At 39.5% G+C, this 53607-nt stretch carries 44 protein-coding genes and 4 tRNA genes; 31 read left to right on the top strand and 17 right to left on the bottom strand.

Annotated elements, in window-relative coordinates; all coding sequences use genetic code 11:
* Window positions 1-454: 454 nt before the first annotated feature.
* The 8 genes from ccoN to B4Z47_RS10600 all read left to right on the top strand — a co-directional run bounded on the left by ccoN (window position 455) and on the right by B4Z47_RS10600 (window position 10622).
* Window positions 455-2593, top strand: a complete 2139-nt coding sequence (ccoN, locus tag B4Z47_RS10635) for a cytochrome-c oxidase, cbb3-type subunit I (RefSeq protein ID WP_070570421.1) — start codon at window positions 455-457, stop codon at window positions 2591-2593.
* Between the two features lie 4 nt (window positions 2594-2597).
* On the top strand, window positions 2598-2795 hold the full coding sequence (locus tag B4Z47_RS10630) for a hypothetical protein (RefSeq protein ID WP_201639492.1): 198 nt from the start codon (window positions 2598-2600) through the stop codon (window positions 2793-2795).
* Window positions 2796-2798: 3 nt separating this feature from the next.
* The gene (locus tag B4Z47_RS10625) at window positions 2799-3713 is read left to right on the top strand and encodes a cbb3-type cytochrome c oxidase N-terminal domain-containing protein (RefSeq protein ID WP_070570423.1); all 915 of its coding nucleotides are present in this window, start codon (window positions 2799-2801) and stop codon (window positions 3711-3713) included.
* Between the two features lie 15 nt (window positions 3714-3728).
* A complete protein-coding gene (gene ccoG, locus B4Z47_RS10620) occupies window positions 3729-5117 on the top strand; it encodes a cytochrome c oxidase accessory protein CcoG (RefSeq protein ID WP_070570425.1) in 1389 nt (462 codons plus the stop codon).
* An 11-nt stretch (window positions 5118-5128) separates the two neighbouring features.
* A complete protein-coding gene (locus B4Z47_RS10615) occupies window positions 5129-5551 on the top strand; it encodes a FixH family protein (RefSeq protein ID WP_070570427.1) in 423 nt (140 codons plus the stop codon).
* A gap of 9 nt (window positions 5552-5560) precedes the next feature.
* Complete coding sequence (locus tag B4Z47_RS10610; protein WP_115047675.1) at window positions 5561-6250, top strand: sulfite exporter TauE/SafE family protein; 690 nt, start codon at window positions 5561-5563, stop codon at window positions 6248-6250.
* A gap of 57 nt (window positions 6251-6307) precedes the next feature.
* Window positions 6308-7771: a cardiolipin synthase gene (gene cls, locus B4Z47_RS10605; RefSeq protein ID WP_070570431.1), complete on the top strand. Its 1464-nt coding sequence runs from the start codon at window positions 6308-6310 to the stop codon at window positions 7769-7771.
* Between the two features lie 127 nt (window positions 7772-7898).
* Complete coding sequence (locus B4Z47_RS10600; RefSeq protein WP_201639490.1) at window positions 7899-10622, top strand: carboxypeptidase regulatory-like domain-containing protein; 2724 nt, start codon at window positions 7899-7901, stop codon at window positions 10620-10622.
* Between the two features lie 252 nt (window positions 10623-10874).
* On the opposite strand, the gene B4Z47_RS10595 is transcribed toward B4Z47_RS10600, so the two are convergent.
* Window positions 10875-11456 carry a thymidine kinase gene (locus B4Z47_RS10595; protein WP_070570435.1) on the bottom strand — a complete coding sequence of 194 codons (582 nt, stop codon included), beginning with the start codon at window positions 11454-11456 and terminating at the stop codon, window positions 10875-10877.
* 233 nt (window positions 11457-11689) lie between these two features.
* On the opposite strand from B4Z47_RS10595, the gene B4Z47_RS10590 reads away from it, so the two are divergent.
* Window positions 11690-12757 (top strand): hypothetical protein, encoded by a 1068-nt coding sequence (locus B4Z47_RS10590; protein WP_070570436.1) that lies wholly within the window; start codon window positions 11690-11692, stop codon window positions 12755-12757.
* A 70-nt stretch (window positions 12758-12827) separates the two neighbouring features.
* Here the strand turns inward: B4Z47_RS10590 and B4Z47_RS10585 are convergent, their stop codons facing one another.
* Window positions 12828-13454: a hypothetical protein gene (locus B4Z47_RS10585; RefSeq protein ID WP_139145107.1), complete on the bottom strand. Its 627-nt coding sequence runs from the start codon at window positions 13452-13454 to the stop codon at window positions 12828-12830.
* Window positions 13455-13640: 186 nt separating this feature from the next.
* On the opposite strand from B4Z47_RS10585, the gene B4Z47_RS10580 reads away from it, so the two are divergent.
* Complete coding sequence (locus B4Z47_RS10580) at window positions 13641-13955, top strand: YbaB/EbfC family nucleoid-associated protein (RefSeq protein ID WP_046671896.1); 315 nt, start codon at window positions 13641-13643, stop codon at window positions 13953-13955.
* A 10-nt stretch (window positions 13956-13965) separates the two neighbouring features.
* Complete coding sequence (locus B4Z47_RS10575; protein ID WP_286727313.1) at window positions 13966-14649, top strand: metal-dependent hydrolase; 684 nt, start codon at window positions 13966-13968, stop codon at window positions 14647-14649.
* A 93-nt stretch (window positions 14650-14742) separates the two neighbouring features.
* Here the strand turns inward: B4Z47_RS10575 and B4Z47_RS10570 are convergent, their stop codons facing one another.
* The 3 genes from B4Z47_RS10570 to B4Z47_RS10560 all read right to left on the bottom strand — a co-directional run bounded on the left by B4Z47_RS10570 (window position 14743) and on the right by B4Z47_RS10560 (window position 18812).
* Window positions 14743-15561: a UDP-2,3-diacylglucosamine diphosphatase gene (locus B4Z47_RS10570; protein ID WP_046671898.1), complete on the bottom strand. Its 819-nt coding sequence runs from the start codon at window positions 15559-15561 to the stop codon at window positions 14743-14745.
* 418 nt (window positions 15562-15979) lie between these two features.
* Window positions 15980-16843: an N-acetylglucosamine kinase gene (locus B4Z47_RS10565; protein ID WP_046671899.1), complete on the bottom strand. Its 864-nt coding sequence runs from the start codon at window positions 16841-16843 to the stop codon at window positions 15980-15982.
* A 241-nt stretch (window positions 16844-17084) separates the two neighbouring features.
* Entirely contained in the window at window positions 17085-18812 is a 1728-nt protein-coding gene (locus B4Z47_RS10560; RefSeq protein ID WP_070570442.1) for an MFS transporter, read from the bottom strand.
* A 303-nt stretch (window positions 18813-19115) separates the two neighbouring features.
* Between B4Z47_RS10560 and rho the strand changes: the two genes are divergently transcribed.
* On the top strand, window positions 19116-20615 hold the full coding sequence (rho, locus tag B4Z47_RS10555) for a transcription termination factor Rho (protein ID WP_070570498.1): 1500 nt from the start codon (window positions 19116-19118) through the stop codon (window positions 20613-20615).
* 74 nt (window positions 20616-20689) lie between these two features.
* On the top strand, window positions 20690-21376 hold the full coding sequence (gene pssA / locus B4Z47_RS10550; protein ID WP_070570444.1) for a CDP-diacylglycerol--serine O-phosphatidyltransferase: 687 nt from the start codon (window positions 20690-20692) through the stop codon (window positions 21374-21376).
* Here the strand turns inward: pssA and B4Z47_RS10545 are convergent.
* Window positions 21373-21717 carry an Hpt domain-containing protein gene (locus B4Z47_RS10545; protein ID WP_115047813.1) on the bottom strand — a complete coding sequence of 115 codons (345 nt, stop codon included), beginning with the start codon at window positions 21715-21717 and terminating at the stop codon, window positions 21373-21375. The genes pssA and B4Z47_RS10545 overlap by 4 nt on opposite strands.
* Window positions 21698-22201, bottom strand: coding sequence for a 2-amino-4-hydroxy-6-hydroxymethyldihydropteridine diphosphokinase (gene folK, locus B4Z47_RS10540; protein ID WP_070570448.1), 504 nt, complete (start codon window positions 22199-22201; stop codon window positions 21698-21700). Before folK ends, B4Z47_RS10545 begins: the two co-directional genes overlap by 20 nt.
* Window positions 22202-22440: 239 nt before the next feature.
* Here folK and sppA point away from each other — a divergent pair, with 239 nt between their 5' ends.
* The 3 genes from sppA (at window position 22441) to B4Z47_RS10525 (ending at window position 26648) form a co-directional block, all read left to right on the top strand.
* Complete coding sequence (gene sppA / locus B4Z47_RS10535) at window positions 22441-24207, top strand: signal peptide peptidase SppA (RefSeq protein WP_115047815.1); 1767 nt, start codon at window positions 22441-22443, stop codon at window positions 24205-24207.
* Window positions 24208-24423: 216 nt separating this feature from the next.
* The gene (locus B4Z47_RS10530; protein ID WP_070570453.1) at window positions 24424-25614 is read left to right on the top strand and encodes a phosphoglycerate kinase; all 1191 of its coding nucleotides are present in this window, start codon (window positions 24424-24426) and stop codon (window positions 25612-25614) included.
* A 164-nt stretch (window positions 25615-25778) separates the two neighbouring features.
* Window positions 25779-26648: an endonuclease/exonuclease/phosphatase family protein gene (locus tag B4Z47_RS10525; protein WP_083296135.1), complete on the top strand. Its 870-nt coding sequence runs from the start codon at window positions 25779-25781 to the stop codon at window positions 26646-26648.
* An 11-nt stretch (window positions 26649-26659) separates the two neighbouring features.
* Here the strand turns inward: B4Z47_RS10525 and B4Z47_RS10520 are convergent, their stop codons facing one another.
* Entirely contained in the window at window positions 26660-29347 is a 2688-nt protein-coding gene (locus tag B4Z47_RS10520) for a hypothetical protein (RefSeq protein WP_236560147.1), read from the bottom strand.
* 808 nt (window positions 29348-30155) lie between these two features.
* Here B4Z47_RS10520 and mgtE point away from each other — a divergent pair.
* From mgtE to B4Z47_RS10495, 5 genes are all read left to right on the top strand, one after another.
* A complete protein-coding gene (mgtE, locus tag B4Z47_RS10515; protein WP_112374186.1) occupies window positions 30156-31532 on the top strand; it encodes a magnesium transporter in 1377 nt (458 codons plus the stop codon).
* A 247-nt stretch (window positions 31533-31779) separates the two neighbouring features.
* A tRNA-Asn gene (locus tag B4Z47_RS10510) sits at window positions 31780-31853 on the top strand.
* A 50-nt stretch (window positions 31854-31903) separates the two neighbouring features.
* A tRNA-Asn gene (locus tag B4Z47_RS10505) sits at window positions 31904-31977 on the top strand.
* An 88-nt stretch (window positions 31978-32065) separates the two neighbouring features.
* A tRNA-Asn gene (locus tag B4Z47_RS10500) sits at window positions 32066-32139 on the top strand.
* Window positions 32140-32196: 57 nt separating this feature from the next.
* Window positions 32197-33111: a PfkB family carbohydrate kinase gene (locus B4Z47_RS10495; protein ID WP_070570461.1), complete on the top strand. Its 915-nt coding sequence runs from the start codon at window positions 32197-32199 to the stop codon at window positions 33109-33111.
* On the opposite strand, the gene B4Z47_RS10490 is transcribed toward B4Z47_RS10495, so the two are convergent.
* From B4Z47_RS10490 to murB, 3 genes are all read right to left on the bottom strand, one after another.
* Entirely contained in the window at window positions 33112-33321 is a 210-nt protein-coding gene (locus tag B4Z47_RS10490; protein ID WP_286727314.1) for a cytochrome b5 domain-containing protein, read from the bottom strand.
* A 68-nt stretch (window positions 33322-33389) separates the two neighbouring features.
* Entirely contained in the window at window positions 33390-33899 is a 510-nt protein-coding gene (locus B4Z47_RS10485) for an RNA polymerase sigma factor (protein WP_046671910.1), read from the bottom strand.
* 261 nt (window positions 33900-34160) lie between these two features.
* Window positions 34161-35177 carry a UDP-N-acetylmuramate dehydrogenase gene (gene murB / locus B4Z47_RS10480; RefSeq protein WP_115049480.1) on the bottom strand — a complete coding sequence of 339 codons (1017 nt, stop codon included), beginning with the start codon at window positions 35175-35177 and terminating at the stop codon, window positions 34161-34163.
* Window positions 35178-35281: 104 nt separating this feature from the next.
* On the opposite strand from murB, the gene B4Z47_RS10475 reads away from it, so the two are divergent.
* Window positions 35282-35899, top strand: a complete 618-nt coding sequence (locus B4Z47_RS10475) for a TetR/AcrR family transcriptional regulator (protein WP_112374184.1) — start codon at window positions 35282-35284, stop codon at window positions 35897-35899.
* On the opposite strand, the gene B4Z47_RS10470 is transcribed toward B4Z47_RS10475, so the two are convergent.
* Both B4Z47_RS10470 and B4Z47_RS10465 read right to left on the bottom strand, forming a co-directional pair.
* Window positions 35892-36872 (bottom strand): YpdA family putative bacillithiol disulfide reductase, encoded by a 981-nt coding sequence (locus tag B4Z47_RS10470; RefSeq protein ID WP_115047819.1) that lies wholly within the window; start codon window positions 36870-36872, stop codon window positions 35892-35894. The two genes, B4Z47_RS10475 and B4Z47_RS10470, sit on opposite strands and share 8 nt — an antisense overlap.
* Before the next feature lie 31 nt (window positions 36873-36903).
* Window positions 36904-39096, bottom strand: a complete 2193-nt coding sequence (locus B4Z47_RS10465; protein ID WP_236560148.1) for an FUSC family protein — start codon at window positions 39094-39096, stop codon at window positions 36904-36906.
* A 385-nt stretch (window positions 39097-39481) separates the two neighbouring features.
* On the opposite strand from B4Z47_RS10465, the gene B4Z47_RS10460 reads away from it, so the two are divergent.
* The 6 genes from B4Z47_RS10460 (at window position 39482) to B4Z47_RS10435 (ending at window position 46539) form a co-directional block, all read left to right on the top strand.
* The gene (locus B4Z47_RS10460; protein ID WP_115047821.1) at window positions 39482-42058 is read left to right on the top strand and encodes a phosphoenolpyruvate carboxylase; all 2577 of its coding nucleotides are present in this window, start codon (window positions 39482-39484) and stop codon (window positions 42056-42058) included.
* Between the two features lie 75 nt (window positions 42059-42133).
* Window positions 42134-42676 (top strand): hypothetical protein, encoded by a 543-nt coding sequence (locus B4Z47_RS10455; RefSeq protein WP_070570475.1) that lies wholly within the window; start codon window positions 42134-42136, stop codon window positions 42674-42676.
* Window positions 42677-43040: 364 nt separating this feature from the next.
* Window positions 43041-43919, top strand: coding sequence for an exopolyphosphatase (locus B4Z47_RS10450; protein WP_115047823.1), 879 nt, complete (start codon window positions 43041-43043; stop codon window positions 43917-43919).
* Between the two features lie 74 nt (window positions 43920-43993).
* Window positions 43994-44077 (top strand) — tRNA-Leu (locus B4Z47_RS10445).
* Between the two features lie 688 nt (window positions 44078-44765).
* Window positions 44766-45080, top strand: a complete 315-nt coding sequence (locus tag B4Z47_RS10440; protein ID WP_115047825.1) for a hypothetical protein — start codon at window positions 44766-44768, stop codon at window positions 45078-45080.
* 433 nt (window positions 45081-45513) lie between these two features.
* Complete coding sequence (locus tag B4Z47_RS10435; protein WP_115047827.1) at window positions 45514-46539, top strand: hypothetical protein; 1026 nt, start codon at window positions 45514-45516, stop codon at window positions 46537-46539.
* Between the two features lie 130 nt (window positions 46540-46669).
* Here B4Z47_RS10435 and B4Z47_RS10430 read toward each other — a convergent pair whose 3' ends face one another.
* Together B4Z47_RS10430 and B4Z47_RS10425 are read right to left on the bottom strand one after the other, a co-directional pair.
* Complete coding sequence (locus B4Z47_RS10430) at window positions 46670-47122, bottom strand: SRPBCC family protein (protein ID WP_115047829.1); 453 nt, start codon at window positions 47120-47122, stop codon at window positions 46670-46672.
* Between the two features lie 4 nt (window positions 47123-47126).
* Window positions 47127-47795, bottom strand: coding sequence for a DinB family protein (locus tag B4Z47_RS10425; protein ID WP_070570487.1), 669 nt, complete (start codon window positions 47793-47795; stop codon window positions 47127-47129).
* Window positions 47796-48062: 267 nt separating this feature from the next.
* Between B4Z47_RS10425 and B4Z47_RS10420 the strand changes: the two genes are divergently transcribed.
* Complete coding sequence (locus B4Z47_RS10420) at window positions 48063-50048, top strand: glycoside hydrolase family 97 protein (RefSeq protein WP_083296137.1); 1986 nt, start codon at window positions 48063-48065, stop codon at window positions 50046-50048.
* Window positions 50049-50147: 99 nt separating this feature from the next.
* On the opposite strand, the gene B4Z47_RS10415 is transcribed toward B4Z47_RS10420, so the two are convergent.
* Together B4Z47_RS10415 and B4Z47_RS10410 are read right to left on the bottom strand one after the other, a co-directional pair.
* Window positions 50148-50933 (bottom strand): DUF6805 domain-containing protein, encoded by a 786-nt coding sequence (locus B4Z47_RS10415; RefSeq protein ID WP_208641770.1) that lies wholly within the window; start codon window positions 50931-50933, stop codon window positions 50148-50150.
* Between the two features lie 4 nt (window positions 50934-50937).
* Complete coding sequence (locus B4Z47_RS10410) at window positions 50938-52512, bottom strand: glycoside hydrolase family 127 protein (protein ID WP_201303498.1); 1575 nt, start codon at window positions 52510-52512, stop codon at window positions 50938-50940.
* Window positions 52513-52748: 236 nt separating this feature from the next.
* On the opposite strand from B4Z47_RS10410, the gene B4Z47_RS10405 reads away from it, so the two are divergent.
* Window positions 52749-53339, top strand: a complete 591-nt coding sequence (locus tag B4Z47_RS10405; protein ID WP_070570493.1) for a TIGR00730 family Rossman fold protein — start codon at window positions 52749-52751, stop codon at window positions 53337-53339.
* A gap of 106 nt (window positions 53340-53445) precedes the next feature.
* On the top strand, window positions 53446-53574 hold the full coding sequence (locus tag B4Z47_RS10400) for a hypothetical protein (RefSeq protein ID WP_286727312.1): 129 nt from the start codon (window positions 53446-53448) through the stop codon (window positions 53572-53574).
* Window positions 53575-53607 lie beyond the last annotated feature (33 nt).

Raw genomic sequence — 53607 nt, 5'->3', positions numbered from 1 at the left:
ATGCTATTGCATATCCTCCGTACTTCCCTGTACAATGCTATTGCATATCTTCCGTACTTCCCCGACTGGCGCTGTCCTAGAGCCTCTACTGTCCCTATTCAAGCCACCTCCTACTGCTCCTTTCCGAAAAGGCTTTGGCTCGCTGGTTACAGTTGGATAGTGTGACACATTGAAAGATCAAGGTCTGCCACTGTGATGAGATTTGGTGTGTTATCGCGTATTGTACGGCGGGAAATGTGATTATGGTCACTTTTGATTTCAGATCTACTGGTGAAAAGTACCTTTCAGGATCTCAATTTTCGCTAAGTCATTTAGAACCAGTAGCCGAAATTAGTAACTAAGCATTGTAATGCGGTAATACAAAAGTGACGTACATCACTTTTGTACGCATTCCCCATCATTAAATTGTCATAAATTGCTGCTTACTTTTGAACCAGAATCAACAATTTAAGTAATGCAGTTAGAGCAATTTAATTACGACAACAAGATTGTCAGGAATTTCGGAATCGCTACCATTATTTGGGGAATAGTTGGTATGACCATAGGATTGCTTGTGGCGACGCAGCTTGTTTGGCCCCAAATGAACTTCGGATTGCAATTTACTACATTTGGCCGTGTACGTCCTGTGCATACCAATGCGGTGATTTTTGCTTTCGTAGGTAATGGTATTTTTATGGGAGTGTATTACTCCTTACAGCGGGTGCTTAAAGCAAGAATGTTTAGTGATGCTTTGAGCAAACTCCATTTTTGGGGTTGGCAATTAATTATTGTTGCCTCGGCTATTACTTTACCACTCGGTCTTACTTCAAGCCATGAGTATGCCGAAATGGAGTGGCCTATTGATATCGCAATTACCTTCATTTGGGTGGTATTTGGAATCAATATGTTCGGTACTATTATCAAACGACGCGAACGTCATATGTATGTCGCAGTTTGGTTCTATATTGCCACATTTGTTACAGTAGCCGTATTGCATATTGTTAACTCCATCCAATTGCCTGTAGCTGGCTGGAAAAGCTATTATGTCTACAAGGGCGTGCAGGATGCACTGGTACAATGGTGGTATGGTCACAATGCAGTTGCTTTTTTCTTGACAACCCCTTATTTGGGAATGATGTATTATTTCCTTCCTAAGATGGCCAACCGTCCAGTTTACTCTTACAAGTTAAGTATTCTTCACTTTTGGTCTTTAATCTTTATTTATATCTGGGCAGGTCCTCACCATTTGCTCTATACGGCGCTACCTGGTTGGGTACAGTCTTTAGGGGTTGTATTCTCCATTATGTTGATTGCTCCGAGCTGGGGCGGTATGATCAATGGCTTGTTGACCTTACGTGGTGCCTGGGATAAGGTACGGACAGAGCCTATGTTAAAATTCATGGTCGTGGCCCTTACTTGTTATGGTATGGCGACTTTCGAAGGCCCTATGCTATCTTTAAAGCAGGTGAATGCAATTGCTCACTTTACCGACTGGATCGTGGCACACGTACACGTAGGTGCATTGGGATGGAACGGCTTTATGACATTCGGTATTCTGTACTGGTTGATACCACGTATATATAAAACGGAGTTATATTCTAAAAAATTGGCATCAACGCACTTTTGGATAGGTACCTTGGGTATTTTGTTCTATGCGATCCCGATGTATTGGGCAGCTGTAGTACAAGGCTTGATGTGGAAAGAATTTACACCGGAAGGGGTTTTGAAATATCCCAACTTCCTTGCGACAACATTGGAAATTTTGCCAATGCACATGATGCGTGCATTAGGTGGTGCACTTTATCTATCGGGCGTGTTCCTGATGACGTTCAACTTGATCAAAACCATGCAAAAAGGGAAGCTTTTGGCCAATGAGCCTGCAGAAGCTCCTGCATTATTGCCGGTTCAAGTAAACGAACAGTCTCAACACCGTCGCCTTGAACGTAAGCCAATTTTATTTATGGTACTGGCTCTTATTGCCATCCTCATTGGGGGTATGGTGGAAATGGTGCCGACTTTTACAATTTCTAAAAACGTTCCAACGATTGCGAGTGTAAAACCTTATACAGCATTGGAACTTCAGGGAAGGGATCTCTACGTAAGAGAAGGTTGTGTAAACTGTCACACGCAAACTATTCGTCCATTTAGATCCGAAACCGCACGTTACGGAGAGTATAGCAAGGCGGGAGAGTTTGTTTACGATACACCGTTTTTATGGGGTTCGAAGCGGACGGGACCAGATCTGCATCGCATCGGTGGAAAATACCCAAATAAATGGCACTTTGATCACCTGTTGGATCCGACGATTACCTCGCCAGGAAGTATTATGCCAACATATCCTTGGTTGATCGATCAGAAGCTAGATAATTCTATTCTGAAAGATAAAATGAAAGCGTTACGGAAATTGGGAATTCCCTATACCGATGCGGAAATTGAACATGCTGAGCAGGATCTTACCAAACAGGCACAAAAAATTGCTGATGATCTAAAACAAAATCAAGTGAATGTGTTAGCTGACCGTGAGATTGTAGCTGTAATTGCCTACTTACAGCGATTAGGAACAGATATAAAAGCAGCTCCAAAAGTAGCTGATAATGTTAACGCAAATCAATAAAGCCATGTTTAAGCAAATAACAAATCTAAACGGCAGTGAGCTTTATCTAATTGCATCACTTTGGATCTTCTTGGTGTTCTTCATTTCAGTAGCAATCATGTTGTTTCGAATGAAAAAAGACTATGTTACCTATATGAAGGAATTGCCTTTGGAAGAAGATGAAACAGAAAAGGAACTGAATCATTCACCTGATAGTCTATAATATATGAGTTTATTATTGGATACTGCACCAGCTACCGCAGAAGTTGTTCAATCTACGATAGGATTCGGTACAGATAATTTATACACAGATATCTTAATTGTTGTATTGATCGTTGTGATGCTGGCTCTTCTTGCTTCGGCATTGATGGTCAATCGCGCGATGAAATCCATCATTAAGATTACCATGCCTGAATTGGCCAAGGAGGAAAAACTCAAAAAGGCGGCGAATAAGGGCTGGATGAAAAGGTCGTGGAACAAGATCATGGGGATCAGACCGATTTCAGAAGAAAAGGATATTGTTATAGACCATGAGTATGATGGTATCCGCGAATTGGATAATCCGATTCCGATCTGGTTTAATTTCCTTTTTTATGGAACGATTTTTTTCGGCCTTGTTTACTTATTTGTTTATCAGGTGTCGGGCATCGGAATGAACCAGGACCAGGAGTATGAACATGAGATGGTCGTTGCCGAGAAAGAGCGTCAGGCTTATCTTACTGCTTCTGCGAGCAATGTAGACGAAAGTAGCGTGGAGTTTCAGCCGGAAATGGCAGCTGATGGAAAAGCGATCTTTACCGCAAACTGTGTCGCTTGTCACGGTGGTAGTGGCGAGGGAGGCATCGGACCTAACTTGACCGATAAGTTTTGGCTTCATGGTGGCGAGATTAAAGATATCTTCAAAACCATTAAGTATGGTGTTCCTGATAAAGGAATGGTGCCATGGGAACAAACGTTAAGTCCTGCACAAATCGCACAGGTTGCCAGTTATATTATCACCTTAAGGGATACACACCCTGCTAATCCAAAAGCTCCGCAAGGTGAAGAGGTAACCTATGGTGGTGGCCAGGCTGCAAGTGGAGAGAAGGCGGCGGATGAGAGCAAAGCCGATCAGGCTGAAACAGAAAAAAAAGCAGAGTAGTAAATTGAAATAGCAATGAGTACAGTAGTCGTGAATAACGCCAATAACGGTGGATCTAAGTCAAAAAAAAGACAATGGATTTATGCCAAAAAACCGCAGGGAGAGCTTTACAAAAAGAGACAGTGGGTTGGGTATTCACTACTGCTGTTCTTGTTTGTAGTTCCTTTTATCAAAATAAATGGTGAACCGTTTCTCATGTTCAACATTATTGAGCGAAAGTTTTCCATCTTAGGAAATCTGTTCTATCCACAGGATCTCTACATATTCGTATTCGGCATGTTAATCGTGATGGTATGTGTGGTTTTGTTTACTGTTGTCTTTGGACGGGTATGGTGCGGATGGACTTGCCCCCAGACCATTTTTTTGGAATTAATATTTAGACGAATTGAATATTGGATCGAAGGTGATTGGCAACAACAAAAGAAATTGGATGCTGGACCCAATACGGATCAAAAACAATTGAAAAAGTTTTTGAAACATGGTATATTCCTGATCATATCATTTTTCATTTCAAATATCTTTTTGTCTTATATCATCGGTGTTGATGCACTGATGAAGATCGTCACTGATCCATTGGACCAACATATAGGTGGATTGATATCAATAATCATCTTTACATTGGTTTTCTATGGTGTGTTTGCGTACGTCAGGGAGATTGTATGTATTGCAATTTGCCCTTATGGCAGATTGCAGGGCGTACTCCTCGATGACCAAAGTATCACTGTCGCCTATGATCATCGACGTGGAGAGCCAAGAGGAAAACAGCAAAAGGATGCAACGACGACACATGGAGATTGTGTAGACTGCAAACTCTGTGTACATGTATGCCCCACAGGAATTGATATTCGAAATGGTCTGCAATTAGAATGTGTAAGTTGTACGGCCTGTATTGATGCCTGTGATACTGTCATGGACAAAATTGGAAAGCCTAAAAAGTTAATTGGCTTTTATCCAATGGGTGAGATTGAAGGAACACTGAAGAAAAAAAGCAATACGAGGGCAATAGCCTATTCTATCGTGTTGATTGCATTAATGTCGGTCTTTAGTTTTCTGTTGTTCAATCGTTCTCAGGTGGATGGAAGATTGCTTCGGGCAAAGGGAAGCACCTACCAGCTTCGTGATGATAAGACAATAAGCAACCTGTATTCTTTGGAATTGATTAATAAGTCTGGTAAAGAAATGCCTTTTAAATTGGTCTGTGATGATCCGCGTTTAACGATTCAACTGGTCAATCCTATTCAAAAATTGAGTAAAGATGGGCATGCGACACTGAGCTTTTTTCTAATTATCGCGAATAAGGATGTTGAGACCTATAAAAGTAATGTAAAATTAGCTATCTATTCGGGAGATAAGAAAGTGGAAAGTTTAAAAACCACTTTTATTGCGCCTCCGGGTATGAATTAAAATGAAAAACAATGAATTGGGGTACAAAGATTTTTTTAACCTTGGCGGTATTTATGTTGTGTATAGTCGGAGCTGGAATATATATGGTGAGTCATGATTCGGATAGTCTGGAAGAAGATGACTACTATGAACAGGGGCTGAATTATGATCAAGCTTACGAAAAAAAGCAAAATGTATTGATGATGAAGGAATCACCGACAATAGAAATCAGGCAAGATACCTTGTATATTCATTTTGTTTCCAAAGAAAATAAAGGGAAACTGCTGTTTCGAAAACCTTCGGATAATCGATTGGATAAAGAATTACCATTTCAGACAACCAGTAATTTATATACACTGCCCATTTCCACTTTCGATAAAGGAATGTGGAATTTGTATATTGACTGGAAGAGTGTAGGTAAAGATTTTTTGTTTGAAGAGCATATTTTATTTTAGTTTAACGAAATGAGCTATACCTATTTTGCATTTTTCATGGGATTGTTTGGAAGCATACATTGTGCGGTCATGTGTGGTCCATTAATTTTTGCTATTGAAGGAAGGCAGGGTTTTGGTTGGAACGTTTTTTTTAATAAAATACTGTATCAATCCGGAAGGGTACTGACTTATGGTTGTTTAGGACTTTTACTCGGTACGATCGGAACATTTGCGCAGATTCAAGGTTGGCAGCGAAGTTTGAGCTGGGCCACAGGTATTATTCTGATCGGAATTGCTTTATTCCAGCTTATTGGTAAGCATAATCGGAAAATCGCTAGCTGGCAGACGAAGGCTGTGCAGCCAGTTGTACGCTTATTGTCGAAATGGCTCTATAAACCGGGGGGGAGTTTTATTGCTGGCGTACTGAATGGCTTATTGCCCTGTGGTATGGTCTACATGGCACTCATGTCGTCCATAAATGCAGACAGTCCACAGCAAAGTTTCTTTTTTATGTTGTGTTTTGGCTTAGGAACTATCCCGCTCTTGTTTGCGTTTTCTTTTCTGGGAAATTTCTCCAGATCTTTCAAAATCGGATTTTCGAAATGGGTTCCCTTTCTCTATTTCTTATTGGGAATTTGGTTTATACTCCGGGGTGCCAATTTAGACATTCCTTATTTAAGTCCATTCATTCATGTCGATGGTGCAATAAACTGTGTTTAACGACAAACAATATGTCGATGCTAAGTATTATATTTGGTAAAACCCTTAGCACACAATATGGAGGTACTTCATCATATTTTACAGATTGCATTAGAATATTATTGGATTCCCTTACTCATCCTTTATATTGGTGTAATCGGGACGATTTTGATCGAAAACCGTAATCCTTCCAAGACCATTGCCTGGATTATGGTCATTGTTTTCTTACCTGTCGTCGGTTTGCTCAGTTACTATTTCTTTGGTCAGAAGTTTAAGAAGGTCAAAAGGATGAAACGCGTGTATCGCGAGCAGTCCAAAAAGCTACTGGATGCCTGGCGTAAGGAATCCGAAATTATGGAGGAACATATTGATACGTTAAATGAGCGGATCGGTAGTTTGGCCATGGTATACCGCTACCTTAAAAATCAAAAGATCTCTACTTTTTCCCTCAACAACGATGTCACCCTGTTTATCAATGGGGAAGAAAAGTTTCCGGTACTTATTGATAGTCTTAAAGCTGCGCAGCATTCCATTCACATGGAATATTATATTTGGGAAATGGATGAAATAGGGCAGGAGATCTTACATATTCTAGAAGAAAAAGCAAAAGCTGGGGTCACCGTACGTCTGATATTGGATAGTTTTGGTGCTCCAGATGTAATTAAATATTTACGGCGGCATAAACCCGATTTTGTGTTTCAAGCTTTTCTTCCAGTAACCTTTAGTTCCTTGGCGAATAGCAACTACCGAAATCACCGCAAGATAGCGGTGATCGATGGGAAAATAGGTTTTGTCGGCGGAATCAATATTTCAGATCGGTATATCAATAACGGAAAAAATGAGATTTACTGGCGGGATACGGCGATGATGGTTGTCGGCGCAGCAGTAAATACGTTGCAAATCCAGTTTTGGAACAGCTGGAACCAGACAGATGGGGAATCGTTTGAATTGGGCCGCGGTTATTTAAACCGATTTCCTCTTACCGATGAAGATGCGAGTGGAGTAGGATTTACAGCCAGTGATCCTGGATCGCCAGCGCCTTTCAATATGGAAGCAATTATTGCCGGTATCAACGAAGCAAAAGAATATGTACAGTTGTGTACACCTTATTTTATTCCCAGCGATCAATTGACGACTGCTTTAATGCTCGCGGTATCTTCCGGTGTCCGTGTGGACTTGATGTTGCCGGCCCAGTCTGATTCGTTTTTTGTACAGCATGCCTCCTTCTCATTTATAAAACCACTACTGGAAAGAGGAGTTAATGTATACCTCTATACAAAGGGATTTCTGCATGCCAAAACCATCTGCATTGATGGGAAGCTGGCCTATATCGGTACGACAAACTTGGATATCAGAAGTTTTTACATCAACTTTGAAATCTCGGGAATTGTATCGGATAAAGAGCTTTGCGACCGTCTTAATGCACAATTTTTGGCTGATATCGAAGTTTCAGACCTGATTACAATTCGAAAGTGGATGCAGCGAAGCCGCTGGAAAAGAGGAGTAGATTCTATCTGTAGGCTTTTGGCTCCATTGCTCTAATTACTTTTAGCGCGTCGGAAATCGTCCCATGAATAGGTATAATAAATGTTAAAAATACCCCAATGCGGTTGGTCTTTGCTCAAAATTGAATATATTTAGCTATTCATTTTTTATTCTAAGACTTTCAATGAAGCACATAAAACTATTGACTTTATCGATAGGACTGTTAGGAATAGGGACCACTTATGCCCAGACTACACCTACATTGCCTATTAATACAATCGTAGAACGAGTTCAGAAATATTTTCAGGTTTACCCAGTTGAAAAGGTACATTTACATTTCGACAAGCCTTATTATGCTGTAGGGGATACTCTCTGGTTTTCAACCTATTTATCCCGCAATTTGGCCGAATATGAGCCGAGTAAAATAGCTTACGTGGAAGTGCTGAACAGTCGCGATTCCCTGATTCAGACACTAAAAATTCCATTGGATAAAGGGGTAGGAAATGGGCAGATTGTACTTGATCCTCAATTTATGTCTCAGGACAATTATCGCTTTAGGGCCTACACAAAATGGATGGCCAACTTTGATAATGCTTACTTTTTTAACAAAGTGGTGCCAATCGGGGATGTAATCAATAAGAAATTGATTACGAACATTGAATTTCAAAATAACATTGGTGGTAATAAAACCCAAGCTGTCATACAGTTCCGCGATCGTACGGGAAAACCGATGATCAATTCAAAAATCAATTGGGAGTTTGTGTCGGGATGGGAAACCTTCGACAAGGGCAAAGCTGAGACCGATGGGCTGGGGAAAGTAATCATAAACCTGTCTGCAAAAGAAAAGGCAAATCTGGAGAAAGGACAACTGAAGATTAGCATTCAGGAAAATAAAAATGAAAAACCTTTGTCCAGTTCCTTCTTGCTCAAAAATGCCTTGTGGGATGCAGATGTGCAATTCTTTCCTGAAGGGGGTGATATTATCGCTGGATTGGCCAAAAAAGTTGCATTTAAAGCCATTGGATCCGATGGTAAGGGGCTAAAGGTAAAAGGTAGTATTTTGGATTCAAAGGGCAAGTCGGTAGCGGAGTTTGCAGACTTTGGAACTGGAATGGGCTATTTTTCTCTTCTGCCGCTCGCAGGAGAAAATTATCAAGCTGTTGTGAAGTTTGAGAATGGACAGGAGCGCAAATACAAATTGCCGGCTGTTGTCAGTGACAAGGCAAATGTTGTTTTTGTAAAACAGGATGCCACGAATGCGGAGTTTGCCGTGGTAACTAGCGAGGAGAATTTTTCAAAGAACCCGGGGCAATCTTATTATGTTTTGGTTCAGTCGAATGGCCATCTCTGTTTTGGCGCACAGGTGAATTTAAAATCTTCGTCTGCATTGGTCAATATTCCGAAAGAGCGTTTGCCAAATGGTATTGTTCAGGTAACCTTATTGAGTCCGGACGGAAAACCTATCAGCGAACGCTTGGCATTTGTTCAAAGTGAAAAGCTTTTAAATATTCAAGTTACCAGCGATAAGCAAAGCTATAAGGCTAAAGACTTGGTCAATCTTAAACTTGCTGTGGACAACAATGGGCAGAAGTTCCCCGGAAGCTATTCAGTCGCTGTAATAGACGAATCCAAAGTTCCTTATAATGATCAGGCAGATCTCTCTATTGTGAGCAACTTTCTGTTGACTTCGGACCTCAAAGGAAATGTAGAAAACCCAAATTCATATTTCGATGAAAAGAATCCCAATCGGGATAAAGCGCTGGATGCACTATTAATGACACAGGGATACCGTCGATTTGACTACCCGACACTTATATCGGAGAAGTTGCCACAGATCAGTTTTCTTCCCGAGCAAGGAATTGAATTATCCGGTATACTTCGGATGAATACTGGACGCCCTTATCCAAATGGAGGGTTACTTTTATCGGTTCCTTCGCGTAATATTAAGAAAGACGTTTATACGGATCAGAATGGACGATTCACCTTTAAGGATCTTGTGTTCCCGGACTCGTCTAAAGTAACGGTTAATGCCCGCTCTAACGACAATTACCGGAGCCTGGTTATTAATATGGATCAGAGCTTTTACCCGGAGATCGATAAGAATAATGGCTATAAAAGTTATTTTGTGCCGAATATAGACCAGGCTTTTGCTCCTTATTTGGCGAATAGCCGAAAAGAGTATCGAAAATCGATCCTTCTGGATGAGGTCGAAGTGACAGGCGTAGTGAAGAAAGCAATCACCAATAAAGATTTTCCATCTATTTCGGGCTTATCCATGCCGGAACACCGTATTGAACCCGAGCGTTTGACCGGTTGTAACGTGTTGACCATGTGTCTTCAAACGGTATTGACTGGCATTACTTATGATCCGCAGACATTGAAATATTATGTTTCCCGCGATTATAATGCGGGGGGACGTACGCCTGTTCAGTTCTTTCTGAACGGTATGGCTATTGATGAGCCTGGATTGAACAGCATCAATGTCGCGGATATCGAAGGAATCGAAATCTTCTTACGTGATGAATTGGGAACAGTCTCCAGAATGTATCAAAATAATGGTGTTGTGTCCATTTATACGAAAAAAGTGGAAGCGAAGAAGCCGCGAATGTCATTGAGTGAAATTGAGAGCATGTTGCCAAAATCAAATGTGATCGATATGTATCCTCTAGGTTATATTAAAGAACGCAAATTCTATGTTCCAAAATACGATACGCCGGAAAGAAAGGCTGTAAACGATTTGAGAACGACCATTTACTGGAATCCGAAAGTCTCAATCACAGAGACGGGGGAAGCTGCCATTCAATTTTATAATGCCGATGGAAATGGAAATTACAAGGTCATCGTCGAGGGAATGGATCAAACAGGTAACATTGGCCGTAAGGTTATAAATTACGGTGTTCAGCCTTAAGCCTTGCCTATAGGAGTTCATGAAAAAAGAACGCTGTGCTCAGTAACCTGGGGACAGCGTTCTTTTTTAACAAAAAAACACCCCCTTGATGGGCAAGGAGGTGCTAACTAACCAATTATAAACCTAAATTATGAAAAGTATTTTGTCGCTATTAAAAGCGTTAATCTTCTTATTTATAAAGTATATTTCAAATCCTATGCCAAATAGCGTTTATGGTCCTTTTGGCAGATTTTAGTTAACTTTTTGGATCATTTACTTATTCAAGCCGAAATAACAAGGTCTACACCGTGGTTCATAAGCTTCTTTTTCACCCAAAAGCACGGTTTCCGTATCCTTGGTCAGGCGGTAGGAATAATTCGCTGGAGCGCCACATTGCATGCAAACCGCATGCACCTTCGTGACGTGTTCGGCTACTGCCATTAAATTGGGAATTGGACCAAATGGTTGCCCTTGAAAATCCATATCGAGACCGGCAACGATCACCCAGATACCACTATTTGCCAATTTGACACATACCTCTGTCAAACCGTCATCAAAAAATTGTGCTTCATCGATTCCGACAACTTGGGTCGATGAACTTAAGAGTAGGATCGCTGAAGAATGATCAACGGGTGTTGATGGGATGCTATTGCTATCGTGAGAAACGACCAACTTTTCATCATATCGCTTATCAACCGCTGGTTTAAAGATTTCGACATTCAAACGTGCATATTGTGCTCGTTTTAGCCTGCGAATCAGTTCTTCAGTCTTGCCCGAGAACATCGATCCACAGACAATTTCAATGCTACCATATTGTGCGGGGCGCAAAGCCAAATTATGTTCGGAAAAAAGCATTTGATTAATTTAATTTTGTCGGAAGGTCCGCAAATAAGGTGATTTTTGTAAAATGACCTCCCATTATATTCTGTTTTTGACACCGCTAATATCAGAATTAAATATTAAATTTGGGTAGCAAAAATTGGGCGTAAATCCAAATATTTCTAAATCAAAGGATTGGGTTTTCCACTTTTTGATCGGTTGCAGGTATAAGTGTTATAAATAATTAATTGGTGATTTCAAATAGAATTATGGGTACTAAAGAGGAAATTTTTAATACGATAGGCGATTTATTACAGGATTTAAATGGACAGTATCTGACCTTGTCGGAACAGGGCAGCTTGTCCGAAATTAACGAATTAGTAACACTAGAAGCGAAGGCACAGGCTGTGGCTGCCTACATAACTTTACTTAAGACCAAGGCCGTTCTTCAGGGAGCTCAATCGCAGCATACGTTAAGTACTGCTGCCTTAGACAGTAAGAAGATTGCTTTCAACGACTATTTTACACCGCCTTCCACCCTTAGATCTTCAGCGCAGCAAGTTGTTGCTGAACCCACTGAAAGCGAGATTCAAGAAGCTCAACCAGTTGAAGATTTCAACCGTGGAAATGAAGAAGCCATTGTAGCAAATGAAGAAACCAGTGTGGAGGAAAACGAAGTCCCATTTGTTTCTGAACGTGAACCTGTAAAATTGGAAGAGCCAGAAACCTCATTTGTTTCTGAAAGTGAACCGATACAATCGGGAGAGCCTAGCCCTGCAATTGCTGAACCTGTCGCTCCGCCAGTTGTTGCAACGCCACCGGTTTTTGAGGCTGCTCCAGTGGAGGAATTAGCTTATCAGGCAGAAAAGGAAGTTACAGCGCAAGTTGAAGAACCTACTGTCTTCGTTACAGAAGTCATCGAAGAACCAAAAGAAGTCGTAATTGAGCAGCCGCAAGAAGTGTTTATTCAGGAAGAAATCAATACGGTCATTGAAGAAGCTCCCGCGAGACCATTGACCTTAAATGAAATTATCTCTCAACAGAAGCAAGCTGGCGTGCAGAACCGTGTTTATCAGGTAAATCAATCTGGACATAGCGATAAACTCACAGATATTAAAGCAGGAATAAGCTTAAATGATAAGCTCTTATTTATTAAGGATTTGTTTAATGGGTATAGTTTAGCGTATAGTGAGGCTGTCGAATTATTGAATAGATTTACAAGCTATGCGGAAGCGGATGCATTTTTGCAGACAAATTATGCGATTAAAAATAAATGGACAGATAAACCGCATACCGTTGAAAAATTATACAACGTCCTACGCAGAAGATACAACTAAAATTCTAAAGTATAAAAAAACAGCTCCCGTTCTACTGGAGCTGTTTTTTTATACCTATATTTTTGGTTTTTTAGCTTAGTTGAAATTGTAGCCAATCGTTTCCTTCATGACCATACACAAAATACTTTGGCTGAAGAATTTCGGCTAAAGATTCAAGTTCTCTCAAATAATTATATCCGGGAATCTGTGCAAATTGTTTATTGGTCATGATGAAGACCTGATCGAGCTCGATAGCTTTGGATGATGCGATAGCTGCCGAATTCAACAATTGTGGAATTTGGATAAATGTCTGTTCTCCCTGACCGATGACAATGATTTTATCGGCTTCATTTTCTGTTGTAACTGGAATACCACCGGCTATTTTTATGGCTTCCTGCAGATAGGCAGAACGGTTTATTTCAAGCGGCTGTATTTGGTCCAGTACCAATACCTTGGGCCTGTCAGTAGCCGAAATAAACTTAAGCTTATGGATAAGAATACTTGTTTCGTCTTCAATTTTTTCAACCAGTTCAACTGTTTTATCAATGGCATCGAGATCAGTCCCGATACGTTTGATATAGGAGATCATATCGTCAATGTCGACAAGTTGAGGGCGATCTGAAATTAATGTGTCGTAGGTTTCAGCTGGAATAGCTGCCGGATTTAGGTCCAACTGGTCCAAAATATGGGCGACTAGTTTTTCTTGATTGCTTTGCATGTTGCAAAAATACAAAACCTTCCTGACTTCGCAGACACCAAGAGCAATGAAAGCGAACTGAAGGTTCTTTCTGGCCAATAAGATCAGACAACCTTCAGAAAAAAAGGGAAGCATTGGCGAAAGTAAATTAGCAATAGTAGGTATGCGCAGATTTTTGTAAATTGGCCTGAAATAAATGATATAAATATGTTTGACAAATTATTTCAAGCCCAGCAAAAGGCGGAGGAAATCAAGAAAAGATTGGATTCAATTTCTGTGTCTGGTGAAGTGGAAGGTGGTTTAATCCGTGTGGTAGCGACAGCAAACAAAGAGATAAAAGAGGTTACCATCGATCCTGTATTTTTATCAAACGCAGATAAGGAAGAATTGGAGGAGTTGCTTGTGGTTGCTCTGAATAAGGCAATTGCGCAAGCTGAGAATATCAGCCAGGCTGAAATGCAGGCAGCAAGTAAAGATATGTTGGGTGGACTAGGAGGACTAGGCGGATTATTTAATCAATAGCGATATTATCATGAAAGCAACTTATTACGGACAGTCTTGTGTAGAGTTTGATTTTGACGGAACGAAGGTTCTTTTAGATCCATTTGTTACTTATAATCCACTTGCAAAAGAAATCGATGTAAATACAATTAAACCGGATTATATCTTTTTAAGTCATGGACATCAGGACCATGTGGCCGATATGGCGACAATTCAAAAAAACAGCGATGCCACTGTTTTAGCGATTGTTGAAACTGCAGGCTGGGTGAGAAGACAGGGCGTACCTGACGATAAGGTGATCGAATTCAACTTGGGCGGAACAGTTCAACTGCCTTTTGGCACGGTCAAGATGGTGTATGCTGCACATACCAATAGTACACCTGATGGTCAATACGGCGGGTTTCCTGTGGGATTTGTCTTCCATGTAAAAGGCAAAAAATTTTATTTTGCCGGCGATACCGCACTGACTATGGAAATGAAATTGCTGGCAGACATGAACCTGGATTGGGCATTTTTACCTATAGGTGGGCACTATACAATGGATGTGGATGATGCAATTAAAGCGGCTGAGTTTGTGAATTGTGCTCGGGTAGTTGGTATCCATTACGATTCATTTCCGCCAATAACGATCGATAAACAACAAGCTTTGGATAAATTCCAAAATGAGGATATTTCATTGTCATTGCCGAAAATCGGTGCAACATTTGAACTATAAACACTAAAACAAAGCCGAGCTTGCTCGGCTTTGTTTTAGTGTTTTCCTGATTATATGCAGATCTCTGTTGTGTTCATTAAGACATGACAATCTTTATGAGATGACAATCTTTTTAAGATCTTCCAGGCTGAAAAGAGGGATATCGATGATTTTATTCTTCAGGATTTGTTCTTTATTTTCTTCAAAATAGAACAGCTTCCATTCCCCATTTTTATATTCTAAACTACTGAGGTTTTCAATCCAATCTCCTGAGTTCATATACGTGCAGGTTCCTTTTCGGGTAATGACTTCTTTGATTTGAGGCTGGTGGATGTGTCCACAGATGACGAAATCGTAATTTTTTTCAATCGCTAGTTCAGTCGCTGTATGTTCAAAATCTGATATATACTTGACGGCCTTTTTAACGGAGTTTTTGATCTTTTTAGAAAGAGAATATTTCTCCTTACCCATTTTATCTAGGCAATAATTAATGATATTATTGAGCTGGATAAGTTTGTCGTAGCCCCATCCACCGAGTTTGGCCAACCATTTAGAATGATGAATGGATGCGTCGAAAACGTCTCCATGAAAGATCCACACTTTTTGATTATTGAGTGAAAGAAGGAGTTTATTGCTCAGCTTGATATTACCTAATTTTAGATCGGTAAACTTGCGCAACATTTCATCGTGGTTGCCCGTGATGTAATGTACTTCTGTCCCCGAAGAGCTCATGTCAATGATTTTTTTGATGACTTTTAGATGTTCTTGCGGAAAATAGCTTTTTTTAAATTGCCAAATGTCTACGATGTCTCCATTGAGTATCAGTATTTTGGGAGATACGGACTCTAGATAAAGTAAAAGCTCTTTAGCTCTACTACCGTAAGTACCTAGGTGTAAATCTGAGATTACAAGTATATCAAGGCTTCTTTTCATTTGCAATAAATTTGTTTATTCATTTATGTCTACCAAGATGTCCTTTGTAGATTTTTTTTCTATGCGTCTGTTGAGGACTATATTTGACCTTTGCCGGATTTGTCTGAAATGAATCGATCATAAACGACCTTTTTTACCGTTTTTGAAGTTATTCTAAGCCGCAATATTTCATTTAATCAATCTGTTAACTTCTATTACAAAAAAAAGATACTTTTATTTTGTACCGATGAAATTCCTGTTATTAAATCATTAAAATGTCTTGTAAAACGGTATGAGTTAGTTAATTGGAAATTAATATTAGTAGGGAATTTTCGGTACGGAGAATATTGGCAGGTCGGAGGACTGGGGGAAGAGCAATAAAAAAGGTATCCAATTTTATTGAATACCTTTCCTTATGTTAAAGATTATTTTTCTTTTTCTATTTGGCAGTCGCTGCTGCTCTATCGATGTGGAATTGTACTAAATCGTCGATAGGGGAGCGCAAGATCTTGCCTACTTTCATTCCATATTGCTCAGCTTTTTCTGCTAATACATTTCTGAAATTGTAACCAACCGAACCGATACAGTTGAAAGTATAGCTTTGATAGTTAGGGTATTTGCTGACAAGATTTCTGAAAAATGCTTCAAAAGCTTCATCAACAATATTGCGTGTGTATTCGATATTTACATTGTTGTCATAGACAAATTTGCTAAAGCTTGCACAGAAACGATTTGGCATTGGTTTGGTATAAACCGCGTCCATAATTTCGTCCTTTGTCATTTTATACGTGTTATAAAATACTTCTTTAACATCTTTAGGCATCAAATTACGAACATAATCTGCCAGTAATTTTTTACCAATATAACTACCAGAACCTTCATCACCTAAAATGTAAGCACCTGAGTCGATGTTTAATGTGATTTCTTTACCATCGTATAGACAAGAATTTGTTCCTGTTCCTAAGATCGCAGCAAATCCGGCTTGAGTTCCTAATAATGCTCTTGCTGCTGCAAGAAGATCGTGTCCTACTTCAACTTCAGCTGTAGTAAATACTTGTTTTAAAGCATCAACAACAATTTGTGCTTTTTCCTTGTTATGAACACCTGCACCATAATAGTTTACCTCTGAGATTTTTTCAAAAGGTAAATCTTGCGGTAGTCCTTTTTTTAGGGAGTTTACAATGTATTCACTATCAACAAAATAAGGGTTGTACCCTTCTGTGTTGAAGTAGATTTTTTTATTCGAATCGTCTAACAAACACCAGTTTGTTTTTGTTGATCCCCCGTCAGCAATGATTATCATTATTGAGTAGTTTTAATTGTGTTTATCGTTATAAAATGAGTAATCAATTCATTAATCAATTCCCCGAAAATACATTTTTTAATTTTAAATATCATAATTTATCCGCTTATTTTTCAAAAAATAAATGTTTGTACTTTGGTGACTATATAAAAAAACTGGCTTAACGGTGTTGTTAAGCCAGTTTTTGAGCTGTGTAATAAAATTGTTTAAATAGTGTACTATTTACAATTAGTGAGGGGTGTTAATGGCCTCCTTCAGCCTCTATTTCATCAATATTGATTCCTTGTTTTGTTAATATTCCCTTAACAAATATCGCAAAGAAAACAACATAACAGAATCCGATTAATGGTAAAATATACGAGTTATGGATACCGATAATATCCGCTAATTTTCCTTGTATCGGAGGAAGAACACCACCACCAAGAATCATCATCACAAGAAATGCCGAACCTTGAGCGGTATATTTTCCTAAACCTACAATGGACAAACTGAAAATTGAGGACCACATAATTGAACATGCAAGACCGCCTGACAAGAAAGCATAGATTGCAATAGTGCCCGATGAGAATAGGCCAATTAACATCGCAATAATTCCAAATAATCCAAAAATAATCAATGTGCGAGCAGGTTTTTCTTTACTTAGGTAGAATGCTACAATTTGAAGAATGATACATACGACGTAATAATACAGATGTGACATCTCAAATCCTGCAAGCGTATTGACGCCGATGATAATGGAGAATGCAATCAGAGGAACGATAATCAATAATCCATTTTTAGTTGATTTACTCAAGTTAAATGCTGTAATAGCACCAGCCCAACGACCGATCATCATACTTCCCCAATACATGGATACATAAGGTGTAATTTGAGATGATTGCAAATGACCAAATTCCTTCAATGTTAATAATTCGCCGAGGTTACTACCGATTGCGACTTCGATACCGACATAGATAAAAAGCGCGAGCATACCCAAAGCCAATTGTGGATATTTCATCGCACCCCAACCTTCTGGATTTTTTTGCGCGCTCTTATTGGAGAACAATAAACCACCGATCACAACGACCAATGCTCCTGCCAACCATAACATGCGTTGCATTTCGAGTGGTTTGGCAACTTCTTTAATGTGAAGTTTGAGTTGATCGATCTGAACCTGATCTGTTAAACTTGAAACCTGTTTGTGTAACTGCTCTACCTGCAAGGCTAAATCGCTCTTATAGCTTAAAAACACTGGCGTGAACATACCAAAAAGGAGGATGGTCATAATGATCAAGGTACGTAAAGCTTTATTCGCTTTTTCCATTGGCTCATCACTAATTCCAGCAGGAACTTTTTTACTGAAATTAAATAATGCTGCAGCTAACAGGAACAATAGACCAACACCAATATAAAGATAAACAACCTTGTTTAGCGGAAGGTTGGCGATCTCTGAGTCAGAAATAGGCTCAAAAGTTCCGAATAAGGAAAACCCGATAACAAGAGGGCCTATTGTTGTACCAAATGAGTTGATACCACCGCCTAGGTTCACACGGGAAGCACCCGTTTTTGGATCGCCCAATAAAACCGCAAATGGATTTGCTGCAGTCTGTTGTAAAGAAAAACCAAGGGCTACAACGAATAGTCCCAATAACATACCAACATACAAGTTTACTTCGACAGCAACAATCATGGCTGCGGCACCCAAGGCCGAGAAAAGTAAACCGTAAACTATACTCTTTTTATATCCCCATTTTCCAACCAGGTCCTTTCCCCCGATTGAACTGAATATAAATAGTAACAATGCACCAATATAATAGGCTGTATAAAAAGCAAAGTCTATTAACTGGGATTGAAACTGGTCTAAATGAAAGTAATTTTTGCAGAACGGTATAAAAACACTGTTCCCTGCCGCAATGAACCCCCAAAAGAAAAACACAATAATCAATGTGTAGAGTGCGGGGTAATTGGTTTTAGTTTGTTGCTGTTCCATATAAGGGATCTAAAAACTTAAATTTTGAAAGGTACGAACTTATGAAAAAAAATATAAAATTCAATCTAAAAATGTTGTTAAATCGTTTTACTAGCTACAATAGTAAATATTTTTTTTGAAATATTTTGAAATAACAAAATTTGTTTTTTTCTTTGTCTAGGTTCTCAATATTTAATCCACTTCGGGTTTAAAAGAAATCATTAAGTTCTTCATCTCACTTAATCATGGAAACTTGTTTAAGTGTATAATCAGAATTCAGAAAAAAGCTCAAAAAAAAATCCAAAAATCATACACAACACATTAATGGATATTAACGAATTAAACGCTAAACTCGTATCGGAATTGCGCGAGATTGCTAAGTTGATCGGTATCGCAGATGCTGATAAATTGCGTAAACAAGAATTAATCGAAAGAATTAGCAATACTGGTGGGGAAGAGGAAGCAGCACCAGCGCCAGCTGAAAAAGCAGCTAAAGTAGAGGAAGATAATCAGGAACATGCTGAGCGTACACGTAAACGTGTGCGGACCGTAAAAACTGCGGAACCTGTCACGGTAAGAAAACGTGAAGTTTCTGAGCATGACGAAACCCCTGTTGCAACCGAAGATACACCAGCAGCAGATAAAGGCCCCCAACCTGAAAAAGCAACACAAACTCCTAAAGCAGAAAACACTTCTTCAAGTACAGATTTCGATAATGTGATCGTTAATGAGGGTGTATTGGAGATCATGCCTGATGGTTATGGCTTCTTACGTTCATCAGATTATAACTATCTGACTTCTCCTGATGATATTTATGTATCACAATCTCAGATCAAATTATTTGGTTTGAAAACGGGAGATACGGTACGTGGTTGTATCCGTCCGCCTAAAGAGGGTGAAAAATACTTCCCTCTGGTACGGGTTGAGGCTATCAATGGACAAAATCCGGCTGAGGTACGCGATCGTGTGCCATTTGATTATTTGACACCATTATTCCCTGATGAGCGTTTAAATTTAGATATGGGTGTTGGAAATTACTCTACACGTATCATGGATTTATTTACGCCTATAGGTAAAGGTCAACGTGGATTAATCGTTGCTCAACCGAAAACGGGTAAAACAAACTTGTTGAAAGAGGTTGCAAATGCTATTGCAAAAAATCACCCAGAAGTTTATTTGATTATCTTATTAATCGATGAGCGCCCTGAGGAGGTTACTGATATGGCGAGAAGTGTACGCGCGGAAGTTGTTTCTTCGACATTTGATGAGCCGGCTGACCGTCACGTTAAAATTGCAAACATCGTGCTTGAGAAAGCTAAACGTATGGTAGAATGTGGACATGATGTCGTTATCTTGTTAGACTCGATTACAAGATTGGCACGTGCCTATAACACAGTGGCGCCTGCGTCAGGTAAAATTTTGTCAGGTGGTGTGGATGCGAATGCTTTACACAAACCAAAACGTTTCTTTGGTGCTGCCCGGAATATTGAAAATGGTGGTTCATTGACGATCTTAGCAACAGCATTGACAGATACAGGTTCTAAAATGGACGAAGTTATCTTTGAGGAATTCAAAGGTACAGGTAATATGGAATTACAGTTGGATCGTAAGTTGGCAAACAAACGAATTTTCCCTGCGATCGATATCACCGCATCGAGTACACGTCGTGATGATCTATTGACTGACAAAGAAACATTACAACGTATTTGGGTACTTCGTAACCACTTATCGGATATGAATTCTACAGAGGCCATGGAATTTTTACAAGGTCAATTGCGTGGAACTAAATCAAATGAAGAATTTTTGATCAGTATGAATGGGTAATCCCATCAAATTTTGATATTTTAGCCATCATTTTTAATCAAATGATGGCTTTTTTTATAAAATAGATCCTGTACATGAAAAAACATATCCCAAATCTGCTGACTTGTCTAAATTTATTTAGTGGCTGTATCGCTGTATTGATGGCATTGCAAGGCAATATTCAAGTTGTCACTATTTGCGTATTTGCTTCCGGGATATTCGATTTTTTTGACGGAATGGTAGCGAGACTACTTCATGTTAAATCGCCAATAGGAAAGGAGCTGGATTCGTTGGCTGATATGGTCAGTTTTGGTTTTTTACCTGGGACAATCATGTTTACCTTGTTGACAAAGGTATTTCCTGATGGTTCTCTGTTACCTTATTTAGGGTTTATCATTACTGTTTTCTCGGCTTTACGTTTAGCAAAGTTCAACCTGGATGAGCGCCAAACTTCGGATTTCATTGGTTTGAATACGCCAATGAATACATTTTATGTGCTTTCTCTACCTTATATCGCAGACAAATACCCACAATTGGTTTTAAATCCGATTGTATTAATCGGTAGTGTTCTTTTAACCAGTTATCTTTTGGTAAGTGAAATTAGGTTGTTTTCGATGAAATTTAGTTCGATGGATTGGAAAACGAATAAATTTCGCTTCATATTTTTGATCCTGACGCTGATCTTGTTTATTGTTGGTCAATTTATGGCTTTACCGATTATTTTAATTTTATATTTCCTATTATCAGCATTGCATTTTAATAAAAAAAACGATCTGGTTTAGATCGTTTTTTCATATTGTTCCAATTCAAATAGAAGCTCTTTCATTTCAATATCGATAACACCAAAAGTGGCCCGAAGGCTGTCAAGAGATGCTTCGTTCTTTGAATTGGTCTCTAATTCCTCAAATTTTTCTTTTAAGTGAAAGGCACCGATATAGTCCATTGTCGGTTTGATGTGATGGGCTGTATCGCCAATCTTTTGAAGATCTCCCTCAGCCACTGCTTCGCGGAGCTTGTCGAAATCGACAGGTGTTTGAATAAGATACATGGATACAAATTGTTTGATTAAGTCTTGGTTGTCAAACATGTTTTGGTTGATCAGTTCAATATCGATATGGTTCATCGTCGCTAATTTTCTTTACAGGTAAGTCGTCTTTGCATTTATTCAATAAATATACGTTATTTTTTTTGTAAACGGGATGGATATAGGCTGGTGCTATTTCCACTAAAGGCTCCAGTGTAAACCTGCGATCAGCAATAAAAGGGTGTGGAATCTGCAACGATGGCAGATCGATAATTTCCTGGTTAAAGTAGAGTATATCAATATCAATGACTCTTTCACCCCATTTTTTTATACGGATACGTCCTAATTCCTGTTCGATGTGTTGTGTCAGGTTTAAGCATGCTAAGGGCTGTAACCGGGATGCCACTAAAACGACCTGATTTAAAAAGGGCGGTTGGTCTTCAACTCCCCAGGCTGCTGTTTCATAGATCGAAGAAGCTTCAATAATTGCTCCAACATGTGTTTCAAGTTGTTTTCTCGCTAGATCAAGCTGTTGAAAACGATCCCCAAGGTTAGTGCCCAATAGTATATAAATCTGATTCATGATGCTAAATTAAGATTTTGTGAAACTTAGTTGTTTGAATTTCGGCTATTTTTTGGATTTAGTGTATTAATGGTCTATGGATATGTAAATTTCTTTCAGGCTATGAGCCTTAATTTCGCGAATAAAATGTGGGGTAGATGAAATAAAAGACTGGGTGAATAAAAAATATTGCATTACCTTTAGTGAAAATAAGTCTTTTCACAGGAAGATCGATTATGGATCGGATTTAATTACAAAATATGAAATCATTTTTTAAGTACGTACTGGCAACAATTACGGGGATTGTGATCTCTTTTGTTGTGTTGTTTATTGTTTTGATGGGGATTATTGGGGCCATCATCAGCTCGGCATCCTCGGATCAGGAGATTGTTGTTAAAAGCAACTCGGTTTTATACCTATCCTTTGATTATGATATTTCAGAGAGAAGCGAAGCGAATCCTTTGGGTAGTCTCAATCTTCCAGGTTATTCCACTAAAAATATTGGTCTAGACGATATTTTGGCGAGGATCAAGTATGCGGCGACGGATGGGAATATTAAAGGGATCTATTTAGATGCTAGTCATATCGGAGTTGGCTTTGCAAGTTTAAAGGAAGTGAGAGACGAACTTTTGGCTTTTAAGAAAACCGGGAAATTTGTTGTTGCTTATAATGCGGGGTATGACCAAAAGGCCTATTATGTAGCGAGCACCGCCGATAAGGTTTACGTTAATCCGCAAGGGACGATTGATTTTAAAGGTTTGGCAAGTTCTACGATGTTCTATAAAGACCTTTTGGACAAGGTTGGGGTGGAGATGCAAATTGTGAAGGTAGGTACATTTAAAAGTGCTGTTGAGCCTTTCATTTTAAATAAAATGAGTGATCCCAATCGCTTGCAGGTAACATCATATTTGGGAAGTATATACAGTACCTTTATTAATGAAATAGCAGCGAGCAGAAATATTGCTGCCGATTCATTACGGGCTATTGCGAATGACTATCGTGTCCGGGATGCGGACGACGCGGTAAAATATAAGCTTGCAGATGCCAAGTTGTATAAAGACGAACTTTTATCGGATTTGAGAAAACGTTTGAAAATTTCGGAAAAGGATGAGATATCGTTTGTTTCCCTGTTGGATTATAATAAAAAGTTAAAAGATGATGCGAGCGGATCTGAAGTCGCGGTTCTTTATGCTGCCGGAGAAATTGTTGATGGTGAAGGAACAGGACCAGGTCAAATCGGTGGTGATAAATTCTCCCGCGAACTACGAAAATTAAGAGAAGATGATGCTGTTAAAGCTGTTGTTTTGCGTGTGAATTCACCAGGAGGATCTGCTTTAGCGTCCGATATTATTTGGCGGGAGGTTATTTTGACCAAGAAAGTGAAACCCGTAATCGTGTCGATGGGAGATTTAGCTGCATCAGGTGGGTATTATATCTCGGCGGCAGCAGATTCGATATTTGCTGAACCAACTACAATTACAGGATCTATTGGTGTATTTGGTGTGATTCCTAATTTCCAAAATCTGATGAACAATAAAATTGGAGTGCATTATGATGGTGTAAAGACGGGTAAGTTTGCTGATTTGATGACTTCTTTCGATCGGCCGTTGACAGCAGAAGAAAGGGATATCATCCAGCGGGAAGTGGATAAAGTATATGGTACATTTACTAAAGTTGTTGCAGACGGCCGTAAATTATCCATTGCTGATGTAGATAGTATTGGGCAGGGAAGAGTTTGGACCGGTGCGCAAGGTGTGAATAATAAATTGGTTGACCGTCTCGGAAACTTGGATGCCGCTATTCAGGCTGCCGCAAAAAAGGCCAATCTGAATAAATATAAAGTGTCCCAATATCCGGAGAAAGAAGATCCTTTTACCTCGATATTAAATAATTCAAAAGAAAAAGTCCAAGTTTGGATTGCAAAAGAGCAAATGGGCGAATATTATCGTTATTTTGATGTCGTGAGAAAAGCTACAGCACAGACGGGGGTGCAGGCGAGAATGCCTTATAGCGTTGAGATTCACTAGTAATTGATTCGTAAAGGAAGTCCAATCGTGGTATGGTTGTAGGTGATTATAATTTATAACGATGCCGGTAATTCTTACGTTGCGTGCGGAGAAGTTCGATCCAATGTACGGATTGCCATGAATAAATAATTATTTCTAATGAAAGCAAATGCTTTTTTTTATATTTAGCTGTTCGTTTGACAAAACGACCTAATCCCAAATCAATAAAGTTACAGAATGAAAACAGTAGACGATTTAAATTTTGCAGGTAAAAAAGCCTTGGTACGTGTGGATTTCAACGTGCCTTTGGATGAAAATTTCAATATTACGGATGATAATCGTATCCAGGGAGCGGCTCCAACAATAAAGAAGATCTTGAACGATGGTGGAAGCGTGATATTGATGTCCCATTTAGGAAGGCCAAAAGATGGTCCTACTGATAAGTATTCATTAAAACATATTGTTGCTCATCTTTCACAGGTTTTAGGTACTGATGTTCAGTTTGCCAATGATTGTATCGGTACAGAGGCCGTAGAAAAAGCGGCAGCTTTACAAGCTGGTCAGGTTTTATTGCTAGAAAACCTTCGCTTCTATAAAGAAGAAGAAAAAGGAGATGTTGAATTTGCTGAGAAGTTGTCAAAATTAGGCGATATCTATGTGAACGATGCTTTCGGTACAGCCCACAGAGCTCATGCTTCGACAGCAATTGTTGCGCAATTTTTTCCAGGAGCTAAATATAGCGGTTACTTGATGGCTGCAGAAGTCGGAAATGCAGAAAAAGTATTAAACAATCCGGTTAGACCATTTACGGCTATCATGGGTGGAGCAAAAGTTTCTGATAAAATTCAGTTAATTGAGGCCTTATTGGATAAAGTTGACAACCTTTTAATTGGTGGAGGTATGGCTTATACGTTCATCAAAGCTAGAGGGGGTGAAATTGGTCAATCATTGGTTGAAATCGATAAACTTGATTTAGCGAATGAGTTGGTGAAAAAAGCGAAGGAAAAAGGTGTAAACTTGGTTATTCCTACGGATGCTCAGATTGCAGATGCATTTTCCAACGATGCCAATGTATATGATGGACCAAATGATCAAATTCCTGCAGATTTGCAAGGTCTGGATATTGGTCAGGAGTCTGCAGCAAATTTCGCTGCGATCATCAAAAATTCTAAAACAGTTCTTTGGAACGGTCCAATGGGTGTTTTTGAATTTGATACCTTTGCAAAGGGTACCAAAGCTGTAGCTGATGCTGTTGTGGAAGCAACGAAGAATGGGGCATTCTCTTTAATAGGAGGTGGTGATTCTGCTGCTGCGGTAAGTAAATTTGGTATGACTGAAGATGTAAGTTACGTCAGTACAGGTGGTGGTGCGCTTTTGGAATACATGGAAGGAAAAGTTCTTCCAGGGGTGAAGGCACTTGAAGATTAATATAAATCAAAATCTTTAGAAAGGGACAACATAGGTTGTCCCTTTTTTATTAAAAAAGATCGATGTTTTGTACGAAACTATGGATGTAATGTCAGATTAAATCAATTATCTGTTAAATGTTTGTGTAGCACTGGTGAGTTTTTATTGTATTTGCTAAATTTATCATGACATGGTTATATATGCAGATATTGATGGATGCTAATAAGAGTAAAGAAAAAGATAGTTCTGGTTTTTTTTCGGTACTGACGTATAATGTAGCGGGGTTGCCTGGGATTATTTCCTCTGCGATTACAGGAAGAAGCAGAAGTATTGCTGAAATTGGAAAGAAGATCAATCCTTTTGACATTGTTAATGTACAGGAGGATTTCAATTATAATAGAAGTCTATATTGGGGCGGTAATTCACATCCATATCGCACAAGAACCAAGGGACGTGTTCCCTTTGGTGATGGTCTCAATACCCTGTCTCATTTTCCGATGACCGATGTTGTCCGTGTGCCCTGGAAAAAACGTACAGGAGCCGATTTTCTGACACCCAAGGGCTTCACCTTAGTTCAGATAGAAATCGTTCCTGAAGTCTGGTTGGATGTTTATAATGTTCATGCAAATGCACAAAATAGCAGGAAAGCTTCAAGTGCACGCCGGGATAATCTCAATCAGCTACGTGATTATATTGGAGAGCATTCGAGTGGTAAGCCACTTATTGTAATGGGTGATTTTAATGCACATTATAGTTTTTGTGATGATAACCTGCATGATTTTATGGATTCCACAGCATTGGTTGATAGCTGGGTTGAGCTCGAAAATGGAGGCTTAGTGCCTGAGGTGCGACATGAGTTTAAGCCGCCACATATGTTGTCTATCAGCAATCAGAGCGAATCTATCGATAAGATCCTCTATCGGAGCAGTAGTCACCTCAGTCTTGCTGCCCGGGATTATAAAATAGAAAATAATCTATTCACCAATGTCAAAGGATTGCCCTTATCGGATCATTATGCCTTGGCACTGAATTTTAACTGGGCGATTCATCCTTAAGCAGCTTATCCTTAATAGGTGTAGTTTAAACTGAAAGTTGGAACTACACGTTGTGTTGTCGTGTTGTCATTGATATAGGTACCCTTAACGACGAATTCGAAATCTGGAAGTGGGTATCTGAAAGCATTGAAATCAAGCGACAGATAGGCTCCAAAGCTTTTTGGTGAGATCTCCCTGTGTTTGTGTATATTTTGATAATCGGCAAATATTCCTCCTTTTACACGTTTAATATAGGCTAAAGATCCTAATCCAAGGTCGGGATAAGCTATAGGGAAACGATAGTTGACCAACACCGTGTTTTTTATTTTTTCATATTTGTAGTAGCTAAATCCACTCACAAGAGGGATATCGTTGATGTATTGATAAATTCCTGATCCTGTTTGGGCGCTCAATCTAATTTGAAAACCGTGATTGCTCATAAATCCAGGTAGATAGAATACTGTTCTTGCTGATAAAATTTCACCTTTTGCATTGTTTTCAAAAGGCGTATGTCGGTAGGTGACACTAAAATTTTGTCCCCATCTTGGGTAGAGGTCCATATTGGCCATTCGAGCATTTCGATTGAGGTAAAGCTGATAGGTCAAGGGAAATGCAGTCTCATAATTAAAGTTCTTGACGTCTGTGCGGCTAAGGTCATAGCGCCGTAGATAGGCTGTCGCCAGGTTGAATCCAGTGGAGTAGACGTAGTCTCTTTTGTAAAAGGAGAGCGGGATGGAGATCTGTGAAGATATATAATGCTCGCGCCAGTCGAAACGGATGCTACTGTCTGGTTTGTTAGGGATGCTTGCTGCTGCAATTTGCCCTCTGTTTTCATAGCGTAGCGAGAATTTTGGAAAGTACTTGTTGTAGGTAAGTTCTGCCGAGTATACTCCTTTTCGAATGTCGGTGTCATATTCATACCCCAGAGCAATTTGTGTGGTGTTTAAGATGTTGTTTGATAACCAGAAGACTCCGGGTTTAAAATTGTCGAAGCTTTCAAAATTGCTGCTACTTAGCGAAAGACTATGAAAATTGAACGTTCTGCCCAGTCCACGATAGGGTACAATTTGGTAGTGCTGACTAGTATCTACGGAGACTGCAGCGATATTTTTTACGCTGTCTCTGGTCAATGCGGTGGCGTAATAATGCGAAAAGTAATCCGTTTCTGGGTCGATATCAAATGCGGTATCGATGGATGTCTGGGCGATCTTGTAGCCGTTGTACTGATAGTCGTTGAAGAATAATTGCCTTGTATCGTTATCGTAAAAAGGGTTGAACGCGCCAAATTGTGCCTTTGTCAAAAGCTGTTTCTTTCCAGATAGGAGGTCGATGCTGTAAATATTATCGATACCGTTGAAGTTAGCTTTTGTGATGATTTTCATACCCGAAAGGTATTGCGGTCTTTCATATTGCTGGTTGTCCCAAGGTGTTAGGTTGGTGATTTTGTCATTTTTCAGATCGATTTCACACAGTGCGGTTCCGGATTCGGATAATCGTATTGCTATTATTTTATCGCCTTTGGGGTTGAAAGCAGGGTGTTGGAGCTGTTCGGAATTGCCTATTTTTATCCGTTTGATGATGCTGTTGTTTTTAAGGCTTATGAGCGTTAGATAGCTGTCGTTGGATAAATCTACCTCAACGCAGGCAATGGTTTCGTCTAATGGGCTTAAAATGGGTGAATAATATCTCGTCTGTTTGCTGAGCTGGCTAATTTTACCTGTTTTGAGATCCATGACATTGATAACGCTGTATGTTCTTTTGTTGAAACGCGGATCTTTATGGAGCTCGTCCCATACGATGTAATTGCTGTTTACGTCAAAATGTGGTGTTAACTGTATGCCAGTTTTAGCGAGCCTATTTTCTGTTTTTGTTGCCACATCATACGTGTAAATTGCGTTGGTCTTTTGTGGGTTCTGCTTAATGAAATAGATCAGACCGTTCTTGTGTTTTGGTAATAAATTGCTGTTGTAATAGCTGTCGTTTTTCTTGTCTATTTCTTTGTATTTCTGGTATTGATAGTCGCTTGTTTTCTTATTCCATATGGTCTCTAAATTTGCTATTGTTTTATTGTATAAGTAGGCACTATTTCCTCCAATTTTTTTCTTTAAAACACGATTGATATTATAGGGATATAATGGTTTTTTGTTCAGCTCCGAAAAGAGGTCGGCTTCATAATTCGAAGGTAATTCCGACTTTAAAGTGGAGGTCATCAGATAGCCGATTGTATAGTAACTCGGGACTATATCTTTATAGGACCCCAATAAATATTTATTAAAACTATAGCTGTGATTCGATTGAAAGTTCGCTTTGATGGGCATTTCAAAAGCGGGTAATCTTCCTCGCCCTCCCTCCGAATATATGGTTTCTGTAAGGGTTGCATCGCCTTCAAAATACCAGGAAGGAACGGTCAGTCCGTAGTAGGCAAGGGCTAATTGTTCAAAAAATGGCGCGCGTAGTTTTCCTGTCAATTTGTCAAATTGACTTACGTGTCTTGACTCGTGAAGGATCAAATTGGGTAGCCAGGTCTGGTTGTCGGGTTCTGCGCCTGCGGTGCTGTACAGTTCAGATTTACGTGGAGACAGCTGTACAAAACCATTCGTTTGTAGATTCGTGTTATGGATAATGAATGGAATTTTCCGCGGTGTTATTTTGTAATTTCTAGCAGTTGTACGCAGCGATCGGTTAACCTGGTCAGCTAGGGTAGGGGCCTTGCTCTTCATTTCCTCAGGGAAAATTAGTCGAAAATTCTTGGTTTCAATTTTATACCATTTTTGGCTTAAGGGCGCTTGGCTGTCTTCAAAAAATTGAGCAGAACTTTTTTGTGAATATATTATTAATGATAATAATGATAATATGTTGATAATTATGTTTTTATGTTTCATTAATTTTTGTATATCGAGTGTTTGCTATTTTTTTTAGTTTTATTATTCCTATTTATATGAACTTTAACTTCTGTTTAAAATTTATTTATATTTGAATAATAGGCTTTTATGATTTTTATGATTTACTTCTTTTTACTATTTTTTTTCTGTAAAACAACCTGATGATATTGGGCTGTTCTGAAAAAAAAGCACTATATTGAACAGGTTAAAGCATACGACGAATATACTTAAATAATTAGCGATTCTAAGACTGCGCCGAGAAAATTTTTCTGTTTTTTTTTGTGGAAAAATCAGACGACTATGGGGTGTTGCTTTCGGGAGTATGCTGGCGAGTTAGGTGTGGGCTGATTCATTTTATTCGATAAAAAAAATGGATCGGTAATTAGACGATAAATTTCATCGTCTTTCTTTTGTAGAGACCTGTTGAAGTTGTTGGCGAGAACGGTTTCCCTTAATTTTTTGCTAATGACAAAATGTCTTGTTTTTGAATTGAGCTTTGAACGTTACGCCGGGTATTTATCCCAATTACTGCGACAGACTGTAGGTTTTTATTATTTATTTTTTTATGCAGAATTTACTTTAAAAAAGCGATTTTTGTAACATATAAACTTTGTTTAGATGTAGGATTTTTAAATTGATAGGAGATATGGAAGAACTGGAAATGCAGGTGAATCAAATAGAGCAATTGATAGCAGGTGGAGATCTTGTTAGGCTGGAAGAATTTTTGAATGAATTAAATATTTCAGAAGTTGAGGAGCTGATTGATGAGTTGCCCGAACATGGTTCACTATTTATTGAATCGTTAAATTTGAATCGCGCAGTTAACGTTTTTCGTATTCTGGATTTCCCTACTCAAAACAGGATTTTTAAGAAGCTTTCTAAAGCAAAAATTAGCGCACTAATTAACGAGTTACCTCCCGATGATCGGACTTCTTTTTTTTCAGAAATGAAGGACGATATTAAGCATTTAATTTTACTGTTGCCACCCAAAGATCGTGTTGAAGCATTGGCTTTGCTGGGCTATCCGGAAGACAGCGTTGGGCGCCTAATGACACCTGATTATATTACCGTAAAAGAACATTGGAGTATTGAACGGATATTGGGGCATATTAGGCGTTATGGAAGAGATTCGGAAACGATAGATGTATTGTATGTGATTGATGGAAATGGGAAGCTGGTTGATGATATTCGGATTAAAGATGTGCTGATGGCGGAGCCAGATAGAGTCGTTGGAGATTTGATCGATCATCGGCTGATCTCGCTGAATGCTTACGATCCCCAGGAGGAAGCGATCAACATCTTCCGGATGAATAATCGCGTGGCCTTGCCTGTTGTCGACGAACAGGGGGTTATGTTGGGGATTGTGACTGTCGATGATATTCTTTGGGTAGCAAACGAGGAGTACACGGAAGATATGCAACGTATCGGAGGAACGGAGGCGTTGGATGAACCTTATCTGGATGTGTCGATTAAGAACTTGGTGAAGAAGAGAGCTGGATGGCTTATTGTGCTTTTTCTGGGACAACTTTTGACCGCTACGGTTATTGAGCATTTCGAGGAGCAAATGGCAAGTGCGATTATGTTGTTTGCACTGATGCCTGTTATTATATCCAGTGGTGGGAATAGCGGTTCGCAAGCCTCAACATTAATTATTCAAGCGATGGCCCTGGGGGAAGTTACCTTGGGTGACTGGTGGCGTGTGATGCGAAGAGAGATTCTGTCGGGTTTACTGCTGGGACTTATTTTGGGGGCTTTGGGCTTTATAAGGATTATGGCATGGCAATCTTTTGCGCATAGCTATGGTCAGTATTGGGTGTTGGTTGCATTAGTTATCTCTTTGTCCTTGGTTGGTGTGGTCCTTTGGGGGTCGTTGATGGGGTCTATGTTGCCTTTTGTGATGAAACGACTTGGGGCCGACCCTGCGAGTTCTTCAGCGCCCTTTGTGTCGACATTAGTCGATGTAACAGGTTTGCTGATTTATTTTAGTGTGGCAGCGCTAATTTTGAAAGGTGTGTTGCTTTAATCGTACGCAATTGCCGATACTGGTCGTTCATCCGCTGATGGCGATTGAAGGTAAAAGAAGGATAATGTTGGTTTAAGTGCTGAAAAGGGGATTTTGTGGAGCTGTTTGAAAAAATAAAAATAAATTATTCTAATTGGAATTTAGGAAGTTGTAAAAAATGTGCTCAAAAAATTTGTAGTATTCTAATAATCTTCCGATACTTGCATCACGGAAACGCAATAGGGTCTCCGGAAAAATTGAAAAACACTCCTGAATAGCTCAGCAGGTTAGAGCATCTGACTGTTAATCAGAGGGTCGCTGGTTCGAGCCCAGCTTCAGGAGCAATTTAATAACTTACATAGCCGGAGTTTTTAAAATATTCAATTTTTCATTCCTGAATAGCTCAGCCGGTTAGAGCATCTGACTGTTAATCAGAGGGTCGCTGGTTCGAGCCCAGCTTCAGGAGCAACAATGCAAATATTTTATTTGCAAATGATATTAAAATGTACTACTTTTGTACATTCTATGAGAAAGGAATTTCTCGAAAAATAAATTCCTGAATAGCTCAGCAGGTTAGAGCATCTGACTGTTAATCAGAGGGTCGCTGGTTCGAGCCCAGCTTCAGGAGCAATATTGAAACCGGCTTTATGCCGGTTTTTTTGTTTACCATGCTTATTAAAAAACTATGAGTTTAGTAATTATTGGTACGGTGGCTTTCGATACAATAGAAACACCGTTCGGTAAAACTGACAAAATTCTAGGTGGTGCCGGTACATTTGCGAGTCTAGCGGCGTCATATCTATGTGATCAAATCAAATTGGTCAGTGTTGTTGGGGAGGATTTTGGAAATGATAATCTCGATCTTATCAGGAGCCGTGGTATAGATGTTACGGGTGTTCAGGTGATTACTGGTGGGCAAACTTTTTCTTGGTCTGGCAGGTATCATAACGATATGAATAGCCGTGATACCTTGGCGACAGACTTAAATGTATTGGCTGATTTTGATCCTATTATTCCTGAAAGTTACCAGGATTGCGAGTATCTTCTCTTGGGCAATCTTACGCCTCAAATACAATTGACTACGTTGGAGCGCTTGGCACACAAGCCTAAGTTGGTTGTTCTGGATACCATGAACTACTGGATGAATGTTGCCATGGATGACTTAAGAAAAGTGCTTCTCAAGGTTGATGTTTTAGCCATCAATGATTCAGAGGCAAGGCAACTTTCTGGAGAGTATTCGCTGGTTAAAGCTGCAAAAGTCATTTTAGCAATGGGACCTAAATATTTAATTATCAAAAAAGGTGAACACGGTGCGCTTCTTTTTGGAGAGAATCAGATTTTTTCTGCTCCGGCGCTACCATTAGCAGATGTTTTTGATCCAACTGGTGCGGGAGATTCCTTTGCTGGAGGTTTTATTGGCTATCTTGCCAAAGTAAAAAGTATCAACTTTACAAACATGAAGAACGCATTGATTTTTGGTTCTGCGCTAGCTTCATTCTGTGTAGAGAAATTTGGAACAGATCGGTTGGTTGATCTTACCGAAGAGGACATACAAAAGCGTTTGAATGCTTTTGTTGCCCTATCTCAGTTTAATTTATAATCATTGATCTTTTAGTTTTCCGACGATCTGAAATTTTGAAAATACAGATGCTGAATGAGGGGCTTCTTGGAGCTCCTCAGTTAGATCTTGTCCGGCCCAATGTTCGTAGTGCATTCCGTTTTTCCACAGTCTACTTTCTCCGACATCGTAGATAAGTCCGCGATAAGCAACCCAGATCTGTGGTTTGTCCTGACCATTACGTAAAGCCAGTTGGCTTTTGCTGTATTCCCGATAATTCTTCTGCCATTCGTCATTTTAAAAAGGCGAAGATAGAAAAACTAAGCTACTTTATAGGCCGATAGTGATCTCTTCATTAATTTTCTAGCGACATGTATTCTTGTTTTTACCGTTCCGATGGGGATATTTAAATGTTCCGATATCTCGTGGTATTTAAAACCTTCGAAGTACAATGAAAAAGGGATGTAATATTCTTCGGAAAGACTAGATAAAGCTTCATGGATGTCTTCCATGACAAATTTGCTTTCGCCCTGATTTGAGGAAGCGGATAATAGGAGGTTAGCGTTAGAAATATCCTCGTCTTTCGTAATGAAAGAGTTGGTTTTCACAATACGTCTATAGTTGTTAATAAACGTATTTTTCATGATGGTGTAAAGCCATCCTTTCAAATTGGTTCCTTCTTTGAAATTTTTAAAATAGGTTACAGCTTTCAGGATTGTGTCCTGAACGAGATCGTTGGCATCTTCGTAATCACTGGTAAAATTTCTGGCGTAGAGTTTTAATGAGTCCGATTGCTCAATAACCATGGTGTCAAATTCATTCTTTGTCATAGCTTAATGAATTATAACTGTTCTTTTTACAAAACAGTACGTTTATAAATGCGGTTCATTAAGTATGAGGCAAAAAATGCGCCAAAAATGACAAAATTAGATTTGTTAATATAATTTTAAGATTATTTTAAGCAAAGCAAACGTGTGTGTAAGCTAACTTTAAGTAAATAAAATTAGCTCAAAGTGATGTTTAGCTAAAGTGAAGCCTGTTTTTCTTTTGCTTTCAGATTTAAAAAGAGTAAAAATACTTTTTTTAAATCTTTACAGTAAATTAACTTCACGCTCTAGCTTGATGCCAAATTTGTTGGCTACATCACTTATAATTTGTTCCGATAGATTGTAAATTTCCTGTCCTGTAGCGTTTTGTCTATTTATTAGTACAAGTGCCTGATTTTTCCATACACCTGCTTGTCCATATTCTTTTCCTTTCCAACCACATTGTTCTATTAACCATCCAGCAGCCAATTTTGTTTCATTATTGGGCATTGGATAATGCGGTATTGTAGGGTATTCTTTCTGAAGAGGTCCAAAAGTTGATGCTGTCACTACAGGGTTTTTAAAGAAGCTACCTGCATTTCCCACTGTACTTGGGTCAGGAAGCTTTTCTACGCGGATTTTGGAGACAATGGTTGCAATGTCGGCAATGCTCGGGTTTGTTATGTTTTCTTTGGCGAGTTCGGCTTCAATTGCACCATAAGTTGTATTGATATGAGCTGTTTGACTTAGCTTATAAGTGACCTGAGTAATGATAAAACGCCCTTTGTGTGCTGTTTTAAAGATACTGTCGCGATAGGAGAAATCGCAATCTTCTTTTTTGAAGGTCGCAAAGTTACCGGTATGCGTATCGAAAGCCTGACATTCGTGAAAAACATACATCAACTCGGTACCATAGGCACCGATGTTTTGCACAGGTGAAGCACCAACAGTGCCAGGAATTAGGGCCATGTTTTCAATACCCGCGTAATTATGTTCGATACAATACCAAACGAAGTCATTCCAGATTTCTCCCGCTTGCGCTGTGACATAGACATCATCGCCATCAATTTTTGACTGTATGCCCTTGCTCGTCATACGAATAATATAGCCGTCGAATGCTTTGGTGAAAAGGACATTGCTACCTGCGCCAAGAACAAAGAAGTTCTCCTTAAAAATACCATTTTTAAAAATTTCGGTCAATGTTTCATTGTCATTCACTTCGATTAGAAAATTTGTCTTTTCTTCAATTCCAAACGTATTGAAAGCTTTTAAAGATATATTCGATTGAATGTTTAACTTCATGTTGACTTTAGTTTTCAGAAATTCAAAAAAATCAGCTATCTTTAGCATGATAATCGGTAAAGATAGTATAAACCGTTTATTTAACGATAAAAAATATAAGTTTAATGGGTAATGCAGATGTAAAAAGAATCAAAATTCTAGAAGCTGCGACAAGGCGCTTTGCACATTTTGGAATGGCTAAGACAACGATGTCGGAAATAGCCAAGGATCTCAATTTTTCAAAAGCATTGCTGTATTATTATTTTCCGGATAAGAATAGCTTATATTCTGCGGTTTTCGAATATGTCATCGACAAAATGATCGAGGACCTTGAGGATGTCATTGGAAAAGGGGGAGACTTTGAGGAGATTATGATGTACTCCATTGATATGCGTGTCAAGATCATCAATCAGTATTATAATTTATTTGAATACACCATGAAGATGGTCAAAGAGCTTCCGGACGAGCTGGAACAGGTTTTCAAAGAGTCTTATCTCCGTGAGGTAGAAATTATTGAGAAGATTCTCAAGATTGGTATCGATGCCGGCGAGATACAGGTGGAAGATATCAATGAAACTGCGCGGATTCTTTTGTATTCACTATTCGGTATGCGTATGGGCATATTAAAGGATATGAAAAACATGTTGTTCCCAACAAAAGAAGAATTCGATCATATTCTCAGTTTACAGAAGAAAATGATGAAAATCTTCTTAAATGGCTTACGTTTTCAAGTCTTCAAGTAAGTGTTGAGCGAATATGTCCGATAATCTGTTTGGCATGAATTCGTGAATTTTCAATAAACCAAAGGTGGGTATTTAAGCCACCGCAAACGACACCTGCCAAATAAATCCCGGCAATATTTGTTTCCATTGTTTCTTCATTATGGCTGGGAATGCAAGGTGCTTCTTGGGGAATATCAATTCCGATCTTTTTCAAAAAATCAAAATTTGGGCGATAGCCGGTTAAAGCCAGTACAAAATCATTATCGAGTTCGACCATACCATCTGGGGTTTGGATATGCGCAGTAGTTGGAGTAACTTCTGTTAAGTGGCTGTTATAATAGACATCGATTTCACCCGCGGCAATTCGATTTTCAATATCAGGTTTTACCCAATATTTTACCCGGCGGCTGATTTCGCTACCGCGGATTACCAAAGAAACTTGTGCTCCTTTTCGGTAGGTTTCAAGGGCGGCATCAATGGATGAATTACTGGCGCCGACAACGATCACCTTTTGGCTGCTATAATAATGTGGATCGTCGTAGTAATGCCTCACTTTGGGAAGTTCTTCGCCCGGGATATTGAGCAACATCGGTATGTCATAAAAACCCGTGGCGATGATGACTTTCTTGCTCAGGTATATGCTTTTGCTACTGCTGACCAGAAACTCCGTGTCCTCTTTCTTAATTTCCAGTACTTCTTCAAAAAGATGGGTATCCAGTGCGAACTTTTGCTGTATACGTCTGTAATATTCCAGCGCCTCCATGCGTTTTGGCTTGGGATTGGTGGTGACAAATGGAATATCACCTATTTCTAATCTTTCGGAGGAAGAGAAGAAGGTCATATTTTGGGGGTAATTATATAATGAGTTGACCAAACAGCCCTTTTCGAGAATAAGGTAGTTTAAATTTGCTTCTTTGGCTTCTAAGGCGCAAGCTAAGCCAATTGGCCCGCCGCCAACTATGATCAGGTCGTACCGTGTTATCGTATCGCTCATGGTATAAATGTCGAGAATTTTAAAGAATAAATCAGCTTAAAGCTTTAGGCAGTTCATTTTCTGACATTGCTGTGCTTTTAGCGTGAAGATCCTGAACTATTTTATGGAGGTCCTGTGCAATTTTATTGAGAAAGTCCAGCTGTTCGCTCAATAACTGTCCATCAACTGAACTGACATCTGTATTATCAAATTGGTTGTTTGGAATTTCGATTGCCAAAGGAACAAATGCATTGACACTATCGGCAGAATGCAGCAGCTGAATGGATTGCTCCAAGGAGCTTAATATTTTTCGAATTGTCCGGACATGGTCCTTATTGATATAATTATTGTCCATTTCGTCGAGATGGTTCATCAATGTCACCGAAAAAGAAGCTAGAATATGGTTGAATATGACGAATTTGTTGACTTCCTTACTATATTTTTGACGTTTCTTGGGTTCCGTAAGCATACGTTGGAATGTGGAACCCATGTTGGCTGTTTCCACATAGACTGCCTTGCGTGTTAGTTTGTAGTCGGTGATGGAAGGCGCTTGGCCTGCAATTTCTTTCAATGCCTGAAAGATGTAATTGTAGTTGGCTATCAGTAGCTTTCGCATGGATTCCTTGACTTGCATGCTTTCCCAATTTGGAAAAATAATATAACTGGATAAGAATGCAATCATGCCGCCGATAAAGGTGTCCAGTATGCGTTCTTTGGTGACGTCCAATGTATTGGCGCTGACGAAGCTCAGCATAATTAATACATAAGGGGTCATAAAAAGTACGGCAATGACATAATTGACCCGGAATAAGCTATATGCCGTCAGAAAAAAGAATACCAGTAGAACGAAAAGGACCGTTGGGTCATGAATGGTTAACAGGATGAGGGCTCCGATGAGTCCACCGATCGTTGTACCGATTAGACGCTGGATATTCCTCTCCTTTGTGAGCCCGAAGCCAGGCTTTAGGATAACCATGATAGTCAGGAGAATCCAATATACATTATTTGTGATATTGGTGACCTCAAACACGTAATAAGTGACCGACATGACAATTGCCATGCGGCACGCATGTCGAAAGATGGTGGATTTTAGGGTAAGATTTTCGCGGAACTTTTTGAAATCAATTGCAGAACTTTGGACAAAGCGTTTTGCGTCGTCAATTTCTTTTCGTTTGACATCGTCCGGTTGTAGATGCGAGTAACCATAGATATTTTTGATTCGGCGAACCAAATCACGCAAATTGATCAACACTTTGCGTAAAGCAAAGGTGCTATACTCTTGATTTTTATCCAGCTGATCGATTTTAGTGTGAAGGCGACTGAGATCCGAATCGAAATCGTACAGTGGTTTTGGCTGTGTATTGGTATTGAGCTGATAAGCCAAATTGTCAAGCTCATTGGTATATTTTAGGATCACGTTTTTGAAATCTTCCAAGATTCCGGTAGGACCAAAGCGTTCGCTGATGGTGTTGTAATCATAGTGTGCCGCCATACTTTGCTCAAAGAGATCGACAATATCGTTGAAGACGAGGGTTAGATAACGTCCCACCTTTGTGGTGTCTTTAATTGATCGTTTACTTTGAAACAATACATCCCGTAGGTTTTCCTGATGCTGATTGACTTCAACTTGTTTGTCGATCAGTTTGAGGTAGTTTTTATCATTATCAATTTTAGCATCGTAAAAATTAGCTTTCAGCCGGATGTAATCAGCCACATAGCGAATTGTTTCGGATAGCTCCTGTTCGGCGAGCCTGTAAGGGCGTGCCTGGGTGATGGAAAGACTAATGGCGATATACCATAGACCACCTAATGTATAGAAGCCTAAATAGTTGATGGCTTCAGCAAGAGGATAGTGAATCTGCACATGGATCAACATCATCAGAATACACATAAGGCCTACGTTGGCGGCCCTGCTATTGAATACTGCAAACATGGCAAATATAAAGCAGGCTACGCCGATAAAAATCGCCAGTAGATAGACATTTTGATTAACTATATTGGTTAAAATAAAAGTTAACGTAGTCAAAATCGCACCCGCAATCATGCCTTTCCTTCTATGGCTAGGTGCTCCGGGCGTATCGGAGAGACCTACCAAGAGCGCTCCCAGGGAAACAATGGTTCCATTGGTAAATTGCCCGATAGTTGCAAAGATTAGGACAGGCACAATACATCCGATGGTAATTCGGAGTCCATCCGCAAAATATTGGCTATAGAAAAAACTTTTTATTTCTTGTGTCTGTTTCATAATGTATAGTACAAACTTAGATAAATTGCTTTTCATATTAAAAACAATTGTTCGGCTATGTTTGCCCTTTTTAGTACGGATGAAAGCGAGATAGCTGTTCCGTTCCTGTCAGATCAGGGATGGTTCATTTTGTAGCGGGGCTTAACAGGATCAGGTTCTCAAGGTCTTCGTTGCTATACTGCATTGCATTAATGTGTTAAAAATGAAAATTTACTAAAATTTGTTAGTATGTTTATAATATTTCAATTGTTTTTTTGATTAATTTATATTTTTTTATTTGTTTAGCTATAATATTGTTATATTTGGAACCATAGGGTTATTTCAGAGACATTACAAATTTTCAAGAGTCACCTAAACTCTCTTGACCACTTTCAAAGATTTAAATATGAAGCAAAGTAAAAATGAAGCCGTCTTTCAGGACGAGGTATTGACACGCTTTGAGCTTTTCAAAAGTTTGTTTTTAACATTGCCATTTCAACGTGTTAAAGATACAGGTACTTTATTACCATTTTTTGCAAAGCAATGTGAAAAGGGTGTGGATCAGCATTTAACTCCTGATGAGATCATAAAAAGTTTCTTCGATCAGCATGAGGAATTTTCTTCGGAAGAACAACGAATTGATTTGTTGTTTCGATTTGTTCAATATATAGAGCGTCAGGTTGTTTTATTTGATGCGATCGAAGACTCATCCTTTCAGATGGTGGGCCGTGGCGATGACGAAAATGTCTTGGGGGCATTAATAAAAAATGCCGAGGGCAGCGAAGATATGCGCCGTAAGATCGTGTCAAAATTGAAGGATTTTTCTGTACGTCTTGTGTTGACTGCACATCCTACGCAATTCTATCCGGGACCAGTATTGGGTATTATCAACGACCTGATCGATGCAATCAAGACCAATGATATCCATAGTATACATTTATTGCTACAGCAACTGGGTAAAACGCCTTTCATCAATAAAAATAAACCGACTCCAGTTGATGAGGCTGCGAGCTTAGCTTGGTTTTTGGAAAACGTATTTTATAAAGTAGCATCGGAAATTCAGTCTTTTATTGATGATGAATTGGACGTGGATACCGAAGAAGTCAAACAATTGATTGAACTGGGCTTTTGGCCTGGAGGTGACCGTGATGGTAATCCCAACGTAAGTGTTGATAGCACCAAGAAAGTTGCCGCATTGCTACGTACCATTTTGTTTAGATGTTACTATAGGGATTTTCGTATTGTTAGACGGCGCATCACATTTAGAGGTGTAGAGGAATATATGGAAAATCTCCAAACATTGTTCTACGAAAACAGTTTTAATCCAGTCGAACATCCAGCAGACGAAACTGATAATATTATCACAAATCTGAAAGCAATCAAAAATGTTTTGGAGGAATATCACAATGGACTTTTTGTAGAAATCGTTGATGACTTACTCCGCAAAGTGATGACTTTTGGTTGTTTCTTTACCACATTGGATATCAGACAAGACAGTCGGATATTACGTGAGGCTACCAATTATCTGATTCAGCACAATCAGGAAAAGACTGGAATGCCATTGGATTATCTGGAGCTCAGTGAAAATGATAAGCAAAAAGCATTAAAATTCAAAGAACTTGACTTAACGGTGGGAGAAGATGCAGATCCGTTGACGAAAGATACATCTGGTGTGATCAAATTGTTAAAGGAGATTCAACGTTCCGGTTCTGAGCGAGCTGCGCAACGCTTTATCATCAGCAATTGCCAACAGGCAAGTGATATTTTGGGACTGCGTCAATTATTTTTATGGTCTGGATGGAAGAAGGATGCTTTAACGATCGATTTTGTACCCTTGTTTGAGACCGTTGATGATTTGACGAGAGCAGCAGATGTGATGAAAACCTTGTATAGTAACAAGGAGTATAAAGCGCATTTGAAGCGTAGAGGAAACAAACAGACCATTATGTTGGGCTATTCAGATAGTACCAAAGACGGTGGATACTTGATGGCGAACTGGTCGATTTATCGTGCAAAAATCGAACTTACGGCGATATCTCGCGAGTACGATGTCGATTTGGTGTTTTTTGACGGTCGTGGTGGACCTCCGGCACGTGGCGGTGGTAAGACACAGCGTTTTTATGCATCGATGGGTAAAGAGATTGCCAACGATCATATTCAATTGACGATTCAAGGACAAACAATCAGTAGTCAGTATGGTTCTTTAGATACGGCACGATTTAATATAGAGCAATTGTTGCACGCTGGAATTATTTCAGATTTGAAACAACGCGTAGGCGATACCTTAACCAAACATCAACAGGAGATCATTGATAAGCTGGCTGAGCTAAGTCATCATAAGTTTATGGATCTACGGACGAATGAATTGTTTTTACCTTATCTGGAAACGATGTCGCCATTGAAAGCGCTATCGTCGATCAATATTTCAAGTAGACCTGTAAAACGTAACTCAGGCCGCGAATTGCGATTGGAAGATTTGCGGGCGATTAGTTTTGTAACTTCATGGAGCCAGCTGAAACAAAATATTCCTGGGTTTTATGGTGTCGGAACAGCATTGCAATGGGCTGAAAAAAATAACCTTTGGAAAGACGTGCAGCAATTGTATGTGTCATCTGGATTTTTCCAAACATTGATCGACAATTGTATGATGTCGATGACAAAGTCCAACTTTGATATTACAGCATACATGAAAGATGATCCTATTTATGGTGACTTTTGGAAAACTTTGTATGCCGAGTACCAAATAACAAAAGAATATCTGTTAAAGCTGAGCGGAACCTCAAAATTGATGGAAAACTATCCTGTGGATCGTGAGTCTATTTTAGCGCGCGAGGGAATTGTATTACCGTTATTGGTTATACAGCATTTTGCGATTCGTGCATTGAATTCGGATCAGCTGACTGATGCACAACGTGAAGATTATTCGAAATTAATAGCGCGTACAATCTTTGGCGTGGTGAATGCCGGAAGAAATGTTGCGTAATTTTTCTTTCTTTTCACGGATAGGGTTTCGGAGAACATATATTTTATCTACTTTTGTATAGTTAACAAAATTGATATGAAGATTAATAAGTTATTTATTGTTGCGGCTTGTGCGGGTACATTATTTGCATCTTGTGGTCAAACAGCTGCAGATAGACAGCGTCAATACTCTAATGCATCCTTAGCGGATGGTGATGCCTTTGCAATGATTAAATTCGTTGGCGAAAATGGAAACTACTTGGTAAATCTTGCTGATGTAGCTGCAAAACAATCTACCTCAGCAGAGGTGAAAAATGTAGCTGCAAAGATTAAAGAAGCTTACGCAACAGTGTTACCAGAATTGGACAATTTAGCAAAAGAATTGCATGTTGGCGATGCGCAACGTGGCGTGCCTGCATTTCAAGTTCCTGCTTCAATTGGTTCGGACAGTACAGCGGCATTCAATGATAAAGCATTTTTAGCGCTAGTGGTTGAAAAACAAGGTGAGATCAATACTAGATTGTCTCATGAAGAGCACAATACAAACAAGGATGTTATTCACCTTTCGGAGGAGTCTTTGAAAAAAGTGGAAGAGATCTACAAATTAGCTGGCGGTAAAGTTGAAGAACACCATCACTAAGAAATAAGATAAATAAAAGGAAAGGAGTATTCATTAAGATGAATATTCCTTTTTTTATGATTTTTTTGTTGACAATACTAGATTTTCTGCATGGAATTGTGATAGGTACTGAGTTTCGATAGGATGTGCTATCTGTATTCCGACTCAGTTGATTGCCAGCGAGATGATTTTGGCAGGAAATGAGTTTGTATTCTTGATAAAATGGAAATTTTAGTTATTGTAAGACATATCAGTGTTGTGTACACAAGAATTCCCTGGAATAATCGTTTGTTATTTGTTAAATTAATGATAACTTAACATTTATATAACACAGTTTTTAATAACTGTGTTTATTTTAGCGTAATTTAATGAAATCGTATATAAAGTGAGATACGCCGCAATAGATATAGGTTCCAATGCAGTCCGTCTTTTGATAGCTGACATTATTGGACAGAAAGACCAATATAATTTTAAGAAAAATACACTGTTACGTGTTCCACTTCGTTTGGGGGATGATGCGTTTATTCATCAGGAAATTTCACCTAGGAAAGCCGAGAGTTTGGTTAAAACGATGAAGGCCTTTCGGGAGTTGATGGATGTTTATAACGTGGAGGATTATATGGCCTGCGCGACTTCGGCCATGCGTGATGCACGAAATGGCGCTGATATTGTTGCGGAGGTCAAGAAAAACGGTATCAACATCGATATTATAGAAGGGGCAAAGGAGGCAGAGATTATTTACAATAGCCATTGGGATAATAAGATGGAAAAGGACAAAGTTTACCTTTACATTGATGTAGGTGGGGGTAGTACAGAATTATCGTTATTTGCCAATGGTGTTTTGGTTAATTCCAGGTCCTTCAACTTGGGCACAATCCGTATCCTCGACAATCAGGACAAGGCAGAAACCTGGGATGAACTGAGGGAATGGGTACGTAGCAATACGCATATGTATAAGCAAGTGGTTGGTATTGGTACTGGCGGCAATATTAATAAGCTTGCGCGCCTTTCCAATGAAAAATTGGATAAACCATTATCCTATGCTAAATTAAAAGCCGTGTATGAGCATTTATCTTCATTTTCTTTGAAAGAACGCATTATCTTATTGGGTTTAAACGAAGATCGTGCCGATGTCATTATTCCTGCGAGTGAGATTTTTCTAACGATTATGAAGCATGGTCGTCTAAAACAAATCATTGTTCCAAGGGTTGGGCTTGTCGACGGTGTAATTAGAACCTTGATCAATAGGAATTTAGTAAAATAATGCTGTAAAAAGCGATTTTCGACTTGTAAAAGAGCGAAAAATCTTTATTTTTGTGATACCAAAGGTGAATATGAGCCCAGGTGGCGAAATTGGTAGACGCACCATCTTGAGGGGGTGGCGCTCGCATGGGCGTGGCAGTTCGAATCTGCTCCTGGGCACTTAAGGAGACACTATTAAATAGTAGTCTCCTTTTTTTATGCAAAAAAATATTGTGAATCAGATCATTGGAGGTCAATTGAGCACAGTTCGATTTTTTGATGGGAAATACGAGAACAAGCAATGTAGACGTTCATTAACTTTTCTATTTTTGAGAACTTAAACTCGTCTGAAAAAATTTCATAAATATAGCACAGCTATAGGACGGTTTACGCAGCCGCTGCCTAAGAAAATAGGTCAAGAACAAACGTAAAATAACGGTATATATAGATGCTGGATTACCACTTCCAGTATAGTTCCAGTATTGTTGAAGTATAGTTGATGTAGTCAGGACAGGATACCTTGGCGGTACTAGATTCCTCGCTGATCATTCCTTGAACTTTACTCTGATTAGTCTTATGAGCAATAATGCCCCAGCCCGACCTTTTTGATTGTATGCTTGCTCCATGGTATGCTGACTCATTGTTTAGCACGAACCTATTTTAGAGCTCATAGATTTAAATAGTTTCATTCACCTATACCATAAGCCTAGCTGTATTGCGAATAATAGACTAAAAACCACGAATATTGAACGAACTGCAACAGATAATAAATAACCGCAAAATTAATTAATGGTGTTTTTATTTTTACTTCCATAAAATAAAGGCTTGCTTCAAAAGCATGTTATAGTTTAATAAAAAGATAGAAACAATGAAAAAATTAATGATGAGTTTGATGGCTGTTGCACTGCTATCTACAGCCGCTTCTGCAAAGACAACGGAAAAGGCACCGAAAGAAAATGTCAATGCTAAGACAACGACTTACCGTCTTCCTAACACGAATACACTCGTGAAAGTCACCGAAGAGGTCAAAGAAAGCGAAGGAAAATTGACACACTGTATTTTTGTGTTGAGTTTTTATGATTATGACACGGCGCAACTGGTCGGTACACATACTTCAGACACCTATACAAATGGTGGTTATGGATCTTTCTTTAAAGCATGTAGGGCATTTTGGGGTGTTTAATGCAGTCGATCCCTGTTGGTTTCAACCGGCAGATAGGTTTCGGCGTTTTCGCGCTGTTACAAACGATTAATTTAAGCGGGGTGAAAACCCCGCTTTTTTTTCGCCCTAAATGGTTAGACTGTTAAGTCTTTTTGGTGTGCAGAAAATTCAGTCTTTAACCCGCTTTTTCGCTTATAATACGCTAGGAAGGGTATGCTTTGATGATTTGTGATCAACTACTGGTAGTCTTATCGCGTAAGTTATTACCTTGTTTTTCGTTTAACGAGGTTGAAGCGTTTTGATTTGAATTGTAAAAATATGCTATAACGGGATGGTACGTGTTGGACTGATGTAAAAAAACATTATCTTAGATTATTATATTTAATTTATCAGATAAAAAAGCGTAGCTAACCTTTTTTAATGATAACCGAATTTGGAACTGAAGAACTTCAATATGCACACTAGAAATTTTTTACTTCTTCTTAGCGCACTAATATGGCTAAGTTGCACAAAAGATCCCATCGAGCCAAACGTAGAGCCCCCAGAGGTGGCACCTTCAGATACCACCAAGAATGAGCCCACTGTTCCTCCTGATAAGTACGAAATTCGGAAAGTACAATTTCAGATGAGCGAGCTTTTCTCTGATGATAATATTGATGAAAAGGTTTTCCTGGGCGGACTTTGGAGTCTCAAAGACACCCTTGAAGGCCCACGGCTAGAAAGCCTGGAAGCAAAAGCGAAAAAAGTAAAATTCCATTTCTTGTCTTACAATGACTTCTCCGTAGATATGGGATTCTTTGAGCCCAGCTATAAAAATGGTCTTGCTTATGCCAATAAGTTTGAAAAGTCGAAACAGGCAAGTAGTATGAACTTTACTTCGAGCAGTTTTGGAGATTACGCCGAAATACAGGGATTTCTCGGTATTTCGAAGGATGTAAAAAAGGCATTATCCCTTGTAAAACATGCCGACTCAACGACGATCAGTAAGCAAAACAGCACGCTTCGTATAGGCAAAGTCAATAAGCTTACAATTTATATTGACCACACAGAGTATTTTGATGCTTATCCGGAATCGGAGTTAGCTGTATTGACCCAAGCAGGTTACTCTCCCTATGTGCTTGCTTCGGTGACTTATGGTACCCATATGATTCTGATGGGTGAAACTGATTCAACACGGGCAGGCCTCAATACGGCAATAGACAAAATACTGGAAAATAAAACACTGGATGATGTAGATACCAAAGTCCTCGATTGCAGCAATCTGCTGATCTACTATCGGGGCGGCGGCAAGAACAGTTTTATTCAGTATCCGAAAGGAGCCAAGGCTATTGGAATAGCACTCCGCGATATGCTCCTTTATGTGAGTCAGACGGAAAATATCTTTAATTATCCACTTACCTATGACTTTATGAGCCTGAAGGACTATAGCACGCTACGGTATTACAATATATTTGACATTCGGGTCAAAAAACAAAAGTAAACGAACGAAAAAAAGCATCGGCAAGATAAAAAAACGGCATCCAGATCTAGGTGCCGTTTTTACTTTTGCCAACAAGCTTCTGACTTGCGCATTGATTTCGCAAAGCTCTTCAATATGCAGGGTATTTCACCTATTCCTTTTCGCTAATATCCTTTAGCCGTTGCAAAGCATTTGGCCAAGCCTCATTAAAGTAATCGATGTATTCGTCGTTTGTATCAACATCTACATTCAATAATGTTTGTCCTTCGATGTCCGAAAAAGAATAATTTTCTAATGCTCCAGCCCAATCTTCGACAGCTGGTCCGGATAAAATTTCTTGGCCATTGTCTAGGATACCAAGATGCCGAATAGACACATATGAATTTGGAATGTATTCGGCGATTTCTGCTACTATTCCGCCTTTTTCACCATTTTCATCGACGCCTGTAAAATGAATTTTTTGCCCCTTGTCCCAGATGCCTTCGAAATCTGAACTTGGATTGAATGCACTGGTCCATTGTTTATAGGTTTCTTTGTCAAGCATTGTTTTAAAAACCCGCGGCACAGGCGCATGGATCTTAATTTGATAAGTTAATTTCTTCATCTTTCTATTGTTTTGGAAAATTGGGATCGGCTTTTATTTCAGCGATCTGTTTGGTATGACGTGCAGAATGCGCAGCAATAAACATCAGGGCTTGATAACCATCAATTGGACCAGTTGGGGAATCGCTGACGTGATTTCTGAGATCTTCCGCATCAGCTTTTTTGATGTAATCAAGCACGGGTTGGCGAGCGGCATTGAAATCAGTCAAAGCGGTGTTCACATTTTTATAAATTCCCTCTGGTTGGAGTTCCTTGGGTGCCTGATATTTGTGACTTCTGTCTGTGAGTGCATTTTTTAGATTGTCGTCGGTCATCTTGATCTCTTTTCTCCTTTCAGGTTGTGGATCTTGATCCAGGCCCTTTTTTGCCATGTCAAATATCATTCGTTCTGAACGAATAATATGCTCAAGGCATTGACTGATCGACCATTTGTCGGGCGCTGGCTTAAATTGGAGCTGCGCTTCGCTTAAACCCGCAACCTGCTTTTCAAGCTCCGCAGTTGTTTGGTTAAAATATTGCAATAGCGAGTCGGTTCCAACATAATCGTGTTTTAAAGCCTGTTTTTTTTCTATCAGCGTAATGTTTTGGTCCTTTTGCTCGAGCAATGACCCTGATTTGGCAGATGATGGAGCCAAGGTAGCAGTTGCTATGCTGGCAAGTGCTATCATGTTCATAATTAGATTCATAGTTTAATACGTTTTAAGATCGTAAAATAAATGTCACTATTTCTTTACAATTATAAGGAATTTTTGTTTGGTATATCTTCTCATAGGACAAGAAAAGCTGCGTTTGCGCCTTCCCAGATTAGACGACGATTCCTATTTGACGCAGTCGATTGCAACCTGATAAAATACGTATTCTGTAATAAGTGTTTTTTGTACATTTATTAAAATAAAACCTTATCTTTAACAGAATAACTAACCGACTATTTGAGTTAATCTATGTTAAATCACAATTATACGCGCTATTTTAAACGTTTACCAGTAAAACGTTATGCTTTGGTATGTATGCTATCTTTGTTGGGGACAATTGCCGCAGCACAGCAGACATCGGTATCGAGTCCGGACGGAACTTTGACCGTTAAATTGGATCTGAAAAACGGTCATCTATTTTATCAGGTTGAACTGGAAGGAAAGACAATGTTGGAAGCTTCACCGCTTGGGCTTCAAAGCAAGACGATAAATTTAAGCGATAATTTGCGTCCTATAGCAGAAAAAAGAGGTGAAATTTTGACCAATTATATCGAGCCAAAAATCAAACGCAGTCAGGTACAGTATAAAGCGAATGAATTGCGTTATGTGTTGGAGAATACTTCAAAGCAGCAGATCGAGGTTACTTTCCGTGTTAGCAACAACAATATAGCGTTCCGATATTATGTGCCTCAGGTGGGCGAGCCGGCCAACTTTGCATTGATAAAGGAGAATAGCGGCTTTAAATTTCCCCTCGTTACAACAACATTTTTAACAGCCCAAGCTTCCCCCATGATAGGCTGGATGAAAACAAAACCAAGTTACGAAGAGGAGTATCAGGCAGATCAGGCGCTAGGCGTACCTTCGAAGTATGGTGTTGGCTATACTTTTCCTGCGCTCTTTCATGTTGGAGATCGGGGATGGGTACTTGTTTCGGAAACGGGTGTATCAAGTGCATATTGCGCATCCAAGTTAAGCGAAGGCACGAAGGATGGCCTTTATAGCATTTCTTTTCCGGAGGAAGGGGAGAACAATGGCATTGGACGTGCAGCTCCCACAATTTCATTACCCGGTTATACACCTTGGCGCACACTGACTGTCGGAAGCAACCTAAAACCCATTGTGGAAACGACCATTCCGTTTGATGTTGTTGAACCGCAGTATCCGGCATCGAAGAAATACGAATTCGGACGGGCGACATGGAGCTGGTTGGAATGGCAGGACGGCAGTATTAATTTTGAAGACCAGAAGAAGTTCATTGACCTTTCGGCTTCAATGGGGTATGAATTTGTATTGATCGACAATTGGTGGGATACAAAGATCGGCCATGAGAAAATTGAACAATTGGTGGCTTATGGGAAGGAGCGGGGCGTAGGTATTTGTCTGTGGTACAATTCGAACGGATTCTGGAACGACGCACCTCAGACGCCAAAAAATAAAATGAATACTTCGATTGCACGTAAAGCCGAGATGCAATGGATGCAGCATGTGGGCATTAAAGGAATCAAAGTCGACTTTTTTGGAGGCGATAAACAAGAAACACTGAAGCTTTACGAAGATATTCTTTCGGATGCAAATGATTATGGATTAACCGTTATATTTCATGGATGTACTTTACCGCGTGGTTGGGAGCGCATGTATCCGAATTTCGTGGGCAGTGAAGCCGTATTAGCCTCTGAAAATTTGATTTTCACACAACATGCAAATGATACGGAGGCTTTTAATGCGACTTTACATCCCTTTATTCGGAATGCCGTGGCGGCAATGGATTTTGGCCCGGTTTTGCTGAACAAACGTCATAACCGCGAGAATAGCGGCGGTACTATCCGCAAAACGACAGAAACATTTCAATTGGCAACGGCGATTTTATTTCAGACTCCGGTACAAAATTTTGGATTGACACCCAATAATTTACAGGAAATGCCAACCCATGTGATTAATTTTATGAAGCAGGTACCAACTACCTGGGATGAGACTGTTTTTATTGATGGTTATCCAGGTAAATATGTCATACTTGCCCGGAGAAAGAATGATACATGGTATATAGCGGGGATAAATGCCGAGGGCAAAGAAAAAACTGTATCGGTGAATTTGCCCATGTTGAGTACAGATGCGGTACAGCTAATCGACGATAACATTGCCCGGGAGTCAAAACAGAAGCAGATTCGACTTTCTAAAACAAAGTCCATCAAATTGACGTTGCAACCTGAAGGCGCCGTTGTTTTAATCGGAAAATAAATTAAGCGCTCTTCTGACGAACTGAATCACTTTTGATGAACTGAATTATCTAGGCTAAGTGAATCACGCCTGACTAATGGAAGCTATCTCCCAGATCCATTAGTCAGGACGAAGAGTTCTTATTTCTAGGATCTTGTGACTTGTAAATCCTGCCCCGGCCTTAATTTTCAGTTCTATTTTGGTTTTACCTGCACTCTCCATGGGAAGCTGTATATGTATTGTTTTCATGGTGGATCTCTCATCCTTGTCTTCCAATATACTGATGGTTTTACCATCGATCATTACCTCAGTTACCCTGGATGAGTTGTCTGCCAGCAATTTGATCGCGACCAGTTGGGTCTCTGGCGTTATTTTCATCACATAACTGAACCAGCCTTTTGTATCGCGCCAGCGTGTATCACCGAATGCCCCAGCATTGCTATTTTGCTCGCGAAAAAAGTGATCTGATTCTGGTTGTTGCTCCCCAGCGACTACTTTATCGACCGTTTTGGCCGCTAGCGCTAAGCTTTCCACTTCATCGCGGCGCATTTTGTCCTGTAATGCCAGTAATTCTTTCTGCGTTGCTTGAGGCCAATAGATCATATAACGGGAATCATGAATACCGAAAAAGGGTTCTAGTTCCATTTGAATATCTTTTTTTCCCAAATAGAGATTTGAGAGTGTAAAGTGTAAGGGCTTTGACGCTATTGGTTTTACAAGTGCCGGAATATTGTTCGGTTCTGCTTGAAGAATCGGGAGATCACGTAAAGGGATTTGTTTTCCAGAAGCAATGTGCCCCATTCGGCTGTCGTCGGCTCGAAGTCCCAAAAGATCTTCCTGTCCAGTTCGGGCTCCCAAAACAAGAGGTCCATATAAAATACTATAATAATTGCTTTTATCAGGCAACTGCTCAGTATGTATCCCCCATGGGTAATTGAAGGCTGACGATATCGCCCTTTCGCCATGTACGTTTGATCTGGATATGCTCATTTGTGGAACTGAAATTGCGGTAAGGCTTTCCATTGATCAACACATGGGGAGCTGTGGTGAGCCAGCTGGGTTTACGAATAAACAAGCTGAATGACGTCGGTTTTTTAGGGTTCATTCGTATGCTTGTTTTGGCTTCTGTCGGGAAGTTCGTTTCTTGAATAACTTCCATATTTTTCTCCTTCCAGTCCAGGCGTGAAGGAATAAATAGATTGACAAATAGGTCATTGTTGCGGTATGCGTAGATCATTTCACCATATTTGGCGTGATTTTCCATCCCTGATCCGACGCAGCACCACATACTTGTCTGCGCTTGAGAATAAACACGATAATGCCCCGGACGAATTTGCGTGAAATAGACTAATCCACCATGTTCGGGGTGTTGTGTCGATAAGATATGGTTGTAAAGAGCACGTTCATAAAAATCGAGGTATTTCCCTTGCGGATCGGTCTGATAGAGCATTTTTGTGAGCCGTAACATATTGTAGGTATTGCAAGTTTCTGGTCCCTCAATGCTATAGAGCATTTTTGAAAAATCTTCCGTTGGGTTAAAATGTTCACTTACACTATTTCCTCCAATAGCAATCGAGCGCTGCTCAACGACATTGTCCCAAAAGTAGCGAACAGCCTCCGCCCATTTTTCGTTGTGAGAAAGGTCAGCGATGCGTTTAAAACCGAGAACTTTTGGAATTTGTGTATTTGCATGCAATCCTGTTAAATGATCTTCATGCGCTAATAAAGGCTCAAGTATGGATTGATGACTGAATTTACGAGCCAACTCGAGATAAGTCTGATCTTGGGTAATTGCAGCAACATCAGCAAAAGTTTCGTTCAGTCCGCCATGTTCACTTCGTAACATTTCCTGTATTTGAGCATCTGAAAGTTGAGCGACCAACTTAAGCGCCCAATCAGTCATTTGAATCAGCATGTCTTTTGCAGATTCATTGCCTGTCAACAAGTAGGCGTCTCGCAGGCCAGCATAGGTTTTGTGTATATTATATAGCGGCACCCATTTTCCATTCAGGTTAAAGCTACCGGCGTTGATTCTACCTTGCTGAATCTCTGTCCAAATAATTTTACCCCCAGGTACTCCGCCTATGTAGCCGTTTCCATTTGCTTCCTGACAACGTCTCAAGTTGCTGAGCATATAATCTAGGCGTTCCTTAATACGAAGGTCTCCTGTAGCGGCATACATATGTGCGAGAGCAGATAGATAATGCCCTCCGATATGGCCATCTAATCCTGTATTTTCCCAATTGGTATAGGAGTCTTTTTTTAGCGGTAAATTGGCTTCGCGTAAAAAGGGAGCCAGCAATCTGTCCGGGTCTATTTCCAATAAATAATTGATGTCAAGATTTTCAGCATGTTTAAAAATCCCAGGTAACAACCTCACTTCTCTTAAATCGAAATAATTCAATTGAGAAGTTGTTTGGGCAGATAGCGCCAGACTAAATAAGCTTAAGAGAGCACTGTGCAAAAATTTGTTTTTGAAGATCATATGGACTGAAATTATCATTTGTTATTAACAAGATCTGATGAGCTTGTCTGGTTAGCCGTTATGTATAAAAAGACCGGTAAATCAAAGATATTAAATGTGTTATTTATTTTAAGTGTTTTTTTTACATTTATATTTATGCGCGAAAATAATGCGTGTATTTTTTTGTATATTATTGATAGTGAGTTTGTTTTTTTATTAAAAAGAGCTGATCCGTTTATTTTTAACTATACTTGTATATGAAGAAAGTTAATAGTATTGTTATTTTTTGTGCTTCCAGTTTAGGGAATTCGGCCGTGTATGAAGAGCAAGCCTCCTATGTGGGAAAGGTTTTGGCTGAATACGGTATTCGTTTGGTTTATGGTGGTGGAAGGGTTGGCCTAATGGGAGCTGTTGCGAATGGAGCTCTTGCACAGGGAGGTGAGGTAATAGGTGTCATTCCTGATTTTTTAAATTCGAAAGAAAGAGAGCATAGGGGGGTAACAAAACTGATTACTGTAGATACCATGCACGATCGTAAACGGATTATGAGTGATTATGCCGAAGGAGTTATTGCGCTGCCGGGTGGTTTTGGTACCTTGGAAGAACTTTTTGAAATGATTACATGGGCTCAATTGGGTTTACATAAAAAGCCAGTTGGTTTGTTAAACATCAATGGATTTTACAATCATCTCATTCAATTTATTGATCACATGGTCGAAGAGGGCCTTCTTAAGCAGGAAAATCGAGCGATGTTATTGGTGGCTGATACGATTGAGGAGCTGATCGAGAAGATGCAACAGTATGAAGCGCCACTGGTTCCCAAATGGATTGAGAAGGATGAGATTTAGCGATATAATAAAATCGTTCAGAATTGACTAAGTCGAAATTAGTTCGAAGGATTATACCTCATATAATCCGAAACAGCTGTCGGAAGCATTCCGACTAGAAGCTTCATTGTTAAATATACCACATCGTATTCAAGTGGTGAACAGTAAGAATTTTAGTGATCAAGTGGTACTCAACCTCACCGAAAGTGCTATCTCTGCGGATAGCTATTTCGGTGGCGGCTATATCATCGCGTAGTGTTCTCTCATTTTTTTTTATTATTTAAGAAAT

Origin of the sequence: Sphingobacterium sp. UBA2610, assembly GCF_002339225.1 — a bacterium.
GTDB lineage: Bacteria > Bacteroidota > Bacteroidia > Sphingobacteriales > Sphingobacteriaceae > Sphingobacterium > Sphingobacterium multivorum.
This window is presented reverse-complemented; position numbering and strand designations above follow the sequence as displayed.

Bases quoted from the DNA above. Each gene is read 5' to 3' on its own strand.
- ccoN (WP_070570421.1), top strand. From the start codon at position 455: ATGCAGTTAGAGCAATTTAATTACGACAACAAGATTGTCAGGAATTTC.
- B4Z47_RS10630 (WP_201639492.1), top strand. From the start codon at position 2,598: ATGTTTAAGCAAATAACAAATCTAAACGGCAGTGAGCTTTATCTAATT.
- B4Z47_RS10625 (WP_070570423.1), top strand. From the start codon at position 2,799: ATGAGTTTATTATTGGATACTGCACCAGCTACCGCAGAAGTTGTTCAA.
- ccoG (WP_070570425.1), top strand. From the start codon at position 3,729: ATGAGTACAGTAGTCGTGAATAACGCCAATAACGGTGGATCTAAGTCA.
- B4Z47_RS10615 (WP_070570427.1), top strand. From the start codon at position 5,129: ATGAATTGGGGTACAAAGATTTTTTTAACCTTGGCGGTATTTATGTTG.
- B4Z47_RS10610 (WP_115047675.1), top strand. From the start codon at position 5,561: ATGAGCTATACCTATTTTGCATTTTTCATGGGATTGTTTGGAAGCATA.
- cls (WP_070570431.1), top strand. From the start codon at position 6,308: ATGGAGGTACTTCATCATATTTTACAGATTGCATTAGAATATTATTGG.
- B4Z47_RS10600 (WP_201639490.1), top strand. From the start codon at position 7,899: ATGAAGCACATAAAACTATTGACTTTATCGATAGGACTGTTAGGAATA.
- B4Z47_RS10595 (WP_070570435.1), bottom strand. From the start codon at position 11,456: ATGCTTTTTTCCGAACATAATTTGGCTTTGCGCCCCGCACAATATGGT.
- B4Z47_RS10590 (WP_070570436.1), top strand. From the start codon at position 11,690: ATGGGTACTAAAGAGGAAATTTTTAATACGATAGGCGATTTATTACAG.
- B4Z47_RS10585 (WP_139145107.1), bottom strand. From the start codon at position 13,454: ATGCAAAGCAATCAAGAAAAACTAGTCGCCCATATTTTGGACCAGTTG.
- B4Z47_RS10580 (WP_046671896.1), top strand. From the start codon at position 13,641: ATGTTTGACAAATTATTTCAAGCCCAGCAAAAGGCGGAGGAAATCAAG.
- B4Z47_RS10575 (WP_286727313.1), top strand. From the start codon at position 13,966: ATGAAAGCAACTTATTACGGACAGTCTTGTGTAGAGTTTGATTTTGAC.
- B4Z47_RS10570 (WP_046671898.1), bottom strand. From the start codon at position 15,561: ATGAAAAGAAGCCTTGATATACTTGTAATCTCAGATTTACACCTAGGT.
- B4Z47_RS10565 (WP_046671899.1), bottom strand. From the start codon at position 16,843: ATGATAATCATTGCTGACGGGGGATCAACAAAAACAAACTGGTGTTTG.
- B4Z47_RS10560 (WP_070570442.1), bottom strand. From the start codon at position 18,812: ATGGAACAGCAACAAACTAAAACCAATTACCCCGCACTCTACACATTG.
- rho (WP_070570498.1), top strand. From the start codon at position 19,116: ATGGATATTAACGAATTAAACGCTAAACTCGTATCGGAATTGCGCGAG.
- pssA (WP_070570444.1), top strand. From the start codon at position 20,690: ATGAAAAAACATATCCCAAATCTGCTGACTTGTCTAAATTTATTTAGT.
- B4Z47_RS10545 (WP_115047813.1), bottom strand. From the start codon at position 21,717: ATGAACCATATCGATATTGAACTGATCAACCAAAACATGTTTGACAAC.
- folK (WP_070570448.1), bottom strand. From the start codon at position 22,201: ATGAATCAGATTTATATACTATTGGGCACTAACCTTGGGGATCGTTTT.
- sppA (WP_115047815.1), top strand. From the start codon at position 22,441: ATGAAATCATTTTTTAAGTACGTACTGGCAACAATTACGGGGATTGTG.
- B4Z47_RS10530 (WP_070570453.1), top strand. From the start codon at position 24,424: ATGAAAACAGTAGACGATTTAAATTTTGCAGGTAAAAAAGCCTTGGTA.
- B4Z47_RS10525 (WP_083296135.1), top strand. From the start codon at position 25,779: ATGACATGGTTATATATGCAGATATTGATGGATGCTAATAAGAGTAAA.
- B4Z47_RS10520 (WP_236560147.1), bottom strand. From the start codon at position 29,347: ATGAAGAGCAAGGCCCCTACCCTAGCTGACCAGGTTAACCGATCGCTG.
- mgtE (WP_112374186.1), top strand. From the start codon at position 30,156: ATGGAAGAACTGGAAATGCAGGTGAATCAAATAGAGCAATTGATAGCA.
- B4Z47_RS10495 (WP_070570461.1), top strand. From the start codon at position 32,197: ATGAGTTTAGTAATTATTGGTACGGTGGCTTTCGATACAATAGAAACA.
- B4Z47_RS10485 (WP_046671910.1), bottom strand. From the start codon at position 33,899: ATGACAAAGAATGAATTTGACACCATGGTTATTGAGCAATCGGACTCA.
- murB (WP_115049480.1), bottom strand. From the start codon at position 35,177: ATGAAGTTAAACATTCAATCGAATATATCTTTAAAAGCTTTCAATACG.
- B4Z47_RS10475 (WP_112374184.1), top strand. From the start codon at position 35,282: ATGGGTAATGCAGATGTAAAAAGAATCAAAATTCTAGAAGCTGCGACA.
- B4Z47_RS10470 (WP_115047819.1), bottom strand. From the start codon at position 36,872: ATGAGCGATACGATAACACGGTACGACCTGATCATAGTTGGCGGCGGG.
- B4Z47_RS10465 (WP_236560148.1), bottom strand. From the start codon at position 39,096: ATGAAACAGACACAAGAAATAAAAAGTTTTTTCTATAGCCAATATTTT.
- B4Z47_RS10460 (WP_115047821.1), top strand. From the start codon at position 39,482: ATGAAGCAAAGTAAAAATGAAGCCGTCTTTCAGGACGAGGTATTGACA.
- B4Z47_RS10455 (WP_070570475.1), top strand. From the start codon at position 42,134: ATGAAGATTAATAAGTTATTTATTGTTGCGGCTTGTGCGGGTACATTA.
- B4Z47_RS10440 (WP_115047825.1), top strand. From the start codon at position 44,766: ATGAAAAAATTAATGATGAGTTTGATGGCTGTTGCACTGCTATCTACA.
- B4Z47_RS10435 (WP_115047827.1), top strand. From the start codon at position 45,514: ATGCACACTAGAAATTTTTTACTTCTTCTTAGCGCACTAATATGGCTA.
- B4Z47_RS10430 (WP_115047829.1), bottom strand. From the start codon at position 47,122: ATGAAGAAATTAACTTATCAAATTAAGATCCATGCGCCTGTGCCGCGG.
- B4Z47_RS10425 (WP_070570487.1), bottom strand. From the start codon at position 47,795: ATGAACATGATAGCACTTGCCAGCATAGCAACTGCTACCTTGGCTCCA.
- B4Z47_RS10420 (WP_083296137.1), top strand. From the start codon at position 48,063: ATGTTAAATCACAATTATACGCGCTATTTTAAACGTTTACCAGTAAAA.
- B4Z47_RS10410 (WP_201303498.1), bottom strand. From the start codon at position 52,512: ATGATCTTCAAAAACAAATTTTTGCACAGTGCTCTCTTAAGCTTATTT.
- B4Z47_RS10405 (WP_070570493.1), top strand. From the start codon at position 52,749: ATGAAGAAAGTTAATAGTATTGTTATTTTTTGTGCTTCCAGTTTAGGG.